Raw genomic sequence first — 47,607 nt, 5'->3', positions numbered from 1 at the left:
ATTGCTGATTCATTTCACCATAATTGCGCCAATTGTACCCTTCAGGTAAAAATTCTTGTTCATGACCGGCCTGATTGTTTTTAACCCAATCCAGTAATAATCTCTGCCATTCATATAAATGAATTAGAACATCACGAATATTGTGATCTCTTTTCCAGTGGGCCCCTTTTAATTTACTAGTATCAAAGTTGAAACTACCTGTACGAGCATCTTCCGGCAACTCAGAAATCAAAGCAACTATCTTTTGGTAAGATGAATTACTTGCATCTACTAACTCTTGTTTGGTCTTAGGACGTGGCATAAGTTCTCCCTTTTAAATTTAGTTTTTATCTTTAGCTAGTATTTTAACATATATGATTATCTAATAATAATTATTTCTAACAGCTTCTTAAATATTAAAGAAAGCACCTCACAATTAGTGAAATGCTTTAAATAATAAATCGATCTTCCTTTAAGACAAATGCTTACCGATTACATTACCAATTATTGACAATGTAAAACAAACCACAAAATACAAAACTGCAAGTGCAGCAAACATTGGTAAGATATAGTTTGCATTTTGTCCGTAAATAACTTGTGCATGTTGCATCATTTCAGGAACAACAATAATCGTTGCGAGGGATGTATCCTTAATAAGGGAAACAAACTGACTAATAATTGCAGGAACCATATTCTTATAAGCTTGTGGCAAAACAACATGCCATAGTGCTTGTACAAATGACATTCCTGTAGACCGAGCCCCTTCCATTTGACCAACAGAAACAGACTGAATACCCGAACGTACAATTTCAGCAATCATACTCGATTCAAAGACAGTCATAGCGATTATAGCCGCTGGAATCGTTTCTGGCCTTAAACCAAAGTTAGGTAGTCCAAAGTAAGTGAAGAAGATAATTAGAAGTAACGGAATATTACGAATAATATCAATTACAAAGCCTACAACCTGTGAAACATACTTAATCTTAGAATACCTGATTATGCCTAAAATTGAGCCAAAAATGAAACTTAAGATAACTGAAATTACAGAAATATAAATAGTTACCCAGAGGCCCATTAACAAAAAGCGTACATTAAGCCATGAAAAGGCATTAATCCAATTTTGCATTTTTTAATACCTCCTTCTAACCTAATTTCTTTTCTAAGTGTCGCATGTAATAGCTAATTGGCAAAGTAACAATCAAGTATAAAACACCTACAACTAAATAACTGTTAATGGTATCGAAAGTAGTAGACGCAATTGAGTTTGCCTGGTACATCAAATCAAATCCTGCAACAAAGGCTAAAACTGAAGAGTTTTTAACCAAGTTAACAAATTGGTTTCCTAAAGGCGGAATGACTATTTTAAATGCCTGAGGCAAAATAATATAGCGCATTGCCTGCCAATAGGTCATACCGGTTGATCTGGCTCCCTCCATTTGTCCGTTAGAGACCGATTGAATACCTGAACGGATCGTCTCTGCGATAAAAGCAGAAGTATAGAGTGTTAAGCCAATAGTTCCTGCAGTAAAGCCATTGATTTTGACAACATACATCGGAATTACTAGATAGAAAAACATAGTGATGACAAGCAAAGGAATGTTACGCATAATTTCAACATAAGCATGTCCAATTACACGCATTACTTTACTTGGAAGAACTTCCATAATTGCAAATATTGTTCCAATTATTAAACTGAAAAATAGAGCAATTATACTAGATAATACTGTCCAGCCTAAGCCTACCAATAGTTGGCTGCTGAATTTTGCAAAAATATTAATCATCGGCGATACAGCTCCTTATACTTAAATCCTGGAACATCGCCAAACCACTTTTTAATTAAGCGATTATATTCACCGTTATGCTGCATTTCAAGAACTGCCTTGTCTACAGCTTCGGTAAATGAGGTTTGTCCCTTATTAACCGCAACACCGTATGGTTCAACAGTAAAGGTACCACCACGAACTTCGTAGCCCGGATTTTGCACTGCCAACCCAAATAAAATTCCGTTATCAGTAGTTAGAGCATCCCCTTGGTGCGACTTCAGTGCATTCATCGCTTGAGCATAATCCTGCAATTCAATCACTTTTGCTTTAGGAGCTACTTTTTTAATGTTTGCAACCGAGTTGGCACCCACAACACCGATAACTGTCTTACCATTTAGATCCTTGGTACTCTTAATTGAAGAGTTTTTAGGAACTAACAGAGATTGACCAGCATCAAAGTAAGATTTTGAAAAAGAAATAATCTTTTTACGTTCTGGCGTAATTGACATAGTAGCAATCACAGCATCCACATTACCATTCTTTAACAGAGGAATTCTGGATTGAGAGGTTGTAGTGACAAATTCTGCCTTACCCTGAGGACCTAAAATATGCTTCGTAATATGTTTAGCCATATCAACGTCAAAACCTTTTTGCTGGCCATCACGAACATCGATTAAACCGAAAAGCTTAACGTCACCTTTAACACCCCAAACAATCGTATTAGATTGCTTAGCATTTTTTAAAACGGATTGATCATTAACGCTTTTACCACAGCCAGTTAACATTAAAATACATGCCAATAAAGGAAGTAGCCAAAATTTCTTTTTCATAATTGGCCTCCTTAGTGAGAAATAATTTTACTCAAAAATTGTTGTGCCCGCTCCGTCTTTGGCTGTTTAAAGAAGCTCTCGCTGTCATCATCCTCAACAATCCGACCTTGGTCCATAAAGATAACCCTATTGGCAACCTCTTTGGCAAAGCCCATTTCGTGAGTAACAATTAATGAGGTCATACCACTTTCGTTGGTAACCTTTTTTATAACTTGTAAAACATCATCAATCATTTCCGGATCAAGAGCAGACGTAGGTTCATCATATAAAATAAGCTTTGGCTTCATTGCCAGAGTTCGTGCTATTGCAACACGCTGTTTTTGACCACCAGAAATCTGTGAAGGCATATTATGTGCCCATTTCCTTAGTCCAACCATATCCAGCAAGTCTAACGCCTGTTTTTTATTTTCCTCTTCAGGAATATGACTTACTATTCTGGGTGCTAGCATAATATTTTCCAGTACATCTTTATTCTTGTATAAATTAAAGTGCTGGAAAACCATCCCCACATCACTACGTAAGATATTGAGATTAGTCTTTGGATCAGAGAGATCGTGACCGTTAACTATCAACTTACCCTTCTGGATTGATTCAAGTCCGTTAACGGTCCGTACAAGCGTACTTTTACCGGAACCGGATGGCCCGATCAGAACCACCGTTTCACCTTGATCAATCTCTAAATTAATGTCGTGCAGTGCATGAAAATGGCCATAAAATTTTTGCACGTTATGGAACTCTATCATCGACATTGTCATCGCCCCTTTCATAGTCAATGCATGAAATAATAAGTTGTAGTTTCTATTTTACTATAGCGGTTAAGAATTTTAAAAGTAATACAGTTTTTTTAATAAAAATTTAGACAACGCTCTGTTTGATTCACGTTAAAATGAAAGTCTATTTCTGCCCGCCATATAAGCAAATATTAAATAAAAATGGTTATATTGTATGTTCAATACTAATATTTTTTTATCAAAAAATGCAATTTATCATTAAAAATAACTGTGAGAAATGTATTTTTAATTACAGATTGGCACTTTTAAAAAGGGTCAAATTAGCTTAAAATCTCATTAGGAGAAAACTTATGGATAAGATAAAAGATTATAACTTAATTTCGAAACAGGCTAGCAATTTGCTCCAAAATGAGCATGATTTAATTGCCAATATGAGTAATATTAGCTCGCTTCTTTACAATAGTTTACCTGATGTTAGTTATGCAGGCTTCTATCGTTTTAAAGACAACGAATTAATTTTAGGACCTTTTCAGGGACCCATTGCCTGCATGCATATTCCAATCGGAAAAGGGGTCTGCGGTGTCGCTGCAAAAACTCAGCAAATTCAAATCGTACCTAATGTTCACGAATTTACTGGTCATATTGCTTGTGATGCGGCTACAAATTCTGAAATTGTCGTTCCGCTTATCAAAAATAAAAGCTTACTTGCAGTTCTTGACCTTGACAGCAACAGTTTCAATAGATTTGATCAAATTGATGCTGAATATTTACAAAAAATAGCTGATCTTGTTTCAAAATAAACTAAAAAAGTTCCGCAATCTAAATTAAGATTGCGGAGCTTTTTATTTTAAAGATACTTTTATTTTTTGCCCGTTAGACGTTGAAATGCTTTTACAATTTCAACTATCACGATCATACAGATTCCAGCACCTAAAACTATCAACCATTGTGTGGAATTTAATTCTGTGACATCAAAGAATTTTGTCATAAACGGCAACTCTACTGCCGCCATTACCACGGCAGAAATTAATATTGCCCAATTAAACCATTTATTGGCAAAGGTTCTTCTTGAAAAAATAGATTGGTGAATATACTTAGAGTTGAAAGCATGAAACAGTTGAATTAAGCCTAAGGTAAGAAAGGCCATAGTTAATGCATCACCATGTTGCAAGTTAGCATTATTTATATGAGGGCCAAAATTTAATCCTAACTGGTAAGTAGTTAAAACAATAGCACCTTCTAAAATTCCCTGGTAAACAATCGAGCTCGCGACTCCACCGCTAAAGAAGTTTGATTTTTTACCCCGTGGTGTCCGTTTCATGATACCTTTTTCAACTGGTTCAAGGCCGAGAGCAATGGCTGGCAGCGTGTCCGTAACTAAGTTAATCCACAATAGTTGAACAGGAGCTAAGATATCCCAGCCTAACATGGTCATCATGAACACTGTTAGAACCTCACCAACATTACAACTCATCAAGTAAAGGATGGCCTTTTGGATATTGCTAAAGACTTTACGTCCTTGTTTGACAGCTTCAACGATCGTAGCAAAATTATCATCCGCCAAAACCATATCACTGGCCCCTTTTGATACTTCGGTACCGGTAATCCCCATACCTATCCCAATATCAGCCTGCTTCAAACTAGGAGCGTCATTAACGCCGTCACCTGTCATTGCCACAATTTTACCTTGCGCCTGCCATGCTTTGACAATGCGGACTTTATGTTCGGGTGAAACTCTGGCATAAACGTTAAAATCTGCTACGTGTTTTTCCAGGTATTCATCACTAAATTCATCCAGTTGTGCACCGGTAACAACTCGTTCATCTTCACCAGGTTTTAAAATCCCTAATCTTTCCGCAATCGCCTGTGCAGTTACCTGAAAGTCACCTGTAATCATAACAGTTCTAATTCCGGCATTATGGGCTTCAACTATGGCCTTTTTGGCTTCTGGACGTTCCGGGTCGATCATTCCAACCAAACCTGCAAAAATTAAATCTTGTTCAACATTATTAGTTGAAGGATCATCATATAACTTCTCAACCGGCTTATAGGCTAGGCCCAGAACTCGCAGCGCATTTTTAGCCATATTTTGATTAGCAAGCATAATTTCGTCTTTTTGCTTTTCGCTAATTGCACTAACTTTGCCGTCTAGTTCAATCCGAGTTACTCGTTTCAGCAGCTGATCCGGTGCTCCTTTAACTGCTACAAAGTAACTTCCATTGTCCTCAATGACGGTACTCATCAGTTTACGGCCAGAATCAAACGGCACTTCCTGCAGTCTTTTATGACTTGTAATTAAGTTATGCACATCTATCTTTTGATCAAGTGCATATTGAATTAAGGCAGTTTCGGTAGGATCTCCCAGCAATTGATTATTTTCATCAAGTTTAGAATCATTAGCTAAAACCATCGCCATTAAAGCATGATTATCGTGGCTAATGCTGCTGGAAGATTTATGTACTTGATTATCATAATAAATCTGCTCAACTGTCATTTTATTTTGGGTTAGTGTACCAGTTTTATCGGAACAAATGATGTCTGTTGCACCTAAGGTTTCAACAGCGGGTAACTTGCGCACAATCGAATTATGCTTGGCCATCACCTGCGTGCCTAATGCCAAAATAATAGTAACAATAGCCGGCAATCCTTCTGGAATAGCTGCAACTGCAAGTGACACGGCAACCAAGAACATATCGATTGCCAATTTATCTGTTGGCTCCGTTCCTTTTTTGGTAAAAAAGCCTACAACGAATACCACAGCACAAATTAGCAGAATCATGATCGTTAGCGTTTTACCTAACTGGTTAAGATTGCGCTTTAATGGGGTATCAGTTTCATCGGTGTTATTAAGCATTGTGGCAATTTTACCGACTTCAGTGTTCATTCCCGTTTCAGTAACTATACCTTCACCGCGGCCATAGGTCACATTGGTATTGGCAAAAGCCATATTATCCTGATCTGCGAGTGCTACCTTTTCATCATTAATAGGCTCAACATTTTTGTCAACTGGAACTGATTCACCGGTTAAAGCAGATTCTTCAATTTTAAGGCTCTTAGTAACAGTTAAACGCAAATCCGCTGGAACTACATCACCTGCTTCAAGTAAAACAACATCACCTGGCAATAATTCTGGACTGGGAATTTCAACAATCTGACCATCTCGACGAACATGAGCATTGGGAGTAGCCATTTTCTTTAATGCGTTAATTGCTTCTTCCGAACGTGTTTCTTGGAAAACACCTAGGACCGCGTTCAAAATAACCACAATCATAATTATTGCAGCATCTGTCCATTCTTGTGCGACAAAGCCTGAAAGTAGCGCTGCAACTATCAAAACAATGATCATGAAATCTTTGAATTGAGCCAAAAAACGTTGCCAAATACTAATTTTCTTTTTACTTGCCAAACTATTAGTGCCATATTTTGCACGCAAGGCACTAATCTGACTGGTCTTTAAACCCTGACTAGTTGATGTTGACAACTCTTGAGCTACATTTTCAATTTCTTGGTTATAAAATTTCTGGGGCATTGTTACCTCCTACTAACAAAAAAGAGACCCCTATGTTTAACACACACAAGTCTCACTATTTAAGATAAGTCCAGAAGTATTCCTTCGGGTGTTGGGCTTATCGCAAGTAATTGCTGTTACTCCCTCATGATGATACTTATTATAAATAAATTTTTTATTTTTAACAAGAATAAGACTATTAAAATTAGCTAAAACAAAAACAGTTTCTATTACTTAGAAACTGCCTTCGCTCATATTCTGTTAGTTAAGACCTGTCCATTGCCATTCTGTAACTTCAGGCATATCTTTGCCATTATCACGAATGTATTGGTGATGCTTAGCAAGCAATCTGTCCATCTCTGCTACAAAGCCTGCACTCTTTTCAGCATAACGAGGAACACTTAAAATGGCATCTTTAGCTAGGTGGAAGCGATCAAGTTCGTTAACTACCCGCATATCAAATGGAGTAGTAATGTCGCCTTCTTCTTCGTAGCAGTGAATGTGAACGTTGCTGCGTTTACGACCAAACCAGATAGATTGCATCATAGCTTTGTAACCGTGCCATGCAAAAATCACTGGCACATCGCTTGGGAACAATTGCTCAAATTCTTCATCTGAAATTGCTTCTGGATTATCCTTGGTGTTCATTAGCTTCATAACATCAATAACATTGATGTAACGAATTTTCAGGTCAGGAAAATTCTTGTGCAAAATATCGATTGCGGCAAGAGATTCCATTGTTGGTTCAGTTTCAGTTGAAGCAAACACAACATCAGGTTTTGAGTTATGGTCAGTTGAAGCCCAATCAATGTAAGATAAGCCGTGATTTGCAATACGAGTTGCTTCATCAATTGAGAACCATTGTGGTCTTTCCTGCTTAGAAGTTACCAAAATATTAATACATTCACGATCAGTGAAAGCTTTTTGGGAAATTGCCAACAATGAGTTAGTATCAGCAGGCAGATACTCATGAACTAAATCAGGACGATTCTTTTCATACATGTGAGTCAATATACCTGGGTCTTGGTGGGTATAACCATTATGGTCTTGTTGGAACACAGTTGAAGTTGCAATAAAGTTAAGTGATGGGTAATCTTTGCGCCAATACTGTTCCTTAGCTTTTCTTAACCATTTCATATGCTGGGTCAGCATTGAATCTACAACACGACCAAATGATTCGTAGGTAGCAAAGAAGCCATGACGACCTGATAAAACATAACCTTCAAGCCAGCCCTCATCCTGGTGTTCTGATAATTGAGAATCAATTAAACGCCCACTTGGTGCCAAGTTTTCATCATTAGGAGTATGAACAGAGCTTTCCCATTGCCGTTTTTGTTCATCAATGAACTTAAACAAGCGATTTGACTTAGTTTCATCTGGTCCGAAGCCACGGAAAGTATTTGGATTAAGTTCAGCGATTTCATTTAAGTACTTAGCCCATTCGGTCATGTCCTCAGCTTCAATAGAACCTGGTTGATCAAATTTCAAAGCATACTTACGATAATCAGGCAAGCTAAGGCGCTTAGTTTTTTCACCACCAGCATTAGTGATTGGATTCATAGCCATTCGACTATCACCAGCAACATTATCCGCTGTTACCAATGCAGTTGGTGTACCATTTTCATCAAATAGTTCTTCTGGTTTATAGCTCTTAAGCCAGTCAACGAGCATATCTTTATGCTCCATATCATCTTGAGCAACTGGAATTGGAATTTGGTGTGCTCTAAATGAATTTTCAATTGGATTACCGTCAAGGTCTTTCTTTGGACCAGTCCAACCCTTAGGCACGCGGAAAATAATCATTGGCCAGTGAGGTAAGGTTAAATCATTGTTTTCACGTGCATTCTTTTGAATAGCCTTAATTTCTTCAATGACAGTATCCATTAATTTGGCCATTTCTTTGTGAACTTGCATATGGTCTTTATAACCGTCAAATTCACCGCCATTATATGCGGAAATGATATAAGGATGCCAGCCCATACCTTCAAAGTACTTGGTCAGTTCTTCGTCTGACATCCTGGAAACGATAGTTGGATTGGAAATCTTAAAACCATTAATTTGCAAGATTGGCAATACAGCTCCATCTTTTATAGGGTTAATAAATTTATCACTGAACCAGCTGGCAGCAAGCGGTCCAGTTTCAGCTTCACCATCACCGATTTCCACAGCGGCAATCACATCAGGATTGTCTAAAATTGCACCAGTACCATGAGAAAGTGAATAACCTAATTCTCCACCTTCATGCATTGATCCTGGAGTTTCAGGTGCAGCGTGCGAAGCGGAGCCACCCGGAAAACTAAAGCGTTTAAATAGCTTGGCCATGCCCTTTTCGTCTTGTTGAATTTCAGGATAAAGTTCACTATATGAACCATCAAGATATGAGTTTGAAACCATAACCTGACCACCGTGACCCGAGCCTTCAATATAGAACATATTTAAACCATATTTTTTAATAACTCTATTTAAATGAGCATAAATAAAGTTTTGCGGCGAAATAGTACCCCAGTGACCAATTGGCTTAGGTTTTACCTCACTTGCTTTTAAATCATGTTTTAATAATGGATTGCTCATTAAGAAAAGCTGACCGACTGATAAATAATTTGCAGCCCGCCAATGAGCGTCAACGCTTTTAAGGAATTCTTTTGAATCATAATCAACTGTCATTTTAATTCTCCCTTAGTTGTCTAGCTTAATTTCATTTTATAAACATATTATAGCAAGTTTCAAATAAAGTTCAACCATTTTAAAAATTGGTTCGTCCCAATTTTGTAAAAACGCGTTTGCTTAAAATCAGTACAGTAAAAACACTATTGTTCCTCTACTTTTTATTTACAGATCAGCATATTTATGCTCAAATACTGATAAGTACTTATTTTTATAGCTAAACGCTGAAAAAGTAGTTAAATATTATTTACTGTAGTGTTAATTTATTTAAAGGAGAAGTATGATGACACAGGAAGACCGTCTGTTAAAAATCAAGCAAATGCTTAAAAATGAAAAACATTTACGAACCCGCAGCTTAGCACGCTATTTCAATATTTCTTTTGACACTGCTCGACGAGACGTGGTTCGATTAACCTCAACTGGACAAGCAATCAGAGTTCATGGCGGATTAATTGCCATTGATGAAAATGAGGTGCCCAATTTTCTTACCAGAAACCAAATTGATTCACCTATCAAAATTAAAATGGCTCAGATGGCTAGACGTTTTGTACATCCTAACCAGTGCGATTTTATTGGTCCCTCAACTACTCTTAAAAAATTGTGTGAATTAATTTGTGGTACAGATTTGCAAATAGTCACTAATTCAATTGACAACTCACTAGCTTTGATGCAAACAAAATTACCAAGTGTAAGACTGCTGGGAGGGAAAATTGATAAAGAGCATAGGTTTAATTATTCTGTATCTTCACTTGATCTTTTACATAGAATAAGTTTTAACACTGCCTTCATTGGCACCTCCAACGTCAAAGATGACGGTATTTATTCAGCAAAAATGAGCGATTCGGAGTTAATTAAAACCGCATGTTCCAGAGCAAAGCAAGTTGTTGTGGTTGCAGAAAAATATAAGTTTGATAGTGAAAATTCTTCTCCTTACATGTCAATTCCACTTAGTGAAATTGACGTTTTAATCACAGATTTGCCTTTGCCAGAAAAATTTGAGAAAAATTTTTCACCGAAGACCCAAATCATATCGGTTTTAAGGAAGTGAGGTTATGCGTAACTTTTTTGGTAGTTTGTTTTTAAAAAAGCAGCAACAACTAATCGAAGAAGTATATCAGGATTTAGATCAGTTTTATCAGAGTTTTTACTCTAATATATATAATGAATTGAATATCAATAAATATAAGCAAATTCGTGACGCCATTGGAATGGTAATACGCAAATTTGACATCCAAGACCATCCTTTAGAATATACTGGAAAATTAGTTATGTATATTCAAGCTAGAGTTGTGCTGCAGCATTTGCATTTAACAACTATGCAGCAAAAACTTCTACAAGATTTAAGTGACAAAACAAAAAAGATTAACTTAAATTTTGTTTATACTGGTCGGCTCACGGATATGCAACAATTTAGCAATGTTTGATTTTTTCTTTTATATAAAATGTATCCAAAAAAAGCAGGCTTTTGCCTGCCTTTTTATTTATTCAAATTAACAAAAGTATTAAAGCGCATGTATTGATAATGAATGCGCATGGTTGAAACTTCAAATGGAGTACCATCATCTAAAAAGAAAATACCTTCCATTACTCCAACTGGTTCAGTAGACTTCAAATTAAGCCTTGCCTGATCATCCCTATCAGATGGTTCAACAGTAATATTAAGAAAGGCTTTAGTTACTACCTTATTTTGTGAATCCTCTAAGTAATTAAAAAGTGACTTTTTTAAGTACTCAGGTTTGAGTTCAGGAACTATTTTAATAGGTACATAGCCTGTTTCTATTAAAAAGGGCTGTTCATCCAAAAAACGAAGTCTTTTAAATTCATAAACAAAGTCATTTTCTTTAAGAAACAAGTCCTGAGCTATTCCAGCGGGTGTTTTAATCACATTAAAAGAAAGCAGCTTAATACCCTGCTTTTTTCCTGGGACTTTAAGGCTATCTGTCAACCCTAAATTTGATCCTTCATATCGAAACAATGACTGATTTTTTAAGTATAAAGGATTAATAAATGTGCCACTACCCCTTTTTTTAAAAACAATGCCTTGTTGAGACAGCAGCTCCATTGCCCTTTTCATTGATGAGCGACTTACCTGGTAATGTTCAGCTAGACTACGCTCATCTGGAAGACGCATTCCTTCATATTTGTTATCCAAAATATTTTGTTTGATATCGCGCATCACAGTACGATAAACGAAATCTGCCATTATCTACCTCAATTACTTACTTCTTTGATGGCTGCAATTAGCCATTCGGAAAATTGTTTACGGTCAATTTTCACACCAACTTGAACATTTGCTGGCTGACCAAAAAAGTTATCAAAATCAATCATTGATGCGCCATAAGCACTAGGACTCTTAGTATCTACCACAACATAAGCCCGTTTAAAAGTATACATTTCCGGTTTTACCAGCATTCCAGATGCCAGCGCATCATAAACTTCTCGACCATTAGTTTTAGTGTGATCTTGCAACTTGTCCATAATATGATAAAGCATATTCCCAGTTCTGCCTATTTTCTTAATTTGCGTTAAGACCTCCGGAGTAACATAGGCTTGATGACCTAATTCCAGTGGTGCCAATAAAATTTTTATGCCACTTGAAAAAACAATTTGTGCTGCTTCAGGGTCACCCGCAACATTATATTCCGCATATGGACCCCAGTTTCCACGGCCGATTGCACCGCCCATAATTACCAATTGTTCTATTTTAGGTAAATCTTCCGGGAACTGTCTAAAATAAAGGGCAAAATCAGTTGCTGGGCCGATCTGCATTAAAGTTACCTTCTCGCTACTATTAGCTACTACCTCATGTATTGCTCCTGCAGCTAAACCTGCTTTTAATAAGCTATAATCAGGTTCAGGAAAATCAAAACCAGCCAGTCCACTTTTGCCGTGAACATCAGAAGCATCAATTTGGTCTCGTAATAAAGGTCTTTGTGCTCCACTCACTACTGGCACTTTAGTTTGCAAAAAAGTTTCCAATTTCAAGGTATTAGTCAAAGTGTTTTTAAGCGGAACATTGCCCCAAGTCGCAGCAATCAGCTTTACATCAAGTTCAGGAGCAAACAAGGCTGTTGTCAATGCTACTACATCATCAATTCCGGGATCGGTACTAATTATCAAAGGTTTTTTTATCATAAGAATCCTCTTTTAAAATCGTTATAGCACTATGATACCAAATTTAGCTTCCAGTTGCTCTTAAAAAAAAGTTAGCCAAAAACAAAATCTTAGGCTAACTCGTAAATTTATTTTTTGCGGTCTTCAATATTGCCATCAGCATGAGCAATAATAACTTCATTGCACATTCCTAAGAATAGGCCATGCTCAACAACACCTACAGTATGATCCAGATAATCAGCTAAGCCGCTAGGAACCGGAATAGGATCAATGTTTAAGTCAATAATATAATTACCATAATGAGTGACAAAACGCTTATTTCCAGACATCCGCCATTGAGGATTCAGTCCTTCAGCCTGAAAAAGTTTGAAGTTTTGCACACACGAAATTGGCAAAACTTCAACTGGTAATGGAAAGCCGCTAAGGTGGTCAACCATTTTAGATTCATCCACAATCCAAACTACTTGGCGTGAATTAACCGCAACATTTTTTTCCATAGTTAAGGCTCCGCCACCACCTTTGATGCCATCAAAATTAGCGGCTATTCTGTCTGCACCATCAATAGTTACGTCAAGTTGGTCCACAGTTGCCAATTCAGCAACATGGAAGCCATAACTTTCCAGCTGTTTTTTACTTCTACTCGAAGTTGTCACCACTGCTGCTAGATTAAGCCCTTCTTTTTTTCTTCTGCCTAATTCAGCAATTAAAAAAGCGACTGTAGAGCCGGTTCCGACTCCCAATTTCATTTTCGGCTTAACTAATTCAGCAGCTTTTACAGCAGCTAGTTTTTTTAACCTATCCTGTTCTTCTTTATCCATGATCCGTGCTTTCTAAAATCAAATTATTAACCAGTAGTTCAAATTCATTATAGCAAAAATAGCAGAATAACAGGACATAAAAAAAGCAGTCATGGACTGCTTTTTGAATTTTATTTATTATTCAGGATCAATTTCAGGAGCCTTGTTAATTTCACCAGACATCATCCAAATACGTTTTTCAACATCTGAGTGGAAGCCAGTCAGCATATCATTTGTTGAGTAATCTCCCTCTTCATCACTGACTTTGATTCCTTCTTCATATAGTTGATCAAGGTAATGGTAATCAGCAATAATTTTTGCATAACGCTCGTCAATAGTTTCATTCCAATTACCTTTTTCATCGGGAATCTTAGTTTTAGCTGCTATTTCGCTTAGTGTAGAAACTGGAGAACCATCGAGGGTAATTAGACGCTCTGAAACCTGATCCAATTGATCAGCTAATTCATCCATTACTTTATCAAGGTATGGGTGTAATTTCAAAAAGCGATTACCACGCATATACCAATGGTGTTGATGAACAACCATATGCAGTTGTGTCAGATCAGCAACTAATTGGTTTAAAACTTCTTTGGTTTTTGGATATTTCATAAAAAATTCCTCCACATTCAGATAATACGACTACACTTTTATTATAACGAGTAAGCGCTCTTAATACTAAAATATTGTTTAGTATTTTTTTAATTTAGTATTAAGCAGCATCAGGAGTTGCGTTATTCCTTTCATTCTTGAGAGTAACATTATCATAATGCTTAATGAACGGGTACCAGATTAGAAACGCTACTATAGCACATATTATCGCCAAAATTCCTCCTTGCCAACTTGTAGTAGCAAGATAACCACCTAAACCAACAGGTGTTGGCCAAGGCTGTTGTACTATGATGACCGGAACAATCTTTGCGGCAATTGCTAAATAAGCTACCAGACCTGAAGCCATAGGTGCACAAATAAATGGTATAAACAAATCAATATTATACACAATTGGCAGACCGAAAAGAATTGGTTCGTTGATATTGAAAACAGCTGGCACAATTTCAACTTTACCTAATTCTTTTAACTGTGTCGAACGTGCCCGTAATACCAGCCAAATAGCGACACCCAAGGTAGCACCAGAACCACCAATTGTAACAAAGGCATTTAAGATTTCACCCGCAAAAACGTGGTGAGCACCTTGATTAACATTAGCTTGCATATTAGCTAAAACAATTGGTGAATAGAAGGAGCTGATAATCGTTGCACCATGAATTCCAAACCACCATAAGAAGTGAATAAGGAAAAGAATGATTAAAAAGCCCCACCAAGTATCAGCAATATCACTAATAAATGAGAATGGAATAAACAGAACGTTGAATAAGTCAGTCCCAGCCATAACTAAAGCCATATTTATCGCTGACATAACTACAGCAACGCAAAAGCCTGGAATCATTGCACTAAAGGAGTTTGCAACACCTGATGGTACTGAATCCGGCATTTTTATTTGCCAGTTATGTTTAATAGTAAAGCGGTATATTTGTACCGTTATCCAAGCTACAACCAGACCGATAAAAATACCGACAGCACCGATACGGTAAATACCAGCTAATGGAGAAGCTTGGTAACCTCCAGCAATCATTTTATCTTTAGTAAATAAAGTTATAAATTCAACTCTACCGTTTTTCCATACTAATTCAGCAACAGTAATGAAGAAACCCATTAAAAACATCATTAAGCCATCAATAGGAATTAAACTTAAGTGTTCTTCATCACGATAAATCTTGGTATAGGAATAAGCAAAAGTACCTGAGAAAACCAGCGCAATAATACCCATCGTGGCGTTGTAAACGGACTGAAACAGGTTAGTAAAACGTCCTATTGTCCCCGCATACCAAGCAGCAAATCCGGGAACAGGTATAGCTTTCGGCAACACTGTCAAAATCAAGAAAATGGATCCAATAATGGAAAATGAAATCACACTATAACCGGCGTCCATAATAGCCCTGACGAACCGCGTTGCAGCAAACTTACCTGCCACCTCAGCAATTCGATCTTTTATTGGTTTTTTATTTGTTCCAGCCATAAAAAATACTCCCTCTAAATAATTATTATTAATCAACCATAATTAATTGACTATAATAATTATTGTAAGCGTAATCATAAAAAATGCAACTATTTATTTTTTTCTACTGCCTTAATAGCATTCAAATATTTATCTTTTCCAATATTAATATTATGTATTCTGCGCTCACAAAAATAAGCCAGCAAAATACCCGCTAAAAGAAACGCAACCATAAAGTAGACTGAATTTTGATCAGTGATAAAGGGTAGAATTTGTTTTTTGAAAGGTATAAATAAACTGCAAGCCAGCAATAAATTAACAATAATTTGAATCCATAAATAAATTCTGGTAATCGGCACATCGCTCTTGCGATTATGCATTTTAGTCAGCTGTTCGATGGCAGCAATTCCGGACAAAATAGTCATTAAACCAGCTAAAATTATTCCCGGTAATTTCTGGTATTCAACTAAAATTAACAACCAAAACAGATTGGCAAAGAGAAAGATGACTATGCTATAACGAACCATTAAATAACGGCTAAAATAAAGATATTTGATACTATCTTCATGCTTTTTACGCTCAACATCACTTTGATTAGAAGATTTGCTTGTCATATTTTCCAGTCCTTTACGATATTATATTAACAATTATAGCCTTTTTTTTTGCAATAAAGCTAGTGTTAATGTTACTTGAAGATTAGGTAGCAATTGTATAAAATATAGCTGTTAACGCTATCACAAAAATATTAAAAAGGAGATAAAAATGTATTCAGCAAAAATGCCAGAGGGATTCTTATGGGGCGGTGCTGTTGCTGCTCATCAATTAGAAGGCGCCTGGAATGAAGATGGCAAGGGGATGTCAGTTGCCGATGTCATGACTGTTGGCTCTGCCACTAAACCGCGCGAAATTACTGATGGGATTATTCCCGGCAAGAACTACCCTAACCACAGTGCTATTGACTTTTATCACCACTATAAAGAAGATATAAAATTAATGGCCGAAATGGGCTTTAAAGCCTTTAGAACTTCAATTGCCTGGACCAGGATTTTTCCTAACGGCGATGACGAAAAACCTAACGAAGCAGGTTTAAAATTTTATGATGATTTGTTTGATACCTGCCACCACTATGGTATTGAACCAGTAATTACTTTATCTCACTTTGAAATTCCATTTAATTTAGTGAAAAAATATCATGGTTTCACCAATCGCAAATTAATTGATTTCTTTGTGCGCTTTGCAACAGTTTGCTTTAAGCGCTACAAGAATAAAGTAAAGTACTGGATGACCTTCAATGAAATTGATAATCAGTCTGCTTATAACGAAGACTTTTTAATGGCAACAAATTCAGGAATAATTTTTAATGGCATGACTGACAAGGAAAAAGAAGCCGCAATGTATCAAGCAGCCCACTATGAGTTAGTAGCTTCTGCTTTAGCTGTTAAAGTTGGACATAAAATTAATCCTGATTTTCAAATTGGTTGCATGATTAATTACTCCCCTGTTAGACCACTAACTCCTTCTTCAGACGATGTGTTGTTAGCTGATAAGTTTGAACAGCGTCGTGACTGGTTCTCTGATGTTCATGTCTTTGGTAAATATCCTAAAGAAGTTGAAGCATATATTAAACGAAATGGTTATCGTCCTGACATTACTGATGAAGACAGAATTGTTTTGAAGGAAGGAACTGTTGATTATGTAGCTTTCAGTTATTACCAAACAACTACTGTTTCAGCTAAAAACGTTAAACCGGACGAATTAAACGACTTATCTAAGGCAATAACCCAAAACCCAACTTTAGAAAGAAGTGACTGGGGTTGGGAAATTGATCCAGCTGGATTAAGAATCGCTCTAAATCACTTAACTGATCGTTATCACAAACCTTTGTTTATCGTTGAAAATGGCTTAGGAGCTTATGATAAAGTTGAAGCAGATGGCTCCATTCATGATGATTACAGAGTTGATTATTTGAGAAAGCATATTTCTGAAATGGAAAAAGCAGTTGCAATTGATGGCGTGGACTTAATGGGTTATCTGCCATGGGGACCAATCGATCTTGTATCTGCTGGAACTGGTCAAATGGACAAACGATACGGCTTTATCTATGTTGATAAGAACGATGCCGGAGAAGGCACTTTGAAACGTTCACGTAAAGATTCATTCGACTGGTATAAAAAAGTCATTAATTCAAACGGTCTAGATTTGGATTAAACTAATAGTAAAACATAAAAAATACACGATGCCAATTTATTGGAAATCGTGTATTTTTTTAGACTTTAAAAATTAGACTATGTACTTTTACTATCAAAAGCTACTGAATAAGTGATCAATTTGCTCAAATTCACTTGGAGACAATTCAACCTTCAGTGCTGCAGCGTTACTTCTAACTTGGGCAGCATTACGAGCTCCAGGAATCACAACATTTATTGCAGGATTTGCCATGTACCAAGCCAATACAATTTGCGTAACAGTTGCTTGATGATCTTCAGCGATCTTTCTAATCCCATCAATTCCCGTAATTGCTTTATCATATTGTTTCTTGTCCAAATTACCTAGTAGCTGTCCACCATCACTATTTTTAAACTTGTCCCAGTCAGCTAGAGCGTATTTACCTGTTAACAGTCCTGAAGCCAGTGGGAAAAATGGCACAAAGGAAATATTATTTTCCTGTAAATACTTTAATTCTTCTTTAACTGGAGATTGGTGAACCAAACTGAATTGATCTTCAACAATATCAACTTTACCGTTTTTATTAGCTTCTTTAATTTGATCCAATGAAAAATTAGAAACACCAATTGCTCTTATTTTTCCTGCTTTTTTCCTAAATCGGACAGAGTTTCGACTGCTTCATCTTTAGGCGTTTCTTTATCCGGAAAATGCAAATAAAAAATATCAATGTAATCGGTCTTCAGTCGTGATAATGCTTCGTCAACTGCTTTTTTAATAAACTCAGCACTGTTATTAATGGCCATATCCTGCGACTTATCTTGGGCAGCTTTAGTGGCAATTATAACTTTCGAACGATCATAATCTTGCAAAACATCACCAATAATTTCTTCTGATCTACCAAGACCATAGACATAGGCTGTGTCTAAGAAATTAATTCCTAGATTTAGTGCTTCTCGCAGGAGGTCATATCCATCTTTTTCGTTTAAATTATTAAACAGATTATGTCCTCCGACTTTATTCGTCCCTAAACCTAATTTACTGGTATAAACATCACTTTTACCTATTTTTACTTGTTTCATATTTCACTTCCAAATAATGGATCTAAAATACTCAATGTAAGAAAGTATAATTATAAAACTCACCTAATTAAGACAAGGGCAAAAATTCATCACGATTAACTAACCACGCCTCGTTTTACAAAAACAGTATCGTTTACAAATTAATCAATTTGCTTTTGTTCATTAAGTCTATTTGTCTGCTTCTTTCTTTAATACATTCGCATTAAAAAGCTTTTCATAAAGATCAACCATTTCCCCAGCTAAATCTCTAAATGTAATAGCATTCATCAAATGATCTTGTGAATGAACAACAAGCAGAGTAACTTTTGTATGGTCTCCTTGAGCTTCTTTGGTGAGCATTCCAGTTTGAGAATTATGTGCTTCGTTAAGAGATTTATCGGATTCTTCCAGCTTAGCTCTAGCACCTGCAATGTCGCCTTTTTTAGCAAGTCTGATAGCTTCAAATGCAAGACTTTTAGCATTACCACCATTGGCAATAAGGCCCATAGCTGCTTCTAAAGTTTCTTGTTCTTTCTGTTCAGGTGTTTGTTTTTCTGCCATGGTTATCCCCTTATCCGTTAATCAAGTCTTCAGCTTGTTGCAATACTTTCTTACCGTCCATCATACCGTATGAACGCATATCAATAACTCCAAGAGGAATATCGTTACCATCTTTTCCTTGACCTTTTACCTTATTCTTAAAGTCATCTTCCATGTACCGAATTTGTGGCCCAAGTAAAATGCAGTCTGGATGATCTTGCTCAATATGTTGAGAAGCTTCTGAAGCAGGGCATGCAAAAATATTTGCATCAATACCTTGATCCTTTGCAGCCTGCTGCATTTTGGTAACCAATAAAGATGTACTCATTCCGGCACTGCAATTAAGCATAATAGTTTGTTCTGCCATAATAATAATTTCCTCCTAAAATGTATCCTAATATTTATTTCTTCTATTATAGCACTTTTAAAATAGCGCTTACTAATAAGTCTATTAATTTTTCTACTATTTTCAGAAAATTTAATGAAGGCTTACTTTTTGCCTGAAAATAAAATATACGTGGCCGGTAAGATTTTAGCGACTACGTATATTACATAATATAGTTCAATTGTATCTATTTAATTTCACAATGATAACTGTTATAGCCTTACTTAAAAGCCTTTAAAAGCTAAAACAATTGCAGCAATACCAACAATTAACAATGATAAACCAATAACTAAAGAAGTCCACATTGCCAAAGGCATAAAGCCATTATTAGTACCCTTATGTAAAATTCCGTGGATATAAACGACACTATTAACTACTTGATAAGACCCTAAAGCCATCATAATCGCAGCGATAATCATTAAAAATGCTGCACTTGTTAAAAAGCTTGCCATTTTAACACCCTCTTTTAAACTAGTAACTATACTATACAATAATTTTACCACGTTTTTAAATTAAAGTGGATAATAACTTATAATTTTTTTCTATTCAAAATTTAAAAATGATAGAACAAGCAAATAATTCCACCACAAAATAAAACAAGCCCAAAAAAGAAAGCAAAAGCAATTGCCAAAATTGAAAAACCATTACTAGTCCCATTTCGTAGAATACTTCTAGTATATTTATAATTAGATATTAGTTCAAAACCAGCTAGCAAAAGCAAAACGACACCCATAATTTTCTGGAATATTATGCCGTTGAAAAAGTTACTCATTACTATCGCCTTCTTTAATTTTAAAGCCCTTTCACTTTTGTTTTGCCTAATTATAAACCCTTTAATAAAAAAAGTATAGCAAAATTGCTATACTTCATTATTTTAGAATTCATCATCTTGGATAGGTGATTCGATACTTTGATAGCGATAAACACCACTTTTACCGGCCTCAATTATTGCGGAAAGTAATTGTTCCTTTTCTAATTGATCACGATTGATAAACAATTCAAGCAGCATTGGAGTATTCACACCAGTAATAATTTCTATTCCTGGATATTTCTTTAGTAAGCCCACTAAAGTATTAAACGGTGTGCCCCCTTTTAAATCTGTTAGGCAAATAATTATCCCTCTCAACCGATCAATTTTCTGACTCAACTCTTTTTTTAGCTGATCTAAAGATTCCCCGTTTTCAAAATTTACAGTTAGGCAGTTTTCCTGTTTACCACAAATCATTTCTGCTGATTTTAATATTTCTGGGGCAGAACTGCCATGCGTACAAATAATTACTCCAACCATTAGTTAGCTCTATCTAATTAATAATCTAAGCAGCGGTAGTAACGCCGAATATCCATTGGATGACGGTTAATGTGCTCTATATGAACATCAATTCTATTATTAATTGCATGGAAAACAAATGGTGACAAGGTGCCACGATATTTTTCTGAAAATCCGGGTAAATCATAGTCTTTAGAATCTATAATGGTATAGTTGCCACAGATTTCTGGCAAAAATTTTGCAACACGTACACTTAATTGCCTTTGACTGTCTTCGCCAACATAAACTGTAACAGGAGTGTCACGATCAACCACTTCAAACATACCGTGGAAAAATTCTGCTGCTTCAACAGCTCTAGTTCTAATCCAGTGCTGTTCTTCCCAGTAACACATAGCATATGAATAAGTGGCGCCCCATTGATTACCTGCTCCGACAAAATAATGAATTTCATCATCATGGTGTTTTTCAGCAAATTTATCAGCAAATTTATCTGCATTTTCCTCAATGTCTGCAATGTCTTGAGCAAAATGAGCATCCATTTCCTGATAAAGTTCGTCATAATCAGAGAATTCACCATTTAAATACATTAAACGGTCTCCTACCATGAAAAATTTTAGCTGTTCGTTTTCAGGATAAGAAATACAATATGTTAACATTGAAGCTAAGTTAGCCTTAGGATTATCCATAAAGCCCAGAATTGTAGCACCAGTTTTATTCAACTTTTTTACTGCATCAACCATCTCTTTAGTGTTGCCCGTAACGGAAGAAATGATTACCAAAGTTTTTGTGGTAATTCTTTTATTACCTGTAACAACATATTCAGCCGCATTTTGATAAAAGGTTTCTAGAGCACTTTTTTCTTTCATGTGAATATTAGCCTGCATTCCAGAAGCATAAGTGCCTCCAATTCCCAGCCAGCATATATTATCTATTCCTTTTTTAAATAATGGATCAATAACATTGTTAATTTGGGTTCTTAAATTAAGAGCTCCAGTCATACTGTCAACTAATTTTTGCTTGTTAAATTTACGCATTCTTTAAATCTCTTTCTTGCTCAACAATTTTAATTCCTGCACTTGCACCCATTATTGATGCACCAGCATTTAAAAACCCCATTGCTTCATCATAAGTATGTATGCCGCCCGCAGCTTTTATTTTTATTGCAGGATCTAGAACTCTTTTCATAAGTTTTACGTCTTCAATCTTAGCTCCGCCAAAGCTTCTTCCTGTTGAAGTCTTTAAAAAGGCCGGTTTAACCCGATTTGCAATTTCACAAATTTTTTCCTTGGCGGCATTATCACCATCTAATTTACACATCTCAACGATTACTTTGTCGCAAATATTGTGTTGCTTACAAAATTGGGAAATTGTCGACATTTCCTTTTCTATAGCGTCAAAATCTTTATTTTCAACGTTTTTTTGGTTTAATGGGTAATCTACTTCTTCATAATTTTTGGCAGCATAATCTTCAAACCGCTTCATTTTCTCATCAAGTTCCATCCTGCCTTCAGGAAAATCTATCGCACCAGCAATAATGATGTCAGTATCTTTTAACGACACTTTAGCGATATCATATTCATTTTCCGGTTTGGCAAATATTGCTCTAAAATTATATTTCTTTGCTTTCTCCAAGTATTGTTCAAAAGTATCATTTGGATCGTCAATATAGTCAATCTTTTTATTAATCATTTTTATACCTCAATTTCTCAATATTTTTCAATTTAACTTAAACACCTAATACTCCCCAAACAGTAAGCAAAACCCCAATGATGGTAGCACCTAATAGTTGCCACAAGACATTAATTTTCTTTTTGTTCAGGACATAAAATATATACAGGACTAATAGCGAAAGTACGCCTGGTAATATGCTGTCTAAAACACTTTGTAAAGAAGTTGCTGTTTTACCCGTACCAAATTTTGCTACGACTTTAACAACTACCATATTTTGAGTCATTGCTCCTATGACCATAACTCCGAGAATACCAGCAGCCTCCTTAAACTTATCCATCAAGCCCGATTTTTGAATTTTATCAAGATAGCTGGTTCCCATACTGTATCCAGCCTTGACTCCAAAATACCTAACAAGGTATGCAGGAATGTTGTATATTAGCAAAAATAAAATTGGTCCGAGAATACTGCCTTTCATTGAAAGAGATGCAGCTACACCAACTGCTAGAACTCTCAAGGTGCCTAGAAACAGTGAGTCTCCTATTCCTGACAATGGACCCATCAATGCAGTTTTAATAGCACTAATAGTGGAAACATCAAAATCTTTATCTTCAGAATTCTTTTCTTCCATTGAAGCTACTACACCGCCAATAAAAGGAACTAATTGTGGAGTACAATTAAAAAATTCCATCTGCCTTTCAAGTGATTCAGTGTATTCTTTTTGATTTTTATGATAAAGCTTCTTCATTAAAGGGGCCATCATATAAGCAAATGCCAAGTGCATTTGTCTCTCATAGTTCCAACCAAATTCCATTGGTAAGGAACGCCACATTATCTGTCTTAAATCTTTATTGGTTATCTTATTTTCTTTAGAAATCGTCGTCATAATTGGTATCCTCTTTTGTTGAAGTAGATGTGGTTAAAACAGTCTGTTTTTTATCTGAATGAAATTTAACAATAACAATAATTAGCCCGAATAAAGCAACACCTAATACAGGTACTTTCAGATATGCCGAGAGCAAAAATCCTAAAAAGAAATATGGCAATATGGTTTTATTAATAATCATTTCCAATAAGATAGCAAAACCGATAGCGGGCAACATATTTGCTGCTACTTGTAAACCGTCAATAATGTTTTGTGGAATGACGTTTAATAGTGCCTTCATTCCTGCACTTCCAGCATAATAGCCTAAAAAGCACAAAATTCCACGACGGGTACATTCAATCAAGCCAATCCCCCACATAGAAGCTGTTATACCACCAGGTTTGCCTTCTTTTGCATATCTATCACCAATATGGGCAATTGCTGGAAAAATTACACTTGTTAAATTCCCTATAGCCAGTGAAAGCATTGCAATAGGCATGGCAATGGCGATTGCTGCACCAACGCCCTTTCCCAAAGTAATTGCAAAAGCTGTACCTAAAACTCCACCTACAATTACATCCGGGGGTAAATATGCGCCAACTGAAATAGCTCCCATAAATACTAGTTCTAGTGATGCTCCAATAATAATACCTTGAGTTAAATTTCCTAATACCAGACCTACCAAAGGACCTAAAATAATTGGTCTATTTAACATGTTAGAACCGATTGCAAAATCTAAGGGACCAATAAAACCTACTAGTCCAATCAGTAATGCAGTACCTAAATTACTCATTTTTTCTCCTATCTTTTACTTTAAAAAAGGACTTAGAAATGCTAGTGACTTTCTTTCCACTGCCGCAGGGTTTAAAAAGTATTCAGATTGCCCAAATTCAAACGTAAAATCACCCTGATAATTATTTGAATTAAAAGCCTGAAAATCGTCACCAGGATTTCTTTCGCCCTCACCCCAGCAACGATGACCAACTGGGTTGCCATCAACAAAATGGCAATGAATGACTTTTGAGCCAAAAGCAGTAAAATACTGTAAAATAGTTTCTCTATTTCTAGCCATGGCTCCCAAATCGATGTTTACTCCCACATTATTTTCATCAACATCGTCTATATAGGTTTTAAGATCAACGATTGAATTAACCAAATGAGACTCATCGGGTTGCAAAGCTTCAACAGCGATTTTAATTTGACAACTAGCAGCATATTCGGCTACTGTTTTCATCATTTTCACCGACCGTTCCCAAGCTTTTTTGGGGTCTTCATCATAAAAGTCCCAGCCAGAATTTAATGCAATCATATGAACACCTAATTCTGCAGCAGCATCGATTAAGTTCTTAAAATATGCAATAGATCCATCCCTTAAGTGCTTACTTTTAGCAGCCAAATTATATAAATTGGGATTACTCTGTTGTGGTGTTAAGCAAATTATTTTTAAATTATGATCTGCAACATTCTTTTTTATTTGAGATACATTTTGATGTCCTGTGTCCTCAACCCAGAAATGTTGTGGACTTGTCCAAAGTTCTATCTGAGTTAAACCGTTTCGGCTAACCGAATCTAAAAAATATTCAAAAGAATAGTTTCTATAATAATAATTCATGGCTGCCAAACGACTCTTTGAAATTTTATTATTCATTATTTAGAACCTACATCATTTCCTTATATAATTCTTTTTTATCATTTGGCACTTGTCTAATCTCTATTTCACAACCTTGATTTACCAGCTCCTTTAATTTGCTCTCATCCTCATTTGTGACATTGATAGCTTTACTTATTTGCTTTGTACCATCTGCCGGTTTTGTTCCTCCTAAATTGATATGATTAATTTGAGGATATGCAGTAGCTAAAGAATAAGCATCTGCAACGGACTCAACAACAATAAATAATTTGTATTTATCGGTCACGCCACTTTTTAGGGCTTTAATTGAATCAGAAATATTTTTAATCACTAATTTAACTCCTTGGGGCTTAGCAAGTTTCATGGCTGTCTTACGGATCTCGTTATTCGGGACATCGTTATTAGCAATTAGAATACAATCAACTCCTAGTTCCTGAGTCCAAGAAAAAGCTACTTGCCCATGCAGCAATCTGTGATCGACTCGCAATAATTTAATCAAATTAATTCCTCCTTATCTGAATCTTGTCCTTACACCAAACTATTAGCAATTATTGTGCCAACTAAGTGTCAAAAAAAAGCAACCTCATTTGGTTGCCTTTCCGCTTAATTTTGGAGTATTCTTTGACAGTTTTTTAGATAATTTATTTCTGTCAAAAATCTTCAGTATTTGTAATTTCCAGGTTACTGTTTTGGGTATCAAAAATTAAATCATAAATGTATTTAATTTCAGTAATCGGAATTTTGATATTATATATTCTCTCCAATTGTCGCAGTGATCTTCTAATATTTTTTATAGTTTTCACACTTTGAGCTGTTTCCTTAAAATTATTGGGTGGTGTTTCTAACATTTGGTTACGAATAATTCTTTCAATCATACAACTAATATGAACGAATAAGGCCATCATCGTTGTATTAGAAAGTGTTACGTTTAGATATTTGTCCATTAACTTAATACATGAATCAATATTTTTGATGACTTCTTTTGTATCTAAAATCGTTAATGAATTAATAACCCGTTCAATAGTGAAATTTCTTAGAATAGACTCATTAAAGTGATCAAGATTCTTATCAGACAAGATTCCCTTCAATATTCGTTTTAAAGTTGATAGTTTTGATCCACTTACTAATTCTTCCAAGGAAATATAAGGAATATTGTAGTATTTCGGGTCCGCTGTTCCAATCACGACTAAAACGTTATATTTTCTTTTGAGGGCCATTTCTTGATCCTCTAATTTTAGCCAATTATAGGAACACGACATTACTTGAACCTTACTTTTCAAAGGTAGACTTTCCTCAACCATTTTTTTAATTTTGTTTGCAGTGCCTACGCCCGTTGTACAGCATACTAAAATCACATTTTGTTTAACCATCTTTGGATAAATAATCCGATAATCATTATGAATTGTCTCATCCATTTTATTGATGATGGATTCAATAGGCTTTCTCTCTTTTATATAATTAGCTACAAATAAGGCTAATTGTGTGGAGACATTATTTAATATGACTACCGGAAAATTTAAGTCCATTTGCAATAGTTCAGGAATTTTTTCTAAGGAACCCATATCTACCATTAGAATTAAGCCATTTACCACGTGTCTGACATGGATATAGTTCGATACCTTTTTTGCTATCTCCTCCGGTAAAATATCAATTGGCATATCAAAAGAATCAAGTAACGGTTCACCGGCAATTTTATTAACAGTATCGGCAATACTGCTTGCTGTCGAATAACCATGAGCTAGAAGAATACAATGAACTAAATTTGAACTCTTTTTTCTTTGTGCCCCACTCAGGTAAATAGCTAAAAATAATTTATCGATATCATCGGTATACAAGTTAAGCATATTATTTACAACATTTAAAATTGTATCTACAACTTCACTTGTATAATTTACTTCATTAATTTCGCTAACAATTCTTTTTATTGTTTTACTTTGGTTCTGTGATAATTGCCAATGTTTTTCTTGTCTAAAATAAAAATAATAAGAAATAGCTACAATAATATTGCCGTTAAAATCATTTCGTAAATCGTCTTGAAGATAACCAACTTCTTGATTAAGCATTTTTTTAATTAGATTAAGGGGCAATTCACCTTTGTCCATAGTTTTTTTCTTAAAAATAAGATAATCACATAAGTTATTTAATTTTGCAAAAGCTTTTGAGATAAAAGAATTAAAAGAAACTTCGTCATATAAAGACAAAATTTGATTCATTGTCTTCTCTATGTAGTTTGTGCTTTCGTAATTATCAACAAAATCTTGAATCTTACTATTTGGTTTAATCAATATATTCTTTTTATTCCGTGACCAAATTTCTTTTGAGAAGGAAATACCAGATAATAAAATTCCCTGTGGCAAGTCAGCCAATTTAACATAAATACTATTTTGATCATTTTTTTCTGTTTTACTAAGAGCACTTGCTACAGAAAGCAAGACATCATTTTTTAGTTGACCAATATTACTTTCATATTTAGTATTGGCCAAAGTTAAAAGTACATGATTATTAACATTGATATTTTTCTTTATTTTTTTTGCATGTAGTATAAAGAAATATATTATTAAAGATCTAATCTCATTAGTTGTTCGATCAAAAAGTGGTGGCATTGTAATTTGAACTGGAATTCTACGAATAAATGTGGCCAAGAAACTACTCTTAATATCTTCTGTAGTAGCACAAATTAATCTTACATTTAGCGACTTCTTTTTAGCTGCTTCACCTAATGGTGCTATTTCTCCGCTGTCTAAATAAGAAAATAGTTTTTCCTGTCCTTTAGGATCCAACCTATGAACTTCATCAAGAAATAGCATGCCATTATTTGCTTCATCAAAAAGACCATTGTGGGCAGTTTCAGCACCTGTAAATGAGCCTTTAGCATAGCCAAAAAGCGTACTAGTCAATAACTCTGGGTTATCAGCATATTCTGCGCAATTAAAACTAACAAATTTACCATTTGAAGGTATACATCCTTCAGCTACGCAGTAATCAAAAAATTTTCTTGCTATGTAGGTTTTACCCGTTCCTGTTTGTCCATTAATCAAAACGGGAAGTTTGCCTGGGTAGGATGCAGCTGCTTTTAGTTTCCTAATCTGACCATATAATGATTGGTCATGTCCTATGACACCAGAAAATGCATCAGTTTTTCTTAAGCTTTTAGTTAAGTCCTCTATACTGTCATATTCTTGATTTAATACCTTATTTGTAGTCTTTGTAAGGTTTTCTCGATCTAAAAAAATCACGGGTCTTGTTTTGATCTTAATAATTTTATTTTCACTAACTAACTGGTTAAGGTAATGGCTAACTGTGTTCCTTTTAACTCCTAACCTAGCAGCCAACTTAGAAGTTGAAAATTGTTTGATATCTTCATATTTTGCTTCATGTATTAAGTTAAGCAGCTCTTGTTTTAAATTCATGACAACCCTCCTCCTTTACTATTAAAAGTTATGGTAACGGTTTTATAAAGTCCGTTCAAGAGGAAAAAATAAGTCTTTAAAACTATGATGAAAACTAAAAGGACTAACTCCGATTGAATATCGAAAGTTAGTCCTTAGCTAATAACTTATGAAGTGTCTCCTAATTTTAGTAGTTCACATCACTATAAACTATTGTCTGCTTTTATTGCTTCTTTGCAGCTAAAACTAAACTCTTTTGAAATTTAACTAGTAAACAAATTAAGGCTAGTAATAGTGCAAGTAATCCGCTTAGCGAAAAGACATTAAAACCTAAATGACTGACTAAATTAGTCAAAGGATTAATTATCAGTGGACTGACGACCCCACCAACCGAATAAATCGCAACATAAATCCCCAAAGCCATAGAAACACTGTTAACATCGACAATCAGGGAAATCAAGTAAGGAAATTGCCCCATTGCAATACTCATTGCTGCTCCGACTATAAAGCTGCCAATAAAGACAATTAGTAGTGAATGAAACAGACCAATCAAAAAGTATGCAATGCCATACAAACATATTGAAAGAGCAATTGAAGAATAGCGAAATATTTTGCCAATTTTACCCACAAATAAGCCGCAGATCATCCCACCAACAAGAGAAATAGTAGATGTTAATGCTGCTTGTCTAGTGGCACCAAGATTTTCTCTCATTACAAACAAAGAGATATTATTATTTAAAACATTATTAAGTAACATTATCAAAAACGCCCAGAAAGCGCTATAAAACACGAACTTGTTTAAATGAATTTTAGTATTAGCTGCTTCAGTGTCATTCTGAGAAGCGATGCCAGTTTCAAATGGCAGAAGAAGAAATACAATTAGAAGTATTAGCAGCGAAAACAGATATATCCAATAATTATTAATCCAGTTGCTTGAAGCTGCCAGTTGAACTCCGCCCATAATAAAGACCATGCCGCCAATATTAATAAAAGTTGTAGATAACCCATAGTAGATTCACGTTCACTTTGAGGCAGAAATTGTGCGATTAAAACCTGAGTTAAATTGGTGCAGGCTCCTTGACCTAAACCCACTAAACATGAGCAAAAAAGTAAGAACGCAAAATTCGTGTGCAGTACTAGTGGCAATAACCCACCAATTGTGACTAAAAGAATTGAAGTAAGAGTCAACATTTTTAAATTAACTTTATTTGCTGTCAATTTACCAATGATTATTCCCGCAAGCATCATAAATAAATTTGGTAAAGATGTCAGCATTTGTACACTAGTATTATTAAGGCTAAAAAATTTAGCAATGGCAGCGTAAGATGGTGTAATAGCTAAAGCTGCCATGCCAACCAAACTAACCGCTAAGATACCTATACGAGTTTTTGAAAAAGAAACTCTTTGAGCACTATTCATTGACTTTTACCGGGTTTTAGCAATACTTTGAACGGCATTTCTACCCGAAAATACAGCATAACCTGCTGTACTTCCTGGTAAAGTGACAGCGTAAGTATCACCAACGAGCATCCCTGCAGCATCATTGCCAACAGCATAAACTCCGGTAAGAGGATAACCATAGGAATTTAAAACGGCATTGTTATTATCAACGCGAATGCCACCAATTGCACATGCCATACCAATACCCAATTCCACTGCATAATATGGACCATCTTTTAAAGGGGTCATGTATGCGGGAGCTTTGCCAAAGTCAGTATCGGTTCCTTTAGCTACTAAGTCGTTATAGCGCTGAATGGTTTGCGGCAAATTTGGTAAATTCAATTTTTCAGCTAATTCAGCCAGGGTATCTGCTTTAGTCAAGTACTTATCACCATTTTGTAAGTCACGCATAATTTCTTCTTGTAAATGTTCTAACTTTTCAGGTGAAACTGGTGAATTGCCTACTTCCTTGTAAAGACCGACATTAGTTAAATGGTCAACCGTTTCTTGATTAAGGATTGAAAAGGTTCTTGATTGGGTTAAAAGAGCGCTGCCTGCATGACACATATTGTCATTGACATCTTCATTAACAAAGCGTTCGCCTTGTTCATTTACCCATAAAATTGCCTCTTGAGTTGCTGCTGCCGCCAATTGTTCAGGCATATGAACAAAAGGTGGACGTGTTTTATCCAAAATAGCGCCGCCACCATATTGAATAGCGCCCATCTGATAGTGTTCAGCTCCCGCCTGCCACGATAGTTGCATACCGTCACCAGTAGATTTGCCATCACTAACTGACAGCAATCGTTCGGTTGCAGGAGTCCGCTTCTTAATCAAATCTGGATTATCCACATAGCCGCCTGTAGCTAAAATCACGTTATTTGCAGTTAATTCTCTAAACTGTCCTGTAGCTTCATTTTTAATGACTAAACCACTGACATGACCATTATGTTGTAAAATTTTTTGCGCACTAATGCTAGTTACAATTTCTACACCAAGAGATTTAGTCTTAGGTATTAACTTTGTAATCACAGCATGGCCACCACCGGCAAAAGTATGAATGGTAGGCCAGCTTTTACCCTGAGGACCAATTTTACTAAACTCAACTCCAAGAGAATGAAGCCAGTCAATTACTGAGCCACTTTGACTAATATATTTTCGTAAATGAGGGGCACTGGCTTCATAATGTGAGTAGTTCAATTCATCTTGAAGCAATTTAGTAGGATCAATCTTAATGCCTTTTTCTTTTTGCAAAAAGCTGTCGACTCCCATTGCGCCTTCGACGTAGTTGCCGTCACCGCCAAGTGTCCTGCCTTTTTCAATTACTAAGGTCTTGATGCCCTGCTCGCCAGCACTGACAGCTGCTGCCAAGCCACTAAGGCCGCCACCAACGATTACTAGGTTATATTCGGAATTTTTAGGAAACATGAATTTTCTCCCCTACTTCAAGCCGACTGAAACGCCGCCGTCGCTTAGAATTGTCTGACCGGTCATAAATGTGGCTTCACTAGCTACAAAAACAAAGATTTTAGCAACTTCGGCAGCTGTTTCTGCCCTCTTCATTGGTACTGTTGGTAAAACTTTCTCTAAAAAGCCGCCTTCGTTAAGTGGGGTTTTAGTTAGGCCGGGAGCAACACTATTAACACGAATATTTTTATCAGCATAATCAATCGCTGCAGCTTGAGTCATACCAATAATGCCATTTTTGGCTGCATTATAAGCACCCATACCACCAGGATTATAAATACTGCCTAAAGCACTGGTATTAACGATTGAACCATAGCCTTGTTTTAAGAACAGTTTGATTTCTTCACGCATACACAAGAAGGTACCACGCAAGTCCAAATTAATCGTATTATCAAAATCTTCATCAGTCAGTTCGGCAAATGGCTTCAAAACACCGCCGCCAGCGTTATTCATTACATAATCAATCTTACCGTAATCGGAAACGATAGTTTGTAACCCGCTCTTAATACTGTCTTTATCCATGACATTTAAAATCAAGCCGGTAATCTTACTGTTGTATTTCTCATTCATTTCAGCAGCAACATCCAGCACTTTCTTGTTATAGTCAGTTAAAACGACATCACTACCCTGCTTGGCAAATTCCTCACTAATAGCATAGCCAATACCTTGAGCAGCTCCAGTAACAACAGCAACTTTTCCTTCTAACATTTTTATTTTCCTCCTAATTTAAACTCTTAATTGCTTCTTCGGCAGCAATCCAGCCGGAAACAAAGGCAAAGCCGTTAGCAATACCTTCATAGCTCGGGTAGCCATCTGAATATAAACCGTTAACATTATTACCAACAATATATAAATCTTTAAGTGGGATGCCATCTTCTTTTACTGGCTGACAGTTACGGTCAACATTGACACCGTCTAATGTTCCTAAAATTGCGCAGTGCTCAATTATTGCGTAAAATGGGCCTTCTTGAACGTCAAACAATAATTCAGCAGCCGGCTTTAAGAAAGTATCGTCTTCTTTTTGCTTAACCGCCTTGTTATAGGCATTAACACTCCTTGTGAGTGAAGAATAAGGCAGTAATAACTTCTGGGCTAATTCTTCCAGGGTATTTGCTTTTACAACTTCACCCGTTTTAACCGCATTATCAAAGTCTGTTTGAATATTAGGTAAAGGGCCCACAGTTGTTCTTGGCGTTTGTCCTACGTCACAGAACTGTCTTTCAAAAGTGTCTTCAAGATTAACTTCTTTTTGCTTAAAAGTATCTAAAGTCTTTTGGTCCAGTAAAACGTAATACATACCGTTAACGTTATGAGCAGCATTACCCCACATAGCAAAATCATAAACTACGTCCTCGTTTACAAAACGATTAGCGGTTTGATCCAGCCACAGTAATGGTAAATTGGTTAGAGTTTCAACAGCGCTGTCTCTTTTCATAGGATTAATGTTCATGCTTGGTGCACAGCCGTGGGCAAAAAGAACTGGGTGGTGACGACAATCTGCACCTAATTTATGTGTTAATCTAATTCCCGTACCCGTAGATTTGCGCTCTCCCAGATTCAAAAGTGCTTTAGTATCTGAAAAATTGGCTGTCATCATTTCTTGACTGCCACAATAGCCGCCATCTGCAAATATTACTTTTTTAGCAGCAATTCTAATTTCTTCACCATTTTTATTTTTGGCAATGACAGCCTTTAAGCCATTATCATATTCTAGATCGACAGCTGCAGTTTCTAACATTACCTTATTGCCAGCTGCGGTAAATTTATCCGGTAATTTATCCCAGTTAGCCATTTTTTCTTTAAAATTATTAAATTTATGGTAAACCAGTGGATCATTTAGGTGCGCTTTTTGTTCGCTTTGTTCCACAGTTACCGGTAACCCCATTTCTGCTAACCGCTCAATATTGGCACCTGACTTTTTTAAAAACCTCGCCAATAATTCACCATTAACAAAGAAGTGATTGTAATCTGTTAATCCGTTAAAAGCTTCACGATAGCCATAATTTACGTGCCGTTCTTTTTGTTCAGTGGAATTAATAGCAAAAACTCCATGAGCACCAAATTTGCCGGCACCTCCGACTTTGTTACCTTTTTCTAAAAGTACAAATGGCACATGCTTTTGATAAAGCTCAAAGCAAGCTGAAATTCCAGCTGATCCTGAGCCAACAACTACGACTTCAGTTGAAAAAGAATTCAATGTAACCTCACCCTTTCTGATAATTTTGTGATTCTTATTACAATTGAATTCTATGTCATTTTTGATAAAAGCGCTAACACATAAAAGTTGTCAGCGATAAGTTAAAGTTGTCACATGCTTAAGCATTTCTATAAATTTAGTTGAAACCATTGGATTCATTGCTATTACCACATTAAAAGCTTTCTGCAATTGGACTGGTGCTAACCGTTCAATATTATTGCAGTTTTGCGGTAAACTAAAGGATTCCGGTACGATTGTGATACCACCGTTAAAGTTGACATTTAAACATCCAGCTGCAAAGCTGTTTACCTCTGCCACTTCTTTATATTTCCAACCATTTTGACAATAGATTTTAAGCATAGCAAGCTGAATATCAGTAATACCAGTTGATTTCCAGTTTTGCATATAAAACATACTGCTTTTAGCGAGTTTCTGCTTATCGCCATGATATTGCCCTAGTTCATCTTTATTTAGCAGTAAGTCAAAACTAGTTTTTCTAAAAGGTAGGCAGTCTATTTTATTATTGCCGGCAAAGGCTAAGTCAAAGCCAACCAGTATGTCATAATTACCATTAATCAATCTTTTGATGCAAGAATCAAAATTTTCTTCGTCAAAATTTGGCTGACAAATATCTGGTATTTTTGAAGCAAATAATGCAGCGTCATTTTCAAAGCCTTGCAAAAAATGGACACGCAACAACTTTTCTGGATTTGGATCTGGATGGTGCCAAATTTCACTGTACAAATTGATAATTTCTACGCTGCGTTTATAGAAAACTTCTCCTACTGGCGTTAACGAGAATTTACCAGCAGAACGGTTAAGCAGTTTTTGACCCAACTCATCTTCTAATTTCTTAATAGCTGAACTGACAGCTGTTTCTGAAACATAGTTTCTCCTTGCTGCTGAAATAAAGCCGTGAGTTTGAACGACATCAACAAAATATTTTACTGGCATTAAGTTATAATTCATTTTGCACCTATGCTATTTAACACAAATTACTTTTTTCACATTTATAATATAAAAAATTTAGCCAACTTTAAACCGTATTCAATAGAAAAGTAGCATTAATTATCAAATATACCTTAACTGTTGGTAATTATGGCAAAAGTAAAGTAAAATGTTTAAGGATTAAAAAAGGAGTGGCATAATGTCTAGACTTGAAAAGCCTGTAGTAATTGGTATTACCGGTGGTTCAGGTAGCGGGAAAACTACCATTGCGCAAAAAATTGTTGCCCAGATGCAAGAGAATGAACACGTTTTGATTATGACCCAGGATTCATATTACAAAGATAATACTGGGATTCCTATGAGTGAAAGAAGGAACATCAACTATGATCATCCAGATGCCTTTGATGTTCCTTTGCTTAGAAAACAGTTGCAAGACTTACTAAATTATCGGTCAGTCGAGATGCCTGTATACGATTTTAAAGAGCATACCCGTAGTCAAAAGACCATTCATACTGAACCTGCCGATATCATTATTCTTGAAGGAATTTTGGTTTTAGCTAACAAAAAAATTCGTGATTTGATGGATATCAAAGTTTACGTTGACACGGATGACGATATCCGCTTTATCAGACGTTTAGAACGTGATCTAAATGAGAGAGGCCGGTCCATTAACTCTGTGATTGAACAATATTTAAGCACAGTTAAGCCGATGTATCATCAATTTATTGAACCTACCAAACGCTATGCGGATATTATTGTTCCAGAAGGCGGTAAAAATGATGTCGCCATTGATATGCTTACAACTAAGGTACACTCAATTTTAAGTAAAAAAGAAAAATAAAAAAGGAGTAATTGCTTCAAAGAGCAATACTCCTTTTTAAATATTTAGGCTATTTTTGGTTTCAATGCTTTATCAAATAAATTCGTAATCAGTTTAACTAAAACGCCATCAAAAACCAGAGCAGAAATGATATTAGTAATAAGCATTACTACTTGTACCTGCATACTGAATTTGCTCCAGCCATATAAAATATATGAGGGAATAAAACAGCCAAAGGAAGCAAAAAACGCACCAGTTAAGACGCTTTTCCAAGTGAAATTTTGATAACGTTCTTTTTTAGGGAAAAAGCCAATTTCATTAGTAGCACCTTGAATAATTCCGGAAAGAATTGTCGTGGCACCCCACTGACCACCTATGGCCATTTCAACCACAGAGGCTAATAATTCACCGATCGTACCTGACCCTGCAGTAGGGACAAAATACATCGCTAAAGGTCCGGCCATAAGCCATAAACCAGTAAAAGCAGTATCAGTCACCGGTGCAAAGCCTGTGGGCACCAACAGCATTTTTATTAAATTAAAAGCCCAGTTAAAGCCATATGTATAAATGACTCCCATAATAATTCCAATTAACGCAATTAAAATAATCGACTTTACATTCCATTTTGAAGTTCTAGTAAACATAAAAATACTCCTAACTTTACATGTCAGTAGGAGTATCATTATTACCTAATTTTACACTTCCCTAACGCAGGTATTGTCCCGATCAGGTTCAGAGGGTATTTCTCAGCTTTTTGGCACCCCTAGTGACTGTTATTCAATTTTTACTATTATATCATACTTTAACTAAATTTGTTCCTTATTTTAGACAATTAATGTAGTTAATGACATTAAAATTGACTAAAACTTGCCAGCTTTTCTTTAGTTAAATCACGAATAATAGCAAGCGCCAAATCAACAGATGCTTTAAAATCTGAATAAGCACTGAAACAATAAGGAGAATGTTCATAACGAACAGGAATACCAATCACAATGGTTGGTGCACCATTTTCATAATAAATTGCTGCTCCATCTTGGCCCCCGCCAGTGCGAACAGAACGGGTGTACGGAATGTTATTCTTATCAGCCAAATCGCAGGCATACTGTTGAAATTTAGGATTAGGCAAAAACGAAGTGTCCATGTCACGTAACATCGGTCCCCTCTTCAGTCCAGTTTGCGACAACCATTCTGGGGTAAAGGTATCATCTGCTGGACAGGATTCTAGAACGATCGCTAAATCAGGCTTTACTGCACGTGCTGTAACGTACGCTCCGCGCAGACCGACTTCTTCCTGGCTGGAAAGTGCTGCTACAACGTTAAACTCAGTTTGTTCACCCTTTAAATTGTCTAAAACATCAGCCATAGCAGCTGCGCCGAAGCGGTCATCAAAATCTTTGCCGAAAAACAAACCAGATTTTTCATTGTATTCACATTTGACATCCACAAAAATAGGACAACCAGTATCAATTTGATAATCATTAATTGTTTCGGCACGTGAACTGGAACCAACGTCAATTGACATATCGGCTACGTCCGGTACATTATTTTTTTCGGCTGCAGTCATAAAATGAGGCGGTTTAGTAGCTACAACACCAGGGACATATTCACCTGCACGATTTTTAATTTTTACGCGCAGAGCAGGAATATTATATTTAACCCAGCCGCCAAGGGGCACGAATTTAATCATGCCGTTAGGACGGACAGCTTGGGTAATAAAGCCAACAGCATCTGAATGTGCATCCAGTTGAATCACTGGCCGACCCGGTTGGTTTTCTTTTTTGCTGGCATACACATTGAGCATACCATCAACTTTCACGTCAGCAAAATCTTGGACAGTTGCGGTAAATAGTTTAACAAATTCTCCTTCAAAGCCGGAGGTGGAATTGGCATCAGAAAAAGCCTTGAGCATTTTAATTTCTTGTTGTTTTTGCATTTTTTTACCTTTCACTAAAAATATCTTATTCTTTAATTTTACCAAAAACTGAGGTTGCACGTTAAAAATTTAAGCAAATCGAGAATTATCTTACTGCTTTTGACAATATAGCTACTTTTTGTACGTAATTGACCGCAAAAAAAGTGAAAATAGTTGAAAATGGTCTGTTTTTTTAGCAAAAAAATGATATAATCGAAATATTAGGAATTTAAATTGTTTTACAATGAAGGGTAGATAAATGCCAAAAAACGACAATATTAATAATATTATTGATCATAAATTGTTTAGTGAAGATGACATTCACCAAATGTGTGTTAAGTTAGGAAAGCAGCTTACTAACGATTATGCTGGTAAGAAACCTTTAATCGTTGGTGCTCTCAAAGGTGCTGTTTTCTTTTTAACTGATTTGGTTAGAGAAATGGACGTCAAAGCTGAAATTGATTTTCTCGATGTCTCAAGCTACGGTAATGAAATGGAGTCTTCCGGGAAAGTTAAGCTAGTTTCTGATTTAGCATCTGATGTGAAAGAGCGTGATGTTTTAATCGTTGAAGACATTGTTGACACTGGTCTGACTTTAGACTTTATGAAAAAGTTGCTCGAAAAGCGTGGAGCAAAAAGCGTTAAATGTTGCGTTTTACTTAACAAGGAAGCAAATCGTAACGTCGACGTTGATGTTGAATATTATGGTTCAAAGGTTGGTAATGAGTTTGTAGTAGGCTACGGCCTTGATTTCATGAATTATTACCGTAACCTGCGTTATATTGGTGTATTAAAGCCCGAAATTATTAAACTGGTTAATAATAAATAAACAAAAGAGTTGTTTTGTAGACAACTCTTTTTAAATGTTTTTATTCTTCTTGAGATTCTTGTGCCTTATCGTTAATATTTTTAACGATAAACCAACGCATGAAACCCTGTTCGATATCATCGAGCTTAAATTCAAAACCCTCTAATTTGACTTTTTCGCCCTTTTTTAAGTCTGGATAGTGTTCCATCATATAGCCACCGATGGTGATAATATCACTATCTTGGAAACTTTTTAAATCAGTCTTAAAATATCTTGCAAAATCATATAGGGTCGTTTTGCCCGATACATGAATATTACCTTGCTGGTCTCTAATAATATAATCATCAGAAACGTCATCTATTTCATCTTTAACCGTACCGAATAGTTCCTCATAGATATCCTTATCCGTGACTATTCCACTGGTGCCGCCATATTCATCCACCACCAAAACGATTGGCGTGTGCTTTTTAATCATTAACTGCAAAATATCTTGGATTGGCATGGATTCAGGTACTGTAATCATTGTTCTAATAATACGTGTAACTGGCACCTTGTCGTCAATCTGGCTCTGTTGAATAACATCAAAAGCATAGATATAACCAACAATATCATCTTTGTTATTATCTCGAACAACCGGAATTCTACTTGAACCTTCATCCAAGTACAACTTAAGGGCCTGCCTGATAGAATTAGTTGAATTAATAACAACTAATCGAGTTCTATCCGTCATAATATCTTTGGCTATTTTATCATTCAGCTCAAAAGCACGTTTCATATATGTCAGATCATTTTTATCAAGCGAACCACCGTGAACAGCTTTTCGCGATAATTTAATGATTTCTGATTGAGAGTAAACCTGATTTTCTTCATCAGCCGGCTCAAAACCTAACATTTTAAGTAGGCCATTTGAACTAGCATTAAGTAACCAAACGAAAGGATAAACCAAGGTATGGAAAAGCTGCAAAGGGGTCACAATTTTAAGCAAAATTTTTACTGGCATGTCAATTGCAATATTCTTAGGTACAATTTCTGTTACAACGACTTCTAAATAAGTTAACAAAATTACACCTAAAATTGCACTTAGCGAACGAATTACTGCATGATTAAGTTCTACTAAATTAAATGCTCTCTCAAATATTGCAGCCAAAGTATCCGCTGAAAACCAGCCCAAAACTACACCAACTAAAGTAGTTCCGACCTGTGTCGTTGAAAGGTATTCATTTAAATTATGAGTCATATGCAAAGCGCGCTTTACTTTGCGATGGTTGCCAATTTTATTAGACAACATATCTTCAAGCTGGCTGGGTCTGGTTTGAACCAAAGCAAATTCTGCAGCAACAAAGAATGATGCAAAAACAAAAATAACTAAAGTTGCTATTAAATTAGTAACTATTTGGGCTGTACTCAAAATCTATATCATCCTTATCAGTATAACCGTGAAAATTTCCTATTAAATATTTTATCATTAATAGCGCTTTATTTAAATTGTAGTACTTGTCTATTTAACTAATTTATATATTTTTTTGAATGGCAAACGATCAGGATAAAATTTGGGATCATTGACCTCAGCTGCATTATCTTGATATCCTAATCCAATTGCCATACCAATAAGCTCGTCTTCCGGAATTTTGCCATATTTACGCACTAATTCAGGATAAGACACCATTGAGTGTGCCGGCATAATTGCTAATCCTGCATTAAGTGCCAGCAACATGATGCTTTGTGAAAAAATCCCTAAATCATAAACAGACCAAATGGGAGAATTTCTGGGAATCGTAAGAAATGCCACATCCTGGGCATTAAACATATTGTTATTTGATTCTGTAAATAATTCCATTTTATTATTGAAAAAATATGGTTGTGAAGCTCCAACTGCAGCCATATTTTGACTGGGATATGAATCCCAATCAAGTGACAGCATTTTGACAAAATCTTCATGAGGCTCAACATTGTTCTCTATTTGAGCTTTGACCTCTTTTTTTAAACCAGCAAGTGCGTTACCAGTTAACATATATACCTTCCAAGGTTGCGAGTTAAGCAGTGACGGGGATATTTGTGCCCTTTTAATAATATTAGCAAGTAACTCTTCCTTAACTTTTCTATTAGTAAACTTGCGAGTAACTCGTTCATGGTTATAAACTTTATCAAATTCCATTACGACTCAAATCCTTACATACAAATAGCATTATCAAACACTCTACTTATTAAACAAAATCTCTCTAAAATTTTAAAAACAGATAGAATTAATCAAAAACACTCGTTTTTTGCTATACTCACTTGTTTACACTTTTATATCAAGCTATAAATTAAAGTATTACTATCTAATAAATTCAGTCATATAAACATTAATTATATTAATAAATTATACACAATATTGCAAAGGTATTCAGTAAGATTAATAAAATATTTCTAGCAAAATTATTCTAAGGACAACTTCTGTTTAAAGCATAAAAGCCGTTTATACTGCATTTACACAATATTATTAGTTAATTATATATAAATAAACAAACAAAGCGCTGATAAGTTGCTAATTTTAAAACAAATGCAGAATTAAAAAACAGTTCAACTAGAAAACTAATTAAACCGTTCTTAAATTTTATATTGCCTGCGTAATTCACGCTCTTGATCACGTTTCTTAATGGTCTCGCGCTTATCATATTTTTTCTTTCCTTGGCCAACACCAATAAGAACTTTGGCAAAACCATGTTTAAGATAAACCTTCAAAGGGATAATTGCAATACCCCGCGTAGACTGATCTTTAGCAAGTCGTGCAAGTTCCTTTTTATGCAAAAGTAATCTTCTTGAACGAAGAGGTTCATGGTTATAACGATTACCTTGCTTATATTCACTAATGTGGACATTTTCGAGAAAAGCCGAACCATTAATAACTTGGACATAGCCATCGCGCAAGTTAATACGTCTTGCACGTACGGATTTAATCTCTGTACCTGTCAAAGCAATACCGGCTTCATACGTATCCTTAATAAAATAGTCATGATGTGCTTTTTTATTCTGAGCAATTAAATTCTCATTTTTTTCTTTTTTCAATTTTTCAACCTAATGTTTATATCTACTTAAATGTGGATGATTGCCATTTTTTTGAAAATTGTTACGGTAGTGACCTTTATGTGCGTGATCATTACGAAAACCCCGATTACCCCGCCTTTCAGTTTTAACGCCGCGTTTATTGTGAGGCTTTTTAGGGGCATTGGGATCATATATTTCAAAGTCCAGTTGATGTTGTTCAACATTGGCATTTGTCAAAGTGACCTTAAGAGGCATCCCTACGTGATACTGTTTATGAGTGCCACGACCAGTTAGCGTCATACTTTTTTCATTATAATTGTAAAAATCATCTGTTAAATTGGAAATGTGAATAAGTCCCTCTACAGTGTTTGGTAATTGAATAAACATACCAAAGCTGGTAACAGAAGACACTACAGCATCAAAGTGATCACCCACTTTATCAGCCATAAATTCGGTCATTTTTAGATCATTAACTTCTCTTTCAGTATCAACAGAAACTCTTTCTTGAGTTGAAGTTTGATCAGCCACATCTGGCAAATAACTGGCAAAATGATCCTGTACCTTCTTGTCAGTCCCTTTTTCACTGTAAGCGTGAATCATTCTGTGAACCATCAGATCTGAATACCTTCTGATTGGTGAAGTAAAGTGGGTATAGAACTTAGCTGCCAAACCAAAGTGCCCTAAAGGTTCTTCTGAATAATGTGCCTGCTTTAAACTGCGAAGCATCATCATTTGGACTACAGCTTCTTCTGGAGTACCAGTAGTTTTAGCAACTACTTTTTGTAAATCAATTGGTTTAACATGGTTAGGATCAGCTGTAATATGCAAACCAAATACACTGCAAAACTCAAAGAAACTCTTAATCCGTTCACCATCAGGAGTTTCATGCACACGATATAGAAACGGAACGTGCTTACGATAAAAGTCTTCCGCAACAGTTTCATTTGCCAGTAACATGAAGGATTCAATCATCTTCTCAGCTATTCCGCGATCGTGTAACACAATATCCTTTGGTTTACCTTGATAATCCACAATAATCTTTGCTTCAGGTTCTTCAAAGTCAATTGCACCGTGTTGATGCCTCTGCTGGTATAAAATATTGTGCAGTTCAGCCATATCTTGCAGCATGGGAGCAAGTTTAACATATTTTTCTTCAAGCTCTTCATGATTATCAGGATCTAAAACTTTATTGACATTGTTATATGTCATTCGGCCATGTGATCTCATCACTGAAGGATGAATACGATAATTAACCCTCTGTCCTTCAGGAGAAATTTCCATTTCACAGGATAATACTAATCGATCTTGACCTTCATTGAGGGAGCATATGCCATTTGAAAGCCTAAAAGGCAACATTGGAATAACGCGATCAACTAAATAAGTACTGTTGCCTCTGGTAAATGCTTCCTTATCCAAAGGGGAATTTTCTGTCACATAGTGAGCCACATCAGCGATATGAACACCTAAATGATAGTTACCGTTAGGCAATTTCCATAACACGACTGCATCATCAAAGTCCTTTGAATCATCACCATCAATTGTAACAGCAGGCTGATCCCTAATATCCTCACGGTCAGCCATTTCAGCTTCAGTTACATGATCAGGTATGGCATTAGCTTGAGCAAGAGCATCATCGGCCCATTCAGTGCGAACGTCATGCTCTGAAACGATCGCCATAATGTCCACACCAGGTAAGTTTTTGTTACCAATGATATTGGTAACTACTCCGGTCATTGAATCGGGGTTGTTCTTGTCAGGGTAACTTGCAATAGCTACTTTAACAATGTCCTGCTTTTGAGGACGCAAACCGTCTTGGCTGATATAAACCCGATAATTGGCCAGCTTTTTATTTGAGCTTAGAACATAACCAATAAAATGACTAATTTTCACTTGGGCATCGGTCATAGGGTAAAATTCGCCCACAAGTGTCTTGGTCCCCCGCTCAAGAATTTGCTCTACTTGACCTTCAGGACCTTTACCATTCCAGGGATTACCACCTGCAGTAATCTTAACCTTAACACTGTCCCCGTCAACAGCATATTCAGTGTAGTCGCGGGCAATAAAAATATCATCAGCATCTTCATTATCAAGTTTGACGAAGCCAAAGCCCTTACTGTTAGCTTTAAATATTCCCTCAACTTCAGTATTTTCCTGCGCTAATTGGTAGTGACCGTTACCGTCAGTAATTATTTTCTTTTTTTGTTCTAAATAAGATAATGCTTTGACCATATCAGAAAAATTGCCGAGTCTGTTTCTACGTAACATACGGTCAATTTGTTCTACTTGATATTGTTTTTTAGGATTATGACGAAAAATCTCTAAAACATTAGCTAAGATGTTCTCGTTTTGTGCCATGCACTTTAACTCCATTTCCTCATTAAAAAGATAAAAAAAGTCCTCCCATCGCTTGATCGGGAGGAACCATTAGTTATTTTGAAGACAAATAAGCTAATACAATAGCAAAAACGAAAAAGAGAACCAGTAAAACAGAGGTTACTTTTTCCATAAATGCTTCAAAACCACGTTTCTTCGTTTGACCACTAAAAACTGCACCGCCAGAGAGTGCATTCAATGCATCTTGCTGTTTTTGCGGCTGCATCATTGTCGCAATAATGATTAAGATTGAAACAATAATTAGTAGCGTCATAAATAAATTGTACAATGCGCTGCCTCCAATATACAGATACGTTACTGGTAAATTTTAGCACAAAATAGATTTAATTTCGAGTTTTATTTTTCGAGCTCCGGAGCATCAGTTTTAAATTTATTTTGTGTTGTTTTCTGATGATTTTTATACCACAGAGAAGTTTTATTTTTTGAATACAGTTTTTTCAGAGCCTTTTGCTCATTATAGTCGTAATCTTGCGGCTTCACCTTTTTAAACCATTTGGGATGGTAAAAACGTAAAAGATTGCCAGCGATAACACGGTCAGATAATGAAAGCTGAGTTGTTACTTTGTTTGATATTGCTACCAGCTCAGCCTTTAATTTTTTATCTGGCTTAATTATTTCTTCGCCTGTCTTGGTATCATAATAGGTGCTGCCAACTTTGGCATATAACGGCGTGATGAAGTCACCGTTACGTTGTGCAACTATTTGAGGTGCTTTTTTACTTAACAAGTCATGACCAAACTGGATCATTTTTTGGTTCTTAATTCCAAGTAAATTAAGCAGTGTAGGTAGTACATCAATTTCTCCACCATAGGTTTTTTTAATGCCACCCTTTAGGCTCCTCATATGGAACATCAACGGAACCCGTTGGAACTTCAGATTATCGAAATTAGTAAATTCATCTTGGTTAAGAAGCTCTGCACTAGCCTTGTAGTGATTGCCGGAAATACCATAATGATCGCCATAAAAAACCAGCAAAGTGTTTTTATCTAAACCTGTTTTTTTCAGCCACCGCATTAATTGACCAATCGCCTGGTCGAGATAATGGGCAGTTTGAACGTAGCCATCAACCGTTTCATCACCAGTTTCAGTCTTAGCAATTGACTGGTTTTTCTTATCTAAATCATAAGGATAGTGATTGGTAACCGTTATTAATTTAAGATAAAATGGTTGCGGCAAACGTTCAATATATTTAATAGACTGGGAGAAGAAAATCTTGTCTTTTAAGCCATAGCCGATGTAATATTTGGGCTTATTTTGATAATAAGAAAGCGGCATAAAGTACTCATAACCAAATTGTTTATAAGCATTATTGCGGTTCCAAAAAGAGCCAGCGCCGCCGTGCATAACCGCCGTAGTATATCCACCCTGTTGATTTAAAATTGCAGGGGCGCTCTCAAACGTATTTGAAGTACCATAACTGGACATGGCTGAACCAGACTGCAAACCAAAAAGAGAATTTTCCAGCATCATTTCAGCATCCGACGTTTTTCCTTGTCCAACTTGATTGTAAAAATTGGAGAAGCTGAGCGTGTTTTTAGCGTGATAAAGTTTATTTAAATTAGGAGTGACCTCTTTGCCTTTCCATTTGTACCCTATTAAAAATTGCTGAAAGCTTTCAAGGTGAATGACCATCACGTTTTTGCCCTTGGCTACTCCAGTATACGCACTATTGGGTTTAACATAATTAAGCTTCAAGTACTTTTTGACTGATTGCAAATCAGAAACATTTGCTTTAGCCATTTGTTCACTTGTTTGTGCAGTCTTAAATGCATCATAAACGGCATATTCATTCATACCCAAATATTTAACAATATAACTGTTGTCAAAAGTTCTCGTCAATAAACCAGGACGATCTTTTTGGGCCATCATCAAATTAATCCCTATCAGAAGAACTGCGATACCTTCAAGTAAAAGATTAAATTTAAGCTTTAAAGGTCGTAAATCGTATTTAACTATCTTGCTAACCATCAAGATAATAACTAGGGCAATATCAATGAAAGTTAAAAAATCAGTTGCCCGGGTAATCCCAACAATACTTTTACCTAAATTATCCGCTGTTGAACCCGAAGTCTTAATAATTGATAACGACAAAAAATTAGAAAATTCACGATAATAAAGAATGTTGGCAAATAACCATAAACTGAGTACAAAATCAGTTGCAATCAAAATCCAATATGATTTTCTGCCTTTAAAGAAAAGACTAATGCCCAATAAAAGCAAGCCTGCTGGTAAAGGATTTAAAAGCAACAGAAAATTCTGCATTGCACCTTCAGCACCGAGATTAAATTTTGTCAGATAAATAACGTAAGTCTTTAACCAAAAGGTCACTAAAACAATAGTAAAAAAGCCTAGTTTGGTTTGTGTCAGCCATTGTAGAAAAGACTTGATCCGTGTCATCTTATTCTCCTCTCACTAAGCTTATATCTTACCCTTAACTGTAGTTATAAGCAGGGATTTTAATAAAAATTAATTATTTGACGGGCTCACTACTTTTTTAGGCTTAAATATCCAGCCAAAAATTCCTAAGATCATGCCAAAAAAGTAGGTCACAAAGCGCCACAAAAACATCCCTACAATTAACCTACCATTGGAGGAAATAAAGGTAGAAAACAAAGTCTGAAAACTATATTCTGCTCCTCCGGATGCTCCCGGAATTGGTATTATCGCCATAAACATGATAATCATAATATTCATTTGCGTTACGCTCGCCCAATTAGCTGGTACGTTTAACGTAACCAAAGTCATGTAAGGGATGGAATAAAAGCATAATAGCTGTAAAACGGTTAGTATGCCACAAATAATTAACTTCTTTTTTTCCTTTTTTAATTTTTGGCTTTCACCATAAAAAGTATCAATCTTTTCAAGTGTGTTTTGGCGCCAAACACTGACACGATCTCGATTAATAAATTTAGCAAGCAAGTTCATGATCCAATTAGCAGCATTTTTAGTCCAGTTATAGGCAAACAAAATTGCAAGCAAAAAGATGATCGAACCAACATGAATCAAAAAGCCAATGGCAATGAAAATAGCTAAACCGGCAAACTTAGTAGCTACCATGTGAAAGCCGGTAACGATTGTCGTGACATAAGCCAAAAACACTACAATTTGATAGATAATGAACTTCATAAGCAGGAGTGAAGTTGCACGACCACCTTCAATGCCCATTTGCACCATTGCAGCTAATTGCGAAGGCTGTCCTCCAGTTGACATCGGAGTGATTGCATTAAAAAGGGCTTGAATTAAAGGGATTCTGAAAAAAGACCATTTCGAACGCTTCGGCTCATTTTTACGTTCACTTAAAACGGCTAAAATGCTGGCTTCAAAAACATAAGAAAGAAGCATTAAGCCGAACACCAAAATTAAAGCAATAACATTGATATTACGAGTTGCCTGCTCTAACTGGGCAACAGGAGTTGATCTTAAATCAATATATAAAACAATACCACTGATTAAAAGAACGATGGCAACGCCCCACAAGTGCTTTTTATTCATTAGCAAATTTGTCCTAATTTCCGGCCGATTTCATATTGCTCGTGATAAAACTCATCCCAGATCCGTGCCAGATTGTCCTCTGAGTATTTGGCACTAGCTGCAGCAGACAGTTCACTATATTTATTTAAAATGGCTGGATCTTGGGCTGCTGCCTGCAATTGATTATTCATTTCTGTAAAATCGTGCCCTTTCATGTAATAGCCACTAATTATTGCCTGATATAAGTCAAGATCTCTTAATAAGACTGGCGTTCCACAACTAAAGGCTTCAAGTACAGACATAGGAAACAATTCATCATAAGATGGCAAAACAAATAAATCCGCTATATTGAGATAATCAACAAGCTTCTGTCGATCGATAATTCCTGTAAATTTGAGATTTTGGGGTGGATTATCTACTAATTTTTTAAAATGGTCATAGCCATCTGTTATTTTTCCAAAAGAAAAACCACCTGCCCATATAAATTGCATTTCTGGATTAGCCACAGCCAGTTTTGCAAAGTCATCAACCCCTTTGCGTTCCTGTACTTGGCCATCACCAAAAACAACAAATTTATCAAGGGGTATACCCAGCTGATGACGAAACGCGTTCTTTTTTTCTTGTCTTTCAGGATAAAATTCATCTTTAGCCACAAAGTTAGGAATATATTTAACGTTTTCGCGTTTTATGCCATATTTAACCAACTTATCTATAAA

47 protein-coding genes, 1 pseudogene and 1 riboswitch are annotated in these 47,607 nt (G+C 35.9%); of the genes and pseudogenes, 6 read left to right on the top strand and 42 right to left on the bottom strand.

Annotated features, from left to right (window positions below):
* The 5 genes from Q0K80_RS02860 to Q0K80_RS02840 form a co-directional block, all read right to left on the bottom strand.
* On the bottom strand, window positions 1–301 hold a 301-nt coding region (locus tag Q0K80_RS02860), incomplete at its 3' end, for a ClbS/DfsB family four-helix bundle protein (protein ID WP_294602851.1).
* A gap of 150 nt (window positions 302–451) precedes the next feature.
* Window positions 452–1,105 (bottom strand): amino acid ABC transporter permease, encoded by a 654-nt coding sequence (locus Q0K80_RS02855; RefSeq protein WP_294602849.1) that lies wholly within the window; start codon window positions 1,103–1,105, stop codon window positions 452–454.
* A gap of 16 nt (window positions 1,106–1,121) precedes the next feature.
* Window positions 1,122–1,760 (bottom strand): amino acid ABC transporter permease, encoded by a 639-nt coding sequence (locus Q0K80_RS02850; protein ID WP_294602847.1) that lies wholly within the window; start codon window positions 1,758–1,760, stop codon window positions 1,122–1,124.
* Window positions 1,757–2,572, bottom strand: coding sequence for a glutamate ABC transporter substrate-binding protein (locus tag Q0K80_RS02845; RefSeq protein ID WP_294602845.1), 816 nt, complete (start codon window positions 2,570–2,572; stop codon window positions 1,757–1,759). The genes Q0K80_RS02850 and Q0K80_RS02845 overlap by 4 nt, the downstream gene beginning before the upstream one ends.
* Before the next feature lie 11 nt (window positions 2,573–2,583).
* Window positions 2,584–3,321 carry an amino acid ABC transporter ATP-binding protein gene (locus Q0K80_RS02840; RefSeq protein ID WP_294602842.1) on the bottom strand — a complete coding sequence of 246 codons (738 nt, stop codon included), beginning with the start codon at window positions 3,319–3,321 and terminating at the stop codon, window positions 2,584–2,586.
* A 332-nt stretch (window positions 3,322–3,653) separates the two neighbouring features.
* Here Q0K80_RS02840 and Q0K80_RS02835 point away from each other — a divergent pair, with 332 nt between their 5' ends.
* Complete coding sequence (locus tag Q0K80_RS02835) at window positions 3,654–4,103, top strand: GAF domain-containing protein (protein WP_294602839.1); 450 nt, start codon at window positions 3,654–3,656, stop codon at window positions 4,101–4,103.
* A gap of 59 nt (window positions 4,104–4,162) precedes the next feature.
* Here Q0K80_RS02835 and Q0K80_RS02830 read toward each other — a convergent pair whose 3' ends face one another.
* A complete protein-coding gene (locus tag Q0K80_RS02830) occupies window positions 4,163–6,832 on the bottom strand; it encodes a calcium-translocating P-type ATPase, PMCA-type (protein ID WP_294602836.1) in 2,670 nt (889 codons plus the stop codon).
* 240 nt (window positions 6,833–7,072) lie between these two features.
* Window positions 7,073–9,475 carry a phosphoketolase family protein gene (locus Q0K80_RS02825; protein ID WP_294602833.1) on the bottom strand — a complete coding sequence of 801 codons (2,403 nt, stop codon included), beginning with the start codon at window positions 9,473–9,475 and terminating at the stop codon, window positions 7,073–7,075.
* Window positions 9,476–9,758: 283 nt separating this feature from the next.
* Here Q0K80_RS02825 and Q0K80_RS02820 point away from each other — a divergent pair, with 283 nt between their 5' ends.
* Window positions 9,759–10,523 carry a DeoR/GlpR family DNA-binding transcription regulator gene (locus Q0K80_RS02820; RefSeq protein WP_294602831.1) on the top strand — a complete coding sequence of 255 codons (765 nt, stop codon included), beginning with the start codon at window positions 9,759–9,761 and terminating at the stop codon, window positions 10,521–10,523.
* A gap of 4 nt (window positions 10,524–10,527) precedes the next feature.
* Window positions 10,528–10,899, top strand: coding sequence for a bacteriocin immunity protein (locus Q0K80_RS02815; RefSeq protein WP_294602828.1), 372 nt, complete (start codon window positions 10,528–10,530; stop codon window positions 10,897–10,899).
* A gap of 53 nt (window positions 10,900–10,952) precedes the next feature.
* Here Q0K80_RS02815 and Q0K80_RS02810 read toward each other — a convergent pair whose 3' ends face one another.
* The 6 genes from Q0K80_RS02810 to Q0K80_RS02785 form a co-directional block, all read right to left on the bottom strand.
* The gene (locus tag Q0K80_RS02810; RefSeq protein ID WP_294602823.1) at window positions 10,953–11,678 is read right to left on the bottom strand and encodes a GntR family transcriptional regulator; all 726 of its coding nucleotides are present in this window, start codon (window positions 11,676–11,678) and stop codon (window positions 10,953–10,955) included.
* Window positions 11,679–11,686: 8 nt separating this feature from the next.
* Window positions 11,687–12,610: a nucleoside hydrolase gene (locus Q0K80_RS02805; RefSeq protein WP_294602821.1), complete on the bottom strand. Its 924-nt coding sequence runs from the start codon at window positions 12,608–12,610 to the stop codon at window positions 11,687–11,689.
* Between the two features lie 107 nt (window positions 12,611–12,717).
* Window positions 12,718–13,407, bottom strand: coding sequence for a ribose-5-phosphate isomerase RpiA (rpiA, locus tag Q0K80_RS02800; protein ID WP_294602819.1), 690 nt, complete (start codon window positions 13,405–13,407; stop codon window positions 12,718–12,720).
* A gap of 117 nt (window positions 13,408–13,524) precedes the next feature.
* Window positions 13,525–13,995: a DNA starvation/stationary phase protection protein gene (locus Q0K80_RS02795; RefSeq protein WP_294602817.1), complete on the bottom strand. Its 471-nt coding sequence runs from the start codon at window positions 13,993–13,995 to the stop codon at window positions 13,525–13,527.
* 100 nt (window positions 13,996–14,095) lie between these two features.
* A complete protein-coding gene (gene celB, locus Q0K80_RS02790; protein ID WP_294602815.1) occupies window positions 14,096–15,460 on the bottom strand; it encodes a PTS cellobiose transporter subunit IIC in 1,365 nt (454 codons plus the stop codon).
* 89 nt (window positions 15,461–15,549) lie between these two features.
* Window positions 15,550–16,053, bottom strand: coding sequence for a PTS cellobiose transporter subunit IIA (locus tag Q0K80_RS02785; RefSeq protein ID WP_294602813.1), 504 nt, complete (start codon window positions 16,051–16,053; stop codon window positions 15,550–15,552).
* Window positions 16,054–16,201: 148 nt separating this feature from the next.
* Between Q0K80_RS02785 and Q0K80_RS02780 the strand changes: the two genes are divergently transcribed.
* Window positions 16,202–17,647 carry a 6-phospho-beta-glucosidase gene (locus tag Q0K80_RS02780; RefSeq protein WP_294602810.1) on the top strand — a complete coding sequence of 482 codons (1,446 nt, stop codon included), beginning with the start codon at window positions 16,202–16,204 and terminating at the stop codon, window positions 17,645–17,647.
* Between the two features lie 93 nt (window positions 17,648–17,740).
* On the opposite strand, the pseudogene Q0K80_RS02775 reads toward Q0K80_RS02780, so the two are convergent.
* From Q0K80_RS02775 to Q0K80_RS02685, 19 genes and pseudogenes are all read right to left on the bottom strand, one after another.
* Window positions 17,741–18,684, bottom strand: a pseudogene (locus tag Q0K80_RS02775) (aldo/keto reductase).
* Between the two features lie 168 nt (window positions 18,685–18,852).
* Window positions 18,853–19,224, bottom strand: a complete 372-nt coding sequence (locus Q0K80_RS02770; protein ID WP_294602807.1) for a PTS lactose/cellobiose transporter subunit IIA — start codon at window positions 19,222–19,224, stop codon at window positions 18,853–18,855.
* A 10-nt stretch (window positions 19,225–19,234) separates the two neighbouring features.
* The gene (locus Q0K80_RS02765) at window positions 19,235–19,570 is read right to left on the bottom strand and encodes a PTS sugar transporter subunit IIB (RefSeq protein ID WP_046324495.1); all 336 of its coding nucleotides are present in this window, start codon (window positions 19,568–19,570) and stop codon (window positions 19,235–19,237) included.
* A gap of 242 nt (window positions 19,571–19,812) precedes the next feature.
* Window positions 19,813–20,040, bottom strand: a complete 228-nt coding sequence (locus tag Q0K80_RS02760; protein ID WP_046324494.1) for a hypothetical protein — start codon at window positions 20,038–20,040, stop codon at window positions 19,813–19,815.
* Between the two features lie 101 nt (window positions 20,041–20,141).
* Window positions 20,142–20,360, bottom strand: a complete 219-nt coding sequence (locus Q0K80_RS02755) for a hypothetical protein (protein WP_294602797.1) — start codon at window positions 20,358–20,360, stop codon at window positions 20,142–20,144.
* Window positions 20,361–20,462: 102 nt separating this feature from the next.
* Window positions 20,463–20,876 (bottom strand): PTS sugar transporter subunit IIA, encoded by a 414-nt coding sequence (locus tag Q0K80_RS02750; protein WP_294602794.1) that lies wholly within the window; start codon window positions 20,874–20,876, stop codon window positions 20,463–20,465.
* A 17-nt stretch (window positions 20,877–20,893) separates the two neighbouring features.
* On the bottom strand, window positions 20,894–21,889 hold the full coding sequence (locus Q0K80_RS02745) for an SIS domain-containing protein (protein ID WP_294602791.1): 996 nt from the start codon (window positions 21,887–21,889) through the stop codon (window positions 20,894–20,896).
* Window positions 21,882–22,544 (bottom strand): deoxyribose-phosphate aldolase, encoded by a 663-nt coding sequence (gene deoC / locus Q0K80_RS02740; RefSeq protein ID WP_294602787.1) that lies wholly within the window; start codon window positions 22,542–22,544, stop codon window positions 21,882–21,884. The genes Q0K80_RS02745 and deoC overlap by 8 nt, the downstream gene beginning before the upstream one ends.
* 37 nt (window positions 22,545–22,581) lie before the next feature.
* Window positions 22,582–23,409: a PTS system mannose/fructose/sorbose family transporter subunit IID gene (locus Q0K80_RS02735; RefSeq protein WP_294602784.1), complete on the bottom strand. Its 828-nt coding sequence runs from the start codon at window positions 23,407–23,409 to the stop codon at window positions 22,582–22,584.
* Entirely contained in the window at window positions 23,393–24,181 is a 789-nt protein-coding gene (locus Q0K80_RS02730) for a PTS sugar transporter subunit IIC (RefSeq protein WP_294602781.1), read from the bottom strand. Before Q0K80_RS02730 ends, Q0K80_RS02735 begins: the two co-directional genes overlap by 17 nt.
* Before the next feature lie 15 nt (window positions 24,182–24,196).
* Window positions 24,197–25,036 carry a sugar phosphate isomerase/epimerase family protein gene (locus Q0K80_RS02725; protein WP_294602778.1) on the bottom strand — a complete coding sequence of 280 codons (840 nt, stop codon included), beginning with the start codon at window positions 25,034–25,036 and terminating at the stop codon, window positions 24,197–24,199.
* A gap of 10 nt (window positions 25,037–25,046) precedes the next feature.
* Complete coding sequence (locus Q0K80_RS02720; RefSeq protein ID WP_294602774.1) at window positions 25,047–25,517, bottom strand: PTS sugar transporter subunit IIB; 471 nt, start codon at window positions 25,515–25,517, stop codon at window positions 25,047–25,049.
* 151 nt (window positions 25,518–25,668) lie between these two features.
* A complete protein-coding gene (locus Q0K80_RS02715; protein WP_294602771.1) occupies window positions 25,669–28,428 on the bottom strand; it encodes a sigma 54-interacting transcriptional regulator in 2,760 nt (919 codons plus the stop codon).
* A gap of 202 nt (window positions 28,429–28,630) precedes the next feature.
* Entirely contained in the window at window positions 28,631–29,368 is a 738-nt protein-coding gene (locus Q0K80_RS02710) for an MFS transporter (RefSeq protein WP_294602768.1), read from the bottom strand.
* Window positions 29,296–29,826, bottom strand: a complete 531-nt coding sequence (locus Q0K80_RS02705) for an MFS transporter (RefSeq protein WP_294602765.1) — start codon at window positions 29,824–29,826, stop codon at window positions 29,296–29,298. The genes Q0K80_RS02710 and Q0K80_RS02705 overlap by 73 nt, the downstream gene beginning before the upstream one ends.
* Before the next feature lie 6 nt (window positions 29,827–29,832).
* Window positions 29,833–31,275, bottom strand: coding sequence for an FAD-binding protein (locus Q0K80_RS02700; protein WP_294602761.1), 1,443 nt, complete (start codon window positions 31,273–31,275; stop codon window positions 29,833–29,835).
* A gap of 12 nt (window positions 31,276–31,287) precedes the next feature.
* Window positions 31,288–32,022, bottom strand: a complete 735-nt coding sequence (locus Q0K80_RS02695) for an SDR family NAD(P)-dependent oxidoreductase (RefSeq protein WP_294602759.1) — start codon at window positions 32,020–32,022, stop codon at window positions 31,288–31,290.
* A gap of 13 nt (window positions 32,023–32,035) precedes the next feature.
* Window positions 32,036–33,511, bottom strand: coding sequence for an FAD-binding protein (locus tag Q0K80_RS02690; protein ID WP_294602756.1), 1,476 nt, complete (start codon window positions 33,509–33,511; stop codon window positions 32,036–32,038).
* 90 nt (window positions 33,512–33,601) lie between these two features.
* The gene (locus Q0K80_RS02685) at window positions 33,602–34,480 is read right to left on the bottom strand and encodes a LysR family transcriptional regulator (RefSeq protein ID WP_294602753.1); all 879 of its coding nucleotides are present in this window, start codon (window positions 34,478–34,480) and stop codon (window positions 33,602–33,604) included.
* Window positions 34,481–34,658: 178 nt separating this feature from the next.
* On the opposite strand from Q0K80_RS02685, the gene udk reads away from it, so the two are divergent.
* Window positions 34,659–35,300, top strand: a complete 642-nt coding sequence (gene udk / locus Q0K80_RS02680) for a uridine kinase (protein WP_294602750.1) — start codon at window positions 34,659–34,661, stop codon at window positions 35,298–35,300.
* Between the two features lie 44 nt (window positions 35,301–35,344).
* Here the strand turns inward: udk and Q0K80_RS02675 are convergent, their stop codons facing one another.
* Window positions 35,345–35,923: an ECF transporter S component gene (locus tag Q0K80_RS02675; RefSeq protein WP_294602748.1), complete on the bottom strand. Its 579-nt coding sequence runs from the start codon at window positions 35,921–35,923 to the stop codon at window positions 35,345–35,347.
* A 41-nt stretch (window positions 35,924–35,964) separates the two neighbouring features.
* Window positions 35,965–36,054: riboswitch (TPP riboswitch) on the bottom strand.
* A 75-nt stretch (window positions 36,055–36,129) separates the two neighbouring features.
* Window positions 36,130–37,212, bottom strand: a complete 1,083-nt coding sequence (locus tag Q0K80_RS02670) for a M42 family peptidase (RefSeq protein ID WP_294602746.1) — start codon at window positions 37,210–37,212, stop codon at window positions 36,130–36,132.
* A 238-nt stretch (window positions 37,213–37,450) separates the two neighbouring features.
* Here Q0K80_RS02670 and hpt point away from each other — a divergent pair, with 238 nt between their 5' ends.
* Window positions 37,451–38,020: a hypoxanthine phosphoribosyltransferase gene (gene hpt / locus Q0K80_RS02665; RefSeq protein ID WP_294602744.1), complete on the top strand. Its 570-nt coding sequence runs from the start codon at window positions 37,451–37,453 to the stop codon at window positions 38,018–38,020.
* Between the two features lie 40 nt (window positions 38,021–38,060).
* Here hpt and Q0K80_RS02660 read toward each other — a convergent pair whose 3' ends face one another.
* The 8 genes from Q0K80_RS02660 to Q0K80_RS02625 all read right to left on the bottom strand — a co-directional run.
* Complete coding sequence (locus Q0K80_RS02660) at window positions 38,061–39,407, bottom strand: hemolysin family protein (protein WP_294602742.1); 1,347 nt, start codon at window positions 39,405–39,407, stop codon at window positions 38,061–38,063.
* A 90-nt stretch (window positions 39,408–39,497) separates the two neighbouring features.
* Entirely contained in the window at window positions 39,498–40,154 is a 657-nt protein-coding gene (locus Q0K80_RS02655; protein ID WP_294602740.1) for a nitroreductase, read from the bottom strand.
* Window positions 40,155–40,588: 434 nt separating this feature from the next.
* Window positions 40,589–41,047, bottom strand: coding sequence for an SsrA-binding protein SmpB (gene smpB, locus Q0K80_RS02650; RefSeq protein WP_294602739.1), 459 nt, complete (start codon window positions 41,045–41,047; stop codon window positions 40,589–40,591).
* Between the two features lie 9 nt (window positions 41,048–41,056).
* Window positions 41,057–43,381 carry a ribonuclease R gene (gene rnr, locus Q0K80_RS02645; RefSeq protein WP_294602738.1) on the bottom strand — a complete coding sequence of 775 codons (2,325 nt, stop codon included), beginning with the start codon at window positions 43,379–43,381 and terminating at the stop codon, window positions 41,057–41,059.
* A 73-nt stretch (window positions 43,382–43,454) separates the two neighbouring features.
* Entirely contained in the window at window positions 43,455–43,688 is a 234-nt protein-coding gene (gene secG, locus Q0K80_RS02640; protein ID WP_294602736.1) for a preprotein translocase subunit SecG, read from the bottom strand.
* Between the two features lie 68 nt (window positions 43,689–43,756).
* Window positions 43,757–45,817, bottom strand: coding sequence for an LTA synthase family protein (locus tag Q0K80_RS02635; RefSeq protein WP_294602733.1), 2,061 nt, complete (start codon window positions 45,815–45,817; stop codon window positions 43,757–43,759).
* A gap of 69 nt (window positions 45,818–45,886) precedes the next feature.
* Window positions 45,887–46,912 carry a lysylphosphatidylglycerol synthase transmembrane domain-containing protein gene (locus Q0K80_RS02630; RefSeq protein WP_294602731.1) on the bottom strand — a complete coding sequence of 342 codons (1,026 nt, stop codon included), beginning with the start codon at window positions 46,910–46,912 and terminating at the stop codon, window positions 45,887–45,889.
* Window positions 46,912–47,607, bottom strand: a 696-nt coding sequence (locus tag Q0K80_RS02625; RefSeq protein ID WP_294602729.1) for a glycosyltransferase family 4 protein, incomplete at its 5' end; no start/stop codon positions are given. The genes Q0K80_RS02625 and Q0K80_RS02630, both read right to left, overlap by 1 nt.

Origin of the sequence: uncultured Lactobacillus sp., assembly GCF_945290125.1 — a bacterium.
In the GTDB taxonomy this organism is placed as follows: domain Bacteria; phylum Bacillota; class Bacilli; order Lactobacillales; family Lactobacillaceae; genus Lactobacillus; species Lactobacillus rizhaonensis.
Note: the sequence above shows the minus strand (reverse complement) of the source record. Positions and strands in the feature narration are given on the sequence as shown.

Coding starts and splice junctions, on each gene's coding strand:
- Q0K80_RS02855 (WP_294602849.1), bottom strand. CDS start 1,105: ATGCAAAATTGGATTAATGCCTTTTCATGGCTTAATGTACGCTTTTTG.
- Q0K80_RS02850 (WP_294602847.1), bottom strand. CDS start 1,760: ATGATTAATATTTTTGCAAAATTCAGCAGCCAACTATTGGTAGGCTTA.
- Q0K80_RS02845 (WP_294602845.1), bottom strand. CDS start 2,572: ATGAAAAAGAAATTTTGGCTACTTCCTTTATTGGCATGTATTTTAATG.
- Q0K80_RS02840 (WP_294602842.1), bottom strand. CDS start 3,321: ATGTCGATGATAGAGTTCCATAACGTGCAAAAATTTTATGGCCATTTT.
- Q0K80_RS02835 (WP_294602839.1), top strand. CDS start 3,654: ATGGATAAGATAAAAGATTATAACTTAATTTCGAAACAGGCTAGCAAT.
- Q0K80_RS02830 (WP_294602836.1), bottom strand. CDS start 6,832: ATGCCCCAGAAATTTTATAACCAAGAAATTGAAAATGTAGCTCAAGAG.
- Q0K80_RS02825 (WP_294602833.1), bottom strand. CDS start 9,475: ATGACAGTTGATTATGATTCAAAAGAATTCCTTAAAAGCGTTGACGCT.
- Q0K80_RS02820 (WP_294602831.1), top strand. CDS start 9,759: ATGACACAGGAAGACCGTCTGTTAAAAATCAAGCAAATGCTTAAAAAT.
- Q0K80_RS02815 (WP_294602828.1), top strand. CDS start 10,528: ATGCGTAACTTTTTTGGTAGTTTGTTTTTAAAAAAGCAGCAACAACTA.
- Q0K80_RS02810 (WP_294602823.1), bottom strand. CDS start 11,678: ATGGCAGATTTCGTTTATCGTACTGTGATGCGCGATATCAAACAAAAT.
- Q0K80_RS02805 (WP_294602821.1), bottom strand. CDS start 12,610: ATGATAAAAAAACCTTTGATAATTAGTACCGATCCCGGAATTGATGAT.
- rpiA (WP_294602819.1), bottom strand. CDS start 13,407: ATGGATAAAGAAGAACAGGATAGGTTAAAAAAACTAGCTGCTGTAAAA.
- Q0K80_RS02795 (WP_294602817.1), bottom strand. CDS start 13,995: ATGAAATATCCAAAAACCAAAGAAGTTTTAAACCAATTAGTTGCTGAT.
- celB (WP_294602815.1), bottom strand. CDS start 15,460: ATGGCTGGAACAAATAAAAAACCAATAAAAGATCGAATTGCTGAGGTG.
- Q0K80_RS02785 (WP_294602813.1), bottom strand. CDS start 16,053: ATGACAAGCAAATCTTCTAATCAAAGTGATGTTGAGCGTAAAAAGCAT.
- Q0K80_RS02780 (WP_294602810.1), top strand. CDS start 16,202: ATGTATTCAGCAAAAATGCCAGAGGGATTCTTATGGGGCGGTGCTGTT.
- Q0K80_RS02770 (WP_294602807.1), bottom strand. CDS start 19,224: ATGGCAGAAAAACAAACACCTGAACAGAAAGAACAAGAAACTTTAGAA.
- Q0K80_RS02765 (WP_046324495.1), bottom strand. CDS start 19,570: ATGGCAGAACAAACTATTATGCTTAATTGCAGTGCCGGAATGAGTACA.
- Q0K80_RS02760 (WP_046324494.1), bottom strand. CDS start 20,040: ATGGCAAGCTTTTTAACAAGTGCAGCATTTTTAATGATTATCGCTGCG.
- Q0K80_RS02755 (WP_294602797.1), bottom strand. CDS start 20,360: ATGAGTAACTTTTTCAACGGCATAATATTCCAGAAAATTATGGGTGTC.
- Q0K80_RS02750 (WP_294602794.1), bottom strand. CDS start 20,876: ATGGTTGGAGTAATTATTTGTACGCATGGCAGTTCTGCCCCAGAAATA.
- Q0K80_RS02745 (WP_294602791.1), bottom strand. CDS start 21,889: ATGCGTAAATTTAACAAGCAAAAATTAGTTGACAGTATGACTGGAGCT.
- deoC (WP_294602787.1), bottom strand. CDS start 22,544: ATGATTAATAAAAAGATTGACTATATTGACGATCCAAATGATACTTTT.
- Q0K80_RS02735 (WP_294602784.1), bottom strand. CDS start 23,409: ATGACGACGATTTCTAAAGAAAATAAGATAACCAATAAAGATTTAAGA.
- Q0K80_RS02730 (WP_294602781.1), bottom strand. CDS start 24,181: ATGAGTAATTTAGGTACTGCATTACTGATTGGACTAGTAGGTTTTATT.
- Q0K80_RS02725 (WP_294602778.1), bottom strand. CDS start 25,036: ATGAATAATAAAATTTCAAAGAGTCGTTTGGCAGCCATGAATTATTAT.
- Q0K80_RS02715 (WP_294602771.1), bottom strand. CDS start 28,428: ATGAATTTAAAACAAGAGCTGCTTAACTTAATACATGAAGCAAAATAT.
- Q0K80_RS02710 (WP_294602768.1), bottom strand. CDS start 29,368: ATGGGCGGAGTTCAACTGGCAGCTTCAAGCAACTGGATTAATAATTAT.
- Q0K80_RS02705 (WP_294602765.1), bottom strand. CDS start 29,826: ATGAATAGTGCTCAAAGAGTTTCTTTTTCAAAAACTCGTATAGGTATC.
- Q0K80_RS02700 (WP_294602761.1), bottom strand. CDS start 31,275: ATGTTTCCTAAAAATTCCGAATATAACCTAGTAATCGTTGGTGGCGGC.
- Q0K80_RS02695 (WP_294602759.1), bottom strand. CDS start 32,022: ATGTTAGAAGGAAAAGTTGCTGTTGTTACTGGAGCTGCTCAAGGTATT.
- Q0K80_RS02685 (WP_294602753.1), bottom strand. CDS start 34,480: ATGAATTATAACTTAATGCCAGTAAAATATTTTGTTGATGTCGTTCAA.
- udk (WP_294602750.1), top strand. CDS start 34,659: ATGTCTAGACTTGAAAAGCCTGTAGTAATTGGTATTACCGGTGGTTCA.
- Q0K80_RS02675 (WP_294602748.1), bottom strand. CDS start 35,923: ATGTTTACTAGAACTTCAAAATGGAATGTAAAGTCGATTATTTTAATT.
- Q0K80_RS02670 (WP_294602746.1), bottom strand. CDS start 37,212: ATGCAAAAACAACAAGAAATTAAAATGCTCAAGGCTTTTTCTGATGCC.
- hpt (WP_294602744.1), top strand. CDS start 37,451: ATGCCAAAAAACGACAATATTAATAATATTATTGATCATAAATTGTTT.
- Q0K80_RS02655 (WP_294602740.1), bottom strand. CDS start 40,154: ATGGAATTTGATAAAGTTTATAACCATGAACGAGTTACTCGCAAGTTT.
- rnr (WP_294602738.1), bottom strand. CDS start 43,381: ATGGCACAAAACGAGAACATCTTAGCTAATGTTTTAGAGATTTTTCGT.
- Q0K80_RS02635 (WP_294602733.1), bottom strand. CDS start 45,817: ATGACACGGATCAAGTCTTTTCTACAATGGCTGACACAAACCAAACTA.
- Q0K80_RS02630 (WP_294602731.1), bottom strand. CDS start 46,912: ATGAATAAAAAGCACTTGTGGGGCGTTGCCATCGTTCTTTTAATCAGT.